This is a genomic window from Bacillus sp. 7705b, from assembly GCF_002289525.1.
In the GTDB taxonomy this organism is placed as follows: domain Bacteria; phylum Bacillota; class Bacilli; order Bacillales; family Bacillaceae; genus Bacillus; species Bacillus halotolerans.
This window is the reverse complement of the sequence record NZ_NSDH01000029.1, coordinates 1-57,671: the sequence shown is the minus strand read 5'-3', so window position 1 is coordinate 57,671 and position 57,671 is coordinate 1. Positions and strand designations below refer to the sequence as shown.

The 57,671-nt window shown below is 44.3% G+C and carries 27 protein-coding genes and 1 pseudogene (1 of these 28 running past the window's edge); 2 read left to right on the top strand and 26 right to left on the bottom strand.

The annotated features are described in order from the left end of the window. The 14 genes and pseudogenes from CJU60_RS11820 to CJU60_RS11760 all read right to left on the bottom strand — a co-directional run. Positions 1-2,029: the start of an SDR family NAD(P)-dependent oxidoreductase gene (locus CJU60_RS11820; protein ID WP_095713872.1), read on the bottom strand. 10,772 nt of this gene lie to the left of the window's left edge; only the first 2,029 of its 12,801 coding nucleotides appear in the window; the start codon lies at positions 2,027-2,029; its stop codon lies off the left edge, out of view. 15 nt (positions 2,030-2,044) lie between these two features. Further along, positions 2,045-15,784, bottom strand: coding sequence for a type I polyketide synthase (locus tag CJU60_RS11815; protein ID WP_095713871.1), 13,740 nt, complete (start codon positions 15,782-15,784; stop codon positions 2,045-2,047). Next, positions 15,768-30,920 carry a non-ribosomal peptide synthetase gene (locus CJU60_RS11810; RefSeq protein WP_095713870.1) on the bottom strand — a complete coding sequence of 5,051 codons (15,153 nt, stop codon included), beginning with the start codon at positions 30,918-30,920 and terminating at the stop codon, positions 15,768-15,770. Before CJU60_RS11810 ends, CJU60_RS11815 begins: the two co-directional genes overlap by 17 nt. Before the next feature lie 63 nt (positions 30,921-30,983). Further along, the gene (locus CJU60_RS11805; RefSeq protein WP_095713869.1) at positions 30,984-31,733 is read right to left on the bottom strand and encodes a polyketide synthase; all 750 of its coding nucleotides are present in this window, start codon (positions 31,731-31,733) and stop codon (positions 30,984-30,986) included. A 43-nt stretch (positions 31,734-31,776) separates the two neighbouring features. After that, positions 31,777-32,559, bottom strand: a complete 783-nt coding sequence (locus CJU60_RS11800) for an enoyl-CoA hydratase/isomerase (protein WP_095713868.1) — start codon at positions 32,557-32,559, stop codon at positions 31,777-31,779. Next, complete coding sequence (locus tag CJU60_RS11795) at positions 32,547-33,809, bottom strand: hydroxymethylglutaryl-CoA synthase family protein (protein WP_095713867.1); 1,263 nt, start codon at positions 33,807-33,809, stop codon at positions 32,547-32,549. The genes CJU60_RS11800 and CJU60_RS11795 overlap by 13 nt, the downstream gene beginning before the upstream one ends. Beyond that, on the bottom strand, positions 33,810-35,057 hold the full coding sequence (locus CJU60_RS11790; RefSeq protein ID WP_095713866.1) for a beta-ketoacyl synthase N-terminal-like domain-containing protein: 1,248 nt from the start codon (positions 35,055-35,057) through the stop codon (positions 33,810-33,812). Next, positions 35,035-35,283: an acyl carrier protein gene (locus tag CJU60_RS11785; protein ID WP_024121473.1), complete on the bottom strand. Its 249-nt coding sequence runs from the start codon at positions 35,281-35,283 to the stop codon at positions 35,035-35,037. Before CJU60_RS11785 ends, CJU60_RS11790 begins: the two co-directional genes overlap by 23 nt. Positions 35,284-35,376: 93 nt before the next feature. Further along, on the bottom strand, positions 35,377-37,680 hold the full coding sequence (gene fabD / locus CJU60_RS11780; RefSeq protein ID WP_095713865.1) for an ACP S-malonyltransferase: 2,304 nt from the start codon (positions 37,678-37,680) through the stop codon (positions 35,377-35,379). 5 nt (positions 37,681-37,685) lie between these two features. Then, positions 37,686-38,651, bottom strand: coding sequence for an acyltransferase domain-containing protein (locus CJU60_RS11775; protein WP_095713864.1), 966 nt, complete (start codon positions 38,649-38,651; stop codon positions 37,686-37,688). Between the two features lie 450 nt (positions 38,652-39,101). After that, positions 39,102-39,968, bottom strand: coding sequence for an ACP S-malonyltransferase (fabD, locus tag CJU60_RS11770; RefSeq protein ID WP_024121471.1), 867 nt, complete (start codon positions 39,966-39,968; stop codon positions 39,102-39,104). Positions 39,969-40,040: 72 nt separating this feature from the next. Next, a pseudogene (locus CJU60_RS21825) lies at positions 40,041-40,163 on the bottom strand (hypothetical protein); the annotation flags it as partial. Between the two features lie 177 nt (positions 40,164-40,340). Continuing rightward, positions 40,341-41,015 (bottom strand): MBL fold metallo-hydrolase, encoded by a 675-nt coding sequence (locus CJU60_RS11765; RefSeq protein WP_024121470.1) that lies wholly within the window; start codon positions 41,013-41,015, stop codon positions 40,341-40,343. 178 nt (positions 41,016-41,193) lie between these two features. Next, positions 41,194-41,796: a TetR/AcrR family transcriptional regulator gene (locus CJU60_RS11760; protein WP_095713863.1), complete on the bottom strand. Its 603-nt coding sequence runs from the start codon at positions 41,794-41,796 to the stop codon at positions 41,194-41,196. Between the two features lie 119 nt (positions 41,797-41,915). Between CJU60_RS11760 and CJU60_RS11755 the strand changes: the two genes are divergently transcribed. Together CJU60_RS11755 and CJU60_RS11750 are read left to right on the top strand one after the other, a co-directional pair. Then, positions 41,916-42,473 carry a hypothetical protein gene (locus CJU60_RS11755; RefSeq protein WP_095713862.1) on the top strand — a complete coding sequence of 186 codons (558 nt, stop codon included), beginning with the start codon at positions 41,916-41,918 and terminating at the stop codon, positions 42,471-42,473. A 314-nt stretch (positions 42,474-42,787) separates the two neighbouring features. Continuing rightward, complete coding sequence (locus tag CJU60_RS11750; RefSeq protein ID WP_095713861.1) at positions 42,788-43,180, top strand: YrvL family regulatory protein; 393 nt, start codon at positions 42,788-42,790, stop codon at positions 43,178-43,180. 421 nt (positions 43,181-43,601) lie between these two features. Here the strand turns inward: CJU60_RS11750 and CJU60_RS11745 are convergent, their stop codons facing one another. The 12 genes from CJU60_RS11745 to rny form a co-directional block, all read right to left on the bottom strand. Then, positions 43,602-44,090, bottom strand: coding sequence for a putative periplasmic lipoprotein (locus CJU60_RS11745; protein ID WP_095713860.1), 489 nt, complete (start codon positions 44,088-44,090; stop codon positions 43,602-43,604). 163 nt (positions 44,091-44,253) lie between these two features. After that, positions 44,254-44,442 carry a hypothetical protein gene (locus tag CJU60_RS11740; RefSeq protein WP_024121464.1) on the bottom strand — a complete coding sequence of 63 codons (189 nt, stop codon included), beginning with the start codon at positions 44,440-44,442 and terminating at the stop codon, positions 44,254-44,256. Positions 44,443-45,164: 722 nt separating this feature from the next. Then, a complete protein-coding gene (gene mutL / locus CJU60_RS11735; RefSeq protein WP_095713859.1) occupies positions 45,165-47,048 on the bottom strand; it encodes a DNA mismatch repair endonuclease MutL in 1,884 nt (627 codons plus the stop codon). Between the two features lie 15 nt (positions 47,049-47,063). Beyond that, positions 47,064-49,661, bottom strand: coding sequence for a DNA mismatch repair protein MutS (gene mutS, locus CJU60_RS11730; RefSeq protein WP_095713858.1), 2,598 nt, complete (start codon positions 49,659-49,661; stop codon positions 47,064-47,066). Positions 49,662-49,791: 130 nt separating this feature from the next. Further along, positions 49,792-50,337 (bottom strand): outer spore coat protein CotE, encoded by a 546-nt coding sequence (gene cotE / locus CJU60_RS11725; protein WP_024121461.1) that lies wholly within the window; start codon positions 50,335-50,337, stop codon positions 49,792-49,794. A gap of 255 nt (positions 50,338-50,592) precedes the next feature. Beyond that, entirely contained in the window at positions 50,593-51,024 is a 432-nt protein-coding gene (gene ricA / locus CJU60_RS11720; RefSeq protein WP_024121460.1) for a regulatory iron-sulfur-containing complex subunit RicA, read from the bottom strand. Position 51,025: 1 nt separating this feature from the next. Beyond that, a complete protein-coding gene (miaB, locus tag CJU60_RS11715; protein ID WP_024121459.1) occupies positions 51,026-52,555 on the bottom strand; it encodes a tRNA (N6-isopentenyl adenosine(37)-C2)-methylthiotransferase MiaB in 1,530 nt (509 codons plus the stop codon). Positions 52,556-52,698: 143 nt separating this feature from the next. After that, a complete protein-coding gene (locus CJU60_RS11710; RefSeq protein ID WP_095713857.1) occupies positions 52,699-53,877 on the bottom strand; it encodes a glycine C-acetyltransferase in 1,179 nt (392 codons plus the stop codon). Positions 53,878-53,890: 13 nt separating this feature from the next. Then, positions 53,891-54,934 (bottom strand): L-threonine 3-dehydrogenase, encoded by a 1,044-nt coding sequence (tdh, locus tag CJU60_RS11705; protein ID WP_095713856.1) that lies wholly within the window; start codon positions 54,932-54,934, stop codon positions 53,891-53,893. A 262-nt stretch (positions 54,935-55,196) separates the two neighbouring features. Next, positions 55,197-55,457 carry a stage V sporulation protein SpoVS gene (gene spoVS / locus CJU60_RS11700; protein ID WP_003154135.1) on the bottom strand — a complete coding sequence of 87 codons (261 nt, stop codon included), beginning with the start codon at positions 55,455-55,457 and terminating at the stop codon, positions 55,197-55,199. A gap of 199 nt (positions 55,458-55,656) precedes the next feature. Then, positions 55,657-56,451 carry a 2',3'-cyclic-nucleotide 2'-phosphodiesterase gene (gene ymdB / locus CJU60_RS11695; RefSeq protein WP_003245138.1) on the bottom strand — a complete coding sequence of 265 codons (795 nt, stop codon included), beginning with the start codon at positions 56,449-56,451 and terminating at the stop codon, positions 55,657-55,659. Between the two features lie 61 nt (positions 56,452-56,512). After that, the coding region (gene rny / locus CJU60_RS11690; RefSeq protein ID WP_141243778.1) for a ribonuclease Y at positions 56,513-57,671 on the bottom strand (1,159 nt) is incomplete at its 5' end.

Below are 57,671 nucleotides of genomic sequence, written 5' to 3'. Positions count from 1 at the left end.
TTCCTTTGATGACGGCATAAATCCGGTCACCATCCTGTTCAGCTTTTCGCAGAGGCTTTAATAATACCGTTCCAACCCCTTCTCCAGAAACGTATCCGTCACCGCCTTCGCCGAATGTATGACAATAGCCGTCACTCGAGTGCATCCCCACACTGCCATAGCTGATATATTTAGCCGGATGCAGAGATAAATTGACACCCCCTGCTATCGCAGCCTCACATTCACCATTCCGGATGCTTTCTATCGCCAAGTGAATGGCAGTCAAAGAGGATGAGCAGACCGTGTCCACTGCCATGCTTGGCCCATGGAAATTACAGTAGTAAGACACTCTATTGGCGATTTGCGCATAGTTCAGTGACAAAGGAAATGGATTTTGTTCGGATAAAGCTTCAGCACCTATAAGGGAATAGTCCTTATGCATGACACCGGCAAAGACGCCGACATGCCGTCTTTTATTAGCGCCTCGCTGTGCAGCAATTGTCTCAGGCGTATAACCTGCATCTTCAATGGCTTCCCAGCATGTCTCTAAAAATAAGCGTTCTTGAGGATCCATGGTTTCTGCTTCTCTGGGAGAAATTCTGAAGAATTGCGGATCAAAACAATCGGCATCCTCAATGAACCCGCCCCATTTTGAAAAGGGCTTTCCAGAAGGTGTTGTCAGTTCATCGAATTCCTTCCATTCCCACCGTGATTTCGGAATTTCACTGATGCAGTCTGTTCCAGCCTTAAGATTTTCCCAAAATTCTTGTATGTTTTTCGCCTTAGGATAACGGCCTGCCATCCCAATGATCGCAATGTCCTCCGCTTTTTTTGGCGGGGAAGAAAGAGCATCTAAAGACTCCGGCAGTGATGCAGGAGACTGGCGGACAGCATCGTCCGCCTCTCCAAACAAATAGTTTTCAGCCAAATGCGCTGATAATTCTGCAATCGTTGTATATTCAAACAGCAAAGTGGGAGAGAGATCTTCTCCAACATGAGATCCTATCGCCTGAACAATTTCAAGCAAGGATGGCGAATCTAACCCAAGCTCATAGTACCCGGCGTGAATATCCATTTGTTCTGCCGGTTTTTCAAGCTGTTCAGCCAGCAACTGACGCAGTAACCTTTCAAACGCATTGTATTTCCGGCCAGCGTCATGAGAGACAGAAGTTTCTTTTACCACTCTCTCTTCCTGGAGCTGACCGATTTCTTTTTCAGGCTGAAAGGCCTTCGCATCCCGGACAGACTTGCTTGCGAAGTTTTTAAGTTCGGCTATTTTTTGTCCAGAAGAATTAAAATATTCAATGGTCATATAAGTAAGCTCGTTTTTCTGGCGCACGGAGGAAGCCTGAATGCGCACCGCACATTCTTTTTGTAATGGCTCCGAAGCTGTAAAGGATTCGAAAAACAAAGGCAGATACACAGTCTGTTCGTTTTTATTTACACTTGAAAGCAAGCCGCTTGACCCTAAACCGCTGCCGTCGATGAGCGTCGGATGAAACATAAAAGCCTCAGAATGAATCAATGCTTCTTGTCCGACAGATACATCAATCAAAACGGCCTCTTTTGTTTCATACACCTGTCCTTCTGCTTTCATCATGCCTGTATGCACTAATTCTTGACGGCGGCATTGATCATAAATGTCGTCCAAATTCAGAATTCGGCCGGCCGCTTTTTTCCATTGATGAAGGTCAATCTTTTCCGTGAAAGCAGCTGGTGCTTTATGATGCATCTCGGCCGAAGCATATCGTCTATGACCTGATAACGACTCTCCATGCTGTTTTTGCCCTTCAATTAAGATGGACCATGTCCCTTTTTTGCTTTCAGACACTTGAATCGTCAGGGCAATGTCATACGATGCTTCCGCGATCAAAGGATAAAAAATGGTCAGGTTTTTCAATTCTAGCTCTTGATAAACGTAACCATGTTCTTGGAATACTTGATAAATCAGATCTATATAAGCAAGGCCGGGTAATAACGCTTGTCCATATACCTTGTGATTGCACATGATAGGATTATTTAATGAGATGCGCAGCTGTTCAGTTATCATGTTCCCACTCCTCTCTTATTTGAAAGTTTTCCAAAACATTTCTTTAGGAGCACCCTTGTCTGAAAACCCTTGTCCCCGCTCAGTTTGAGCTGATAGGGCTCGATTCTCTGTTAAAACGGGCCGCCGATGCAGTGCCGGCAGCGGCAAAGGCTTTCTTCTGATCGGACGATCAGCCAAGTCATCCCAAGCTTCTATAATCAAGTGGGCATTCGTTCCTCCATCAGCAAAACAATTGATTGCTGCAGCCGGCGTTTTCTCTTTCCACTCGGCTTGTGTTTTACAAAAATACAAATCCGTTTCCTCAATATTAAAATGCGTCATTTTCTCATCACCTGACAGGAACGGAACCAATTGTCTATGTTTCAGCATCAAAGCGACCTTAATCAGGCTTGCTATCCCTTCTGCGCATAAAGGGTGGCCGATGTTAGGCTTAACCGACCCCAATCCTAATGGAGCATTGCAGCGGGAGCGGTAAATCGCTTGAATCGCCTTAAGCTCAAGCAAGTCTGTCACAATTGAACCAGATCCATTTGCTTCGAGATAACTGATTTCTTCAGGCTTTTTGCCGCTTTTCTCAAGCGCCGACAGCATCACGTCCTTTTGCGCCTCAAGATTCGGTGCGGACGGGCCTGCCGTTCTTCCGTCATTGTTTACAGCTGCGGCTTTAATGACAGCATAAATGGAATCTCCGTCTTCAAGTGCTTGGCTGACCGTTTTGACTAAAACCATTCCCACGCCTTCTCCTAAAACAACGCCTTCTGCTCGCTTGTCAAATACATGGAAAGACGGCTTGTCACTTAAAAGTCCGCGCTCCTGAAACATTCGATGTGCATCTGTATCGAGCAAACTGACACCGCCGACAACCGCTGCCTCGATATCTCCGTTTCGTAAAGCCTGAATGGCCATATTCATGCCGACCAATGCAGAGGAACAAGCTGTATCCAGAACAATACTCGGTCCTCGCAAATCAAAAAATTGTGAAATATTAGCGGCTAAATAGTTTTGTCCTCCAGCCACAATCGGATTTCTCGCTTTTGAAAGACTGGATTGATCAGGCTTGTGCTGACTGCGACCTCCTATATAGACACCAGCCCGCATGCCTTTCATTTCCTTTTCGGTGTACCCGGCGTGATACATCAGCTTCAGACTTTCTTCCAATACTGCCAAAGCCTGCGGGTCCATTGCTCTGACATCATCATCGGACATCAGGAAGAAATCAGGATCAAATCGGTTCAGGTCCTCGATTACCCCGGCATAATACGAGCTTGAATTGCCAAAGCGTTCATGCGGCACAGGTTTGATCTCTGATCGACCGTCACGTATTAAATCCCAGTATGCCTCCAGCGTTTCCGCTCCGGGAAATCGGCATGTCAGGCCAACGATCGCGATGTCTTCTGCATGAACTGCCGGTTTTATATCGCTTGCCTTTTGCATTTGCTGTTTCGCCGCGGAAGCCTGATCGGGCGGCAATGATGCCGCATCAGGCGCATGTTCTTTTGAGTCAGCTGAATGTACAGCATCTGGTAAGGCAGATTTATATTCAGAAATCAGCCACTTTGCAAAAGATTCTATTGTGGGGTATTCAAATAAAATAGATGGATCGATATCTCCTTTTAACTTTTGATTAATCTGCTGTAATAGCTGCGCCAAAATAATCGAATCTACTCCGTATTCTTGAAAAGGCTCATCAGTTTCAAGGTCTTCGGCGCCTATCTTCAGCTCGTCAGAAAAAATAGTCACAAGCCATTCTACTGTTCCATGGAACAAGCTTTGAGCGCTGTCTGAATTTCTTGTCTCAGCACGTTGGAAAGCCTTATCCGTCAGTGAGTGCTGCATGAGCTTACCCGGCTGCCATACATCTGTATGGTGAATCGCGGGCAGGACAACAGCTTGCTGTTTTTCAGAAAGAATCTGATCCAGAAGCTGCAATCCCTCCTCGTTATTCAAGCCTAACAGTCCGGTCTGTTCTAAAGCTTTGCTTCGAACCTCGCCTAAGCCGGTCTCCTTCCAATTTGGCCACTGAATGCTGACGATCGGATATTTATCTTTATGTGATTCTGCAAAATAATCCATAAATGCATTCGCCATTGCATAATCAGCTTGTCCGGCCGCAAGCACAGGGACGGTCGCTGATACAGATGAAAATAAAACAAAGAATTGCAGCGGCTCATCTTTGAGCAGGTCAAATAAGGTTTGAAGCCCTCCGACTTTCGGCTCCAGCACGGCTTGAATTTCTTCTGCTGATTTTCTTATAAATGCCGGATTATGTTTATTCACAGCCCCGGCACAATGAATCACTCCGCCAATCGCTCCCATCGTTTGCTGAATCGTCTCGATGCTTTGTTTGACAGCAAGCGGATCGGATAGCTGAAGAGACTGCACTTGTACTTGAGCGCCCATTTCTTCCAACTCTTGGATGGCTTTCAATTTCTGAGCAAGCGGCGTGTTTTTCGCTTTAAGAAACTCCCACTGTTCACGCGGGGGCATGACTTCACGGCCGGTGAGAACCAATCGTTTCACCCCGTATGTTTGCACAAAATGACGCGCACACACCATTCCAAGCCCTCTTGTCCCCCCTGTAATCAACAGCACCTGATCTGACGGAAACGATAATTCTTTTTGATTAACAGCATCTGCTGTTCGCTCGTCCAAATATGCGCGATAACGCCGTCCGTCTCGATAACAGACTTCGGTGTCTGTACTGTCAGCATAAAATTCATCTGCAATCTGTCTGGCCAGCTCCTTTTCGGCTGTTACATGGTCTGTGTCCATATGTCTTGATGTAAGGTGACTGTATTCACTTTGGAGCATTCGGTATAGACCAGCCCGGGATGCACCGGACAGATTAACATCTTTATTTTCAAAAGACTCGAGCCCCTTCGTCACACACAAGACAGTCAATTCTTGCTTGTGTTTACGGCCAAGCTCAATCAGTTTTTGCAGCCAACTGATCCAGTTTATCGATTGCTCAGGGCTCATTCCGCATCCGATCAAATCCACTGCTCCGCCGACATTTTCCCAGTCGGCGTCTGACAGATGCTCAAGCTCTTGTATGTCAATGATGCGATAGCTCGAGAAATACAGGGAAAGCTCTTCAGCCAATGACCTTGTTTCTGCGTTTGCCAATATGGCAACCGTTTGGCTCATACGTTCTGCTGATGTAATCGGGCAATCCTGCCACTGTTTTTGTAACAAGCTCTGTTTCGTAGGCCGTACAGCAGATGGCAATGCCGAACGGCTGTCTTTTTCTGCAGCATCTTCAATTGGGAGCCAATAGTATTCTTCTGCAAACGGATAAGCAGGCAGACTGATTCGGCGAGGCACGTGATCGCCATAAAGCTTGTTCCAGTTTATTCGCAATCCTTTTACCCATAATTCTGCTAGCTTCTCCAGCCTTTTTTTCTCAATCCACGTTTCCAGCAGGATTTTGGCGTCATTATCTGTTTCAAACACTTTCATTTCACTTTTCTTCGTTTTGACATGCGCGTCATAGATTTCCGTATTCGGAATATCTGCAATATAGTCTTCTAACGTTTTGATAAGCATTTCTCTCGAATCAGCCAAAAATGCCATTCGGTAGTCCATTGGTTCCCGGCCAGTCTGAAGGGTATATGCCATATCATCCAGATTGATATCTTTATTAGAATCTGCGAAGTCTCTCATCGATTGGGCATAAGCCTTCAATTGCTGCCTCTTTTTCGCTGAGAGCACAAATAACTTTGAATGATGGCGATCTGGCAATGGATCATTGTTTCTATCAGACTGATATTCTTCAATCACGAGGTGGGCGTTCGTTCCGCTATATCCAAAAGAACTCACACAGGCCCGCCGCGGTTTTCTATCAGCCGTTTCCCAATGCTTAAGCTCAGTGTTTACATAAAAAGGCGATTCTTCAAATTGAAAATGCTCATTAGGTTCAGAGAAGTTCAACGTAGGCACCAGCGTTTTATGTTTCATGCACATCAGCACTTTTTGAACACCGGCAACACCCGCTGCCGCTGATGTATGGCCAATGTTGCTTTTCACTGAACCGATCGCACAAAATTGCTTTTTGTCTGTTTTCTCTTTAAAGACGGTGGACAGCGCCTCTAATTCTATTGGATCTCCTTGTTTTGTTCCGGTGCCGTGCATTTCAACATAGCTAATGCTTTCAGGATGTATGCCATATGTCTCATATATATCCCGTTCCAGATCCATTTGGCTTTTCACGCTCGGTGCCGTAATTCCGTTTGTTTTCCCGTCCTGATTAATGCCCGAACCGATAATAACACCATAGATGTGATCACGATCCGCTTCTGCATCTTTCAGCCGTTTCAAAACGAGCGCTCCTGCCCCTTCTCCGGGAACAAAACCATTTGCGCCATTATCAAATGCTTTGCATTGTCCATCAGGAGACAGCATGCCGGCTTCACACATACTGATGTAAGATTCCGGTGTCAGGTATAAGGTGACTCCTCCCACCAGCGCCATATCAATTTCTTTGTTTACTAATGCTTGACGCGCTAAATGTGTACCGACTAGTGAGGATGAGCATGCCGTATCGATCGGTATCGCCGGCCCTTTTAAATTGAGATAATACGGAATACGCGCTGCCGCTATCGCAAAGCTGTTTCCGGTGGCGCTTGCTCTTGCCTGATTCCGATTCAGCATCACTCCGTATTCATTGCTCATAATGCCAAGATAAACACCGCACTTTTTATTGCTTAACGTTTGCGCATTATATCCGGCATCCTCGAATGCTTTATAGCCTTCCTGCAAAAAGATTCGATGCTGCGGGTCTATCAGTTCAGCTTCTGACGGCGGAATATTAAAAAACAGCGGATCAAAATGTTCAATATCATCCAGCATCCCCAGTGATTTGCAGTAGACTTTCCCCTTTTGATTCAGTGCCGGGTCATAGTATTTGTCTACATCCCACCGTGATTTCGGAATGTCACGAATCGCATTTCTCGCATTGACCAGATGATCCCAATATTCTCTTACATCCTTGGCACCGGGGTATCTGCCTGCCATCCCGACTATGGCTATCGCATCATCGCGGTAACCTTGATGAGATCGGTCTGGTTTCTGTTCAGGCGCTTTCATCGCTGGCAGCCGAACGGGCTGAATCGAACGCTCCGCGGGTTTCGCTTTAGCTTTAGCTGTTGCTTCAGGCTGTTTATTCTCTTGGAAAAGCTCATCCGCTCTTTCTTTACTTCTATTACTATGATTGACAAGCTCGGCTTTTAACATATTTGCAAACTGACGAATTGTTGGATAATCATAAACTTTGGTAACTGAAAATGATGTGCCATATTGCTTATTGATTGCTTTTATCCATTCTAGTCCTGTAATGGAGTCCATTCCGATATCGATAAAGGTGTCATCAATATCGACCTCTTGGGAATCCATGCATAACACTTCAGCAATGCTTTCCTTTAATTCATCATTCAGTGTTTCAATTGTTCCAGCATATTGACTGGAAGCAGAAATTTCCGCAGCTGCATATTGAATGTCTTCAACTGGTTTCTGCTGCTCCGGCTCATGATGGCCTAAAGGCTGCAGCGAAATATTATCCGGTTTAGATGAGATGGATTCCCGTTGTATCGGTGTATACGTCTCCTCTGATTTTTGCGGATGGTTTTCTGCATTTTCTCCATCAGCTTGTGTGCTTAATTCATCTTTTAAGAAAGCGGCAAAATCACGGATTGTCGGATAATCATAAACCTTGGTCACAAGAAGCGATGTACCAAATTTCTTATTGATTGCTTTTATCCATTCAAGACCGGTAATGGAGTCCATGCCGATATCAATGAATGCCTCGTCCGGGTCGATTTCATTTTGATCCATATATAACACGTCTGCTAAGCTTGCTGTCAGTTCATCACATAAGACTTCAGCAGTTATGGTTTGCTGCTTTCTAACCGGCTGCAGCGGTACAGATGTACTTTGCGGTGTTTCCTGACTGCTTGCCATCAAAGGCTGCAACGAAATATTGGCAGGCTTACCGCTGACTTTTTCCGGAATAAATGGATCTTGGATGACTGGCTGTGATGTAGCAGCCGGCTTCACCGGTCTTTTTTCAACTGTCTTCATCACAGTTTCTTCTATCCAATAACGGTCTCTTGCAAAAGGATAGGCAGGCAAGCTGATACGGCGCGGCTTACCATTTTGATAAAGCATGTTCCAATCGATATTTAATCCTTTGACCCAGAGGTCTAAAAACTTTGCAAATTTTCCTTTGCGAACCCATGCTTCAATTGTCTTCGCCATATCTTCATCAGCCGCAAAAACTGCCATGGTTTCTTTATTTCGCTTCACTTGTCCCCGATATAAGTGTTCAATGTGTTCTTTTCCAGAGATAAAATCATTCAGTTTTTCTTTAAGCTTCTGCATATTTTCAGCCACAAACGCCAAACGCTCATTCATTGCTTCCCGTCCGACCTGAAGCGTATATGCGATACGAGGCAGATCGGCTTCAGAATAACGCCCCTCACGGAGAGCATCCAGCAATCGTTCCGCCCGTTTTTGAAGTCTCTCTTCATTTTTTGCTGAGAGCACAATAACAGCCGCCTGTCCCGCTGAAGAATGCTCTGGCTCAGATTTGGAAGCATATTCTTCTATTAGAATATGGGCGTTACCCCCTCCGGCGCCAAATGATGAGAGGCCTGCGACTCGCGGATATTCAATTTCTTTTCCATTTACTTCAATGATCGGCTTCTTCCATTCTTCAAGCTCTTGCTGGACTTTGAATGGAGAATTGAAGAAGTCAATATTCGGATTCAGCACTTTTGAATGAAGGGAAGGCGCCAGCTGTCTGTATTTCATTTGAAGCAATACCTTTGTTAATCCCGCAATGCCCGCTGCACTCTCACAGTGCCCGATATTTGATTTGGCTGAGCCTATGGCACAAAATTGTTTGTCTTTCGTATGTTCTGAGAACACTTTAGCCAGCCCTGTTATTTCAATAGGATCTCCGAGTGAAGTGCCTGTGCCATGCGCTTCGATATAACTGATAGCCCGCGGGTCAATTTGCGCCTCTGTAACCGCCTTTTTAATGACATCTGCCTGGGCTTTCGGGTTAGGAACTGAGTATCCGTTTGTTTTTCCTCCGTGGTTAATGGCTGTGCCCTTAATGACTCCATAAATGTGATCGCCATCTTCAATCGCTTTGGACAATGGCTTAAGGAGTACAGCTCCAACGCCTTCTCCCGGCACATAGCCGTCTCCTCCCTGTCCAAAGCTTTCACACCTGCCTTTGCTTGACATAAATTTGTTCTGCCCAAGCATCAAATATTTATTGGGGTGGATTGAAACATTGACTCCCCCTGCAAAAGCTGCCTCACATTCACCGCGATGCAAGCTTTGGCAAGCCAAATGTATAGCGGTCAATGAAGAAGAGCACATCGTATCCAGAGCCATACTCGGTCCATGGAAATCGAAATAATAGGATACCCGGTTTGCTACAGAGGATGGATTCCCCGGTAAAGCCAGAGACCGGCCCCGCGCTTGTTCTTGCGCTCCGTACAGCTGATATTCTTCGTACATGACACCGACGTAAACGCCTACGTTTCCGCCAAGTTCAGCATCCTGTTTACGGCCGAGGTGCTCTCTTGTATATCCGGCATCCTCCATCGTTTCGTAAACACATTGCAAAAATAAACGCTCCTGCGGATCCATTAATTTCGCTTCACGAGGAGAGATATGGAAAAATTGCGGATCAAACTTATCTACATCCTTAATAAAGCCTCCCCACTTGCTGTACGTTTTTCCTGGTTTGTCCTTATCTTTATCGTAATAGAGACTGTGGTCCCAGCGGTCTTCAGGAATCTCGGTAATACAGTCGTGGCCGTCCCTCAAGTTTTTCCACAGTTCATGGATGTTGTCTGCTTGCGGATAGCGTCCGGAGATTCCGATAATCGCAATCTCTTCCGTTTCTTTTTCAGCAGACTGCTTTTGCCCATTTCTTTGCTTGGGGACGAATCCGGACTTTCTGCGGCGAACCGGACTTTCTTTTTTCTCTTCGGTCTCAGAATCTGTCTTTCTATTTTCTTCTATTGAAGAAGATGTTTCTGATTCAATCCCCAAGATGTGTAACAGCTGTTCTCTATGTGATTCAGTAAAATACTGTGATAATGACCGAATATTGAGGTATTCAAAGAACAAGGTTTTAGACAATGAACCGAATACTTTTTCTAATTGTCCGGTAACATGCATGATCATAATTGAATCGATTCCGTAATCCTCCATTGGAGCTTCGGCGTCAATCTGGCTGACAGGCAGCTTTGTAACTGAGGAAAGCACACTCTTGAAATAATCCTCTGCTTTTTCTCTCAGCATCTCTTCATCGGCTCCCATCACGGAACTCGCATTTTCAGTATGCTGAATTTCACTTTTGTATTTTCCATTTGGAGATGGTCCATTTCCTGTTTGATCCAAAAATGAATGGATTTTGCTCACAACGCCTGTAGCCACCATCAGCTGCGATTTTCCTGAGGCCCATCCATGGTATAATGCCTGAATTCCGTCATCTGCTTCCATGGCGACCATACCTGTATCTCTCGTCAGCACCCTTTCGGTTTCAGCATCAACATGCATGCCTCCGTCTTTCCACAGCGGCCAGCTCATAGAAAGGGTTTTCCCGTAGCGCTTGTGCTGTGCTGCTTGGACATTCCGGTACTCGCTGAATGTATTCATAAAAGCATTTGCCATTGCGTAATCCGCCTGTCCTGCACTTCCCACTGTCCCGGCATTTGAAGAAAAAAGGATAAAAAAGTCGAGCGGGATATCTTTCGTTGCTTCGTCAAGATGAATCAGGCCGGTAACCTTTGGAGCGAGCACATCTTGAATCTCGTCTTTCTTTTTCTTAATAATGAAATTATCTTTTATAATCCCTGCGCTATGAATGATGCCATTTAAGCCGCCATAGTCCTCTTGAATCTCTTTCGTTAAAGCCATAACAGCTTCTTTTTCAGTCATATCGGTTTGTCTATAAACAACACGCGCGCCCATTTTCTGTAACTTCTGAAGCTGTGACTGCTTTCTTTCATTGAGCGGAGACCTGCCTGTGAGAATCATGACAGCCTCACGCGTTTTGTTTGCAATTTCATTTGCAAATAGGAAACCAAGCCCCCCTGCACCGCCTGTAATCAGATAAACCCCTTTATCCTTCCATGGCATGTCGGTGCCCGGTTGATCAGCTGCTGTCTCTTTCCATTTGCTTACATACCGTTTTCCTTGCCAATATCGGATATGGTTATCATGAGGATATTGCCTGCATTCTGCTAATGTTTCGGCCAGATCGCTTGCAGATATCCCTGAATCAAATTCAATCAGCTGGCCATTGAATGCTGGGTTTTCCAGCTGGGCCGTTTTGAGAAGTCCCGCTAAGCCGTTTAGCAGCTGCGGTTCGTCCAATGCAGGAACAGCGACTTGAACGAGCACATTCCCGCCAGGTTTTGAGTTTAGCAGCTGTTGAATGTCTTCGAATAACTGTAAAGCATACGCTTTAAACCGTTCATGAACTGCCTGCCCGCTTATTTCTAATACCGTACAGTCAAACTTGTTCCGGATTCTTTCGATTTGCCTTTCTGCCATATCACAAACAATAACTTTATGCCTCTGATATTCCATTAACTCATTTTTCTCTGAAACAGTTGCTTCTTCCCATATATGCTCGAATAAAAGTGTGCCAGTTGCTAAATCTGTCTCGTTTTCTAGAGTTCTGGCAGAATAGCCTTTCATTCGCACGCATACCTGGCCCGCTTCATTACACAAATCGATGTCAAGCTTCTGAATACGATCCGCGGCGGTACTGTCCTTGCTGTATTTCACGCGAGCCCACATCGAAGTCTCACAATCTTTGAAAATTTGGATATCCTGCAATGCGAAAGGCAGCATTGCTTGTCTTTCTGTCAAACTGGCATCCTCTGTTCCAAGTCTCAGACCGATAGAAGCTTGAAATGCCGCATCTATCATGCTCGGATGCAAAACATAATGATCTTGGGTATGTGAAACGACAGACGGCATCGTCAATTTAGCTAGAGCTTCGTTTGCCCCCACATATATAGTATCAATCGCTCTGTGGCCGTCACCGTACTCAATTCCCATTTCCGCATAAGCGTCATAGCATACACCAGGCGGCAGAATGCGTCTGCTGCAGCTTGCTTTCACCTTTTCAATATTCAGTTTAGGAGCTTCTTCAGTCTGGCAAAGCACAACGCTTCCTTGGCCGTATATCACCGGTTCCTCCCCCGCGCTGTCACTCTCCCTGCAGATTTCGAACAAAATATCACCATTGTCTTCCGGATAAAGGTGAACGTATATGTCTGATTGCAGATCTGTGACAGCAACAGGGCGAATCCAAACGATATCCTGAAGACGAATATCTGCATGCATCTGGTTCGCAGCCGCCTTTTCTGCAGCAGCCCGAACCATTTCTAACAAGGCTGCACCGGGTAAAATGTGCTGACCTTTAATGACATGATCCTTTAAGAAAAATTCACGCCCTGTGAACTCTGAACGAAAACGCACGCCCGACATGTCAGACACATTTTCGTGCAGGAGAGGATGAATGGCATGGCCTAGGGTCAAATTCTGTTTTGGCAAGTCAGTCTCTGTCTCTTTCTCCGGCACCCAATACCGCACTTTTGCGAAAGGGTATGTCGGCAAGCTGATCCGCTTAGGTTTGTTTCCCCCGTATAAGAGCTTCCAATCAACCGCAGATCCGCCGGCCCATTTTTCAGCGATCAGGTTTAGATTTTCTTGTTCCAGCCATTTATGTACTGTTTCCGCGGAAAGTGAAATATCACCGGTTTCTTTTGTCATTCGGCCCTTCCAGCAATGCTCAATGGTTTCCTGTCCTTTTAGATATGCTTCTAATTGACCTCTCAATTCATGAATCCCGCTTGCTAAAAAAGCAACCCGCTCTTCCATCGGTTCACGGCCAATCTGCAATGTATAAGCTACATCTCTGATTTCAATACCCTCATGAAGAAAATCGAGAAGACGTTCCGCATACACATGAAGACGTTCTTGATTCCGGGCAGAAAGCGGAATAATCACCGGTGTGGTGTCAGGTACAGACACGGTCTGCTCCGCTGCTTCAGGAATGTATTCTTCTAAAATCATATGGGCATTAGAACCCGTTGCACCGAACGAACTGATGCTTGCCCGGCGCGGATAGATGATTCCCTCACCATTCTCATTGATAACAGGCTGCTTCCAAGTTTCGGTTTTATGCTGCACATAAAATGGCGACTTTTCAAAGTCTACGTACGGGTTCAGCTCTTCTGAATGCAAAGAAGGCACGAGGGTTTGATGGTGAAGCTGAAGGGCGACTTTGCTTAAACCGCTGATACCTGCGGCGGATTCCGCATGCCCGATATTTGACTTGACAGAACCGATTGAACAGAACTGACGATCCTCTGTATATTGGCGGAACGCTTTTACCAGACCCTGTAATTCGATCGGATCTCCTAAAGATGTACCGGTTCCGTGCGCTTCCACATAACTGACAGTCCGCGGGTCAATCCCTGTTTTCTCCAAGCATGTCTCAATCAGATCAGCTTGTGAAACAGGACTTGGCACAGAAATCCCGCTTACAGTTCCTACATGGTTGACTGCACTTCCTTTAATTACTGCATAAATACGATCTCCATCTTTCTCGGCTTGGCGTAAAGGCTTTAATAAGACCGCACCAATTCCTTCTGCCGGCACATAGCCGTCCCCATCCTTGCCAAACGTGCGGCAGTGCCCGTCAGTGGAAAACATATCCCAAACACCGTACGTCATATACTTATTCGGGTGCAGAGAAAGGTTAACACCGCCGGCTAATGCGACCTCGCACTCTCCGTGACGAAGGCTTTCCAACGCCAGATGTACGGCAGTTAAAGATGAGGAACATACCGTATCAACCGCCATACTCGGACCGTGGAAATTGCAAAAATAGGACACTCTGTTGGCAATTTGCGCATAGTTGAGAGAGAGAGGGAACACATTTTCCTTCGATGCTGCTTCAGCACCGACTAATGTATAATCCTTGTGCATGACGCCGGCAAAAACGCCTACATGCTGTCTTTTGTTCCGTCCTCTAGGTTTGGCCAACGTCTTCGGCGTGTAGCCAGCATCCTCAATCGTTTCCCAGCATGTTTCTAAAAACAGCCGCTCCTGAGGATCCATTGTCTCCGCTTCTCTCGGCGTAATTCTGAAAAATTGAGGATCAAAGCAATCAGGATCATCAATAAATCCGCCCCACTTAGAAATGCTTTTTCCTGAAGGGGAGGTGATTCCTTCAAAGCGCCTCCAATCCCAGCGCGACTCGGGAATCTCGCTAATGCAATCCATCCCCTCTTTCAGATTGTTCCAAAAGTCATGAATATTGTTTGCCTCCGGGTACCGGCCCGCCATGCCGATAATCGCAATGTCTCCCTCCGCTTCCTTCAGAGATGCAGTTCGGGCAGAATCCTCAAGTACACGCCTCTTCCGGCTTTCAGCAGTACCGCGATCGATTGCGCGAAAAGCGGCACGCTTTTGTTCATTTTGATCAATACAATGAGAGGAGGAAAAATGCTCACCGTACTCCTGGGCAAGAAACGCTGACAGCTCCGCAATCGTGGTATGCTCAAACAGGAGGGTCGGTGAAAGGTTCTCACCAATTTTGTCACTGATGGTTTCTACCACTTCAAGCAAACCGGAAGAATTCAGGCCCATTTGATAATAGCCGACCTGCTTTTCAATCTGTTCGACCGGCTTATTGATTTTGTCTGCGATTAATTGGCTGACGAATTGTTCAGCAGCCTCGTATGTCCCCGTACTCTCGGCTGACGATGACACCTCTTTGATTCCTTCTGCAGCCTGTGAAAGTTCGGCTGTATCTTTACTCGCCTCCTGGCTTTGAGGCAAATCCTTGCGGCCTCCATGAATAAGCTCTGCTTCACGCACTAATTTACTTGTGAAGTTTTTCAGTTCAGCTACCTTTTCTCCCGAAGCATTAAAAAATTCAAGCGTTACATAAATGAGCTCTTTTTCCTGACGGACAGATGAACGCTTAATTCTTGTCATGCAATGCGTCTGCAAAAGGGCTGAAGCAGAAAAAGATTCATAGAACAGAGGCAAAAACAGCCTCTGTTCCCCTTTAAGCAAAGATGTAAGCAAATTGTTGGCTCCCACTCCGCTCCCATCGATGAGAGCCGGATGAAACATAAAGCCTTCTGCATGAAGCATAGCTTCGGAGCCAAGAGAAAGATCAAGGAGCACACCGTCTTCCTCTTCATAAATATGTCCATTCGCTTTCATATATCCGCTATGCACAAGTTCCTGGCGTCTGCACTGTTCATACACATCATCGAGCTGTACAATCGTGTCCGGAGTTGCTTTGAGGTGATTGACCTCCAGTGTTTCTTCAAACACTGCCGGCACGTCGGTGTGCATATCAGCCTTCATAAAGAGCTTTTCATCTGACGCTTCTTTATCACGGCGTTTTTCGAAGCCTTTAACTGATATTTGCCAATGCCCTTCATTTTTCTCCGTGCAATCGATATTGAGCATAATTACCGAATCCTGTCTAGCAGTCAACGGCTGGTAAATGGATAAGTTCCGCAGCTGAAGCTCTGAGAAGGAATAGCCGTGTTCTCTGAATATCTGGTAAATCATATCAATATAAGCCAAACCCGGAAGAACATGTTGTCCGTAAACCACATGGTGATAAATAAACGGATTTTTTAACGATAGAGTGAGTTGCTTCGTTATATTTTTCACGTTAGACCTCCACTTCATAAGAATCCCATATGTTTGCTGTGTCCATTTTTAAGGTCTCCTCTTCCGGCTTTGACGCGCCAGCCGAAAACACCCGTTTCTTTAATTCAGGAGGCGATATTGGACTACGCTTAATCACACGTTTTTTATCTTCATCCCACGCCTCTAAAATGACATGGGCGTTTGTCCCCCCATCGGCAAAGCAGTTAATGGCCGCAGCAGGCAGCTGTTCTGTCCATTTTTCCAGCGATCGGCTGAACGTGAGATTCGCTTTCTGCTTATCGAAATGTGGCATCTCTTTATCACCTGATAAAAATGGAACAACACTGCGCTCTTTCATCATCAGAACAACCTTGATAAAACTTGCGATTCCTTCAGCACAAAGCGGATGTCCGATATTCGGCTTGATCGATCCGAGCGAAAGGGGATTTGCGTTCCCTGAACGGTACACGGATTGAATCGCTTTAAGCTCAAGCAGATCGGTTACCATTGAACCTGATCCGTTTGCTTCAAGATAGCTGATGTCCTCTGGCTGTTTTCCGCTTTTGGCAAGCGCAGCCTTCATGACTTCCTTTTGCGCCTCCAAATTAGGTGTTGCAGGCCCTGCGGTTCTTCCGTCATTATTGACCGAGGCTGCTTTGACCACAGCATAAATGGTATCTCCGTCTTGTATGGCCTGTTTTACCGTTTTTAACAGAACCATTCCGACACCCTCACCTAAAACAACGCCATCAGCACGCTCATCAAACACATGGAAGGATGAACGCTTACTTAAAATGCCGCGCTGCTCAAACAGCCGGTGAGAGGCGTCTGAACCAAGCAAGCTGACACCGCCCACTACAGCAGCTTTCATATCCCCGCTGTGTAAGGCCTGAATAGCCATGTTCATACCGACTAAAGCTGATGAACATGCTGTATCTAACACAACACTCGGGCCGCGGACATCAAAAAATTGTGAAATATTTGCCGCTACATAATTCTGGCCGACTGTCACGATAGGATTCTTCGCATGAAGAAGACTCTCTTCATCAGGCTTGTGCTGGCTTCTGCCTCCAAGATAGACACCGATAGATTCACCCTTTATTTCATCTGGTGTATATCCGGCGTGATACCAAAGTTTCAAACATTCTTCCAATACCAATAACGCTTGCGGGTCCATCGCCTTTACATCCTCTTCATGGAGCAGGAAGAAATCATGATCGAAATGGCTGATGTGATCAATGACTCCGGCATAATACGGTGACTGATAACCCCAGCGCTCTGCCGGAACCGGTCCGATTGACGAGCGTCCCTCAGATAATAACGACCAATATGCTTCCAGTGTATCCGCCCCCGGAAAGCGGCAAGATAACCCGACAACGGCGATATCCTCTGGATGAGAACTCGGTGACGAGGACACCGGCACCTGTCTTCGGCTGACAGAAGCTGGATCCTCCGCAGGGTGAGGTGTGACTGTCTCAGTTCTATTTGCCGATGATGCTTCCGCATTTTCCCCTATCTTGTCTCCAAACAGAGCAGTCAAGGATTCGGCATAAGATCCTACAAGCCAATCAGCAAAGCGCTGAATTGTTGGATATTCATAAAGAATTGATGGATCGAGCGCTGCGTCTAACTTTCGATTAATACGCTGGAGCAGCTGTGCCAAGATAATAGAATCTACACCATAATCCTGAAATAAATCATCAATTTCCAGGTGTTCGCGTTCGATTCTCAGCTCTTCAGAAAACAAAGCAACAAGCCATGTCCGCGTTTCATCTAAAAGCAGCTCATGTTTAGCAGGCTCTGCGGTTTTCCCGATTTTTTCAGGTTGTGATATTAGCAAAGCTTCTTCTTTCAATCCAGATTCTTGCCGGATCCGCCGCTCCATCAGCCGGTCTGGCTTCCAATTTTCCTGATTCGTGATAGCAGGGAGGACAACCGGCTGCAAGGTCCCAGATAAGATTTGATCCAGAAAACGCAAGCCCTCTGAATTCGTAATGCTCAGCAAGCCGCTTTCTCGATATGCTTGATTTGTCACTTCCCCCATACCGGTTTCTTTCCAATTCGGCCACTGAATGCTGAAGATTGGCGCATTTTCCTTATGTGCTTCTGCAAAATAATCCATATAGCTGTTAGCCATGGCATAATCAGCTTGTCCAGCCGAAAGTGCCGGAATAATGGCAGAAACAGAAGAAAATAATACAAAAAACTGTAGTGGCTCACGACTTACATAGCGATAAAGGGTTGTAAGCCCAGACACCTTCGGCTCCAGTACCTGCTGTATATCATCAGCTGTTTTACGGATAAACGCCAAGGTATCCATGTCCGTTATTCCTGCACAATGAATAACTCCGCCAATTGGTCCCATTGTTTGATTGATTTCATGTAAGGCTTGCTGTACTTGTGTCTCATCAGACAAAGAGAGTGACAGCATTTGAACTTGTATGCCTTGTGCCTCCAGCTCCCGCACCGCTTGAATTTTCTCCGCCGCAGAGGTATTTAATGTCTCAGCATGAGCCCAGTCCTCTCGCGGAGGAAGCTGCTCACGCCCTGTCAAAACCAGCTTTTTCACTCCATAGTGTTTCGCAAAATGCCGGGCGCTTAATAGTCCGATTCCTCTTGTCCCGCCTGTAATGAGAAGCACATGTTCTTCCGGGAAGGTCTGTCGCTCTTCGATTCCTTTCCAGGTTACCGGATGCGCTTTTAAGTAAGCCTGGTACCGCAAGCCCTCTCTGTAGCAAACCTCCGTCTCCTCAGTATCGGAATAAAACTCCTCAGCGATCTGCTTCGCGAGAATATGAGGATGAACAGAGTCTTCCGCATCCATATGCCTTGATCTCAAATGGCTGTATTCGCTTTGAAGCATACGATACAAGCCAGCACGGGAGGCTCCTGTCATCTGCACGGAAGGGTTTTGGAATGATTCCAGCCCTTTCGTCACACAAAGCAGCATGATTCCCTCTTTATGCCCGTCTTCAACCAGCCTTTGAATCCAGCTAATCCAATGTAGCTGTTCTTCCTCGTGTCCGCCGCAACCGATTAAATCCACAAGGCCGTCAAACTGTTTCCAATCATTACTTAACTGTTCATTGTCAATCCGGCTCACATTTAATATAAGATGTTTCGGGAAATGCTTTGATACTTCAGCTGCCAAGTCAGCCGTCTCTTCATTGCTGAGAATCGCAACAGCCCTTGTCCCCGGCGTTTTTGTGGCAATCGGACTTACGCTCCATTGTTTTGTCAAAACACATGAGGTCCGCTTTTCACTATGATCAACGAACTCTATGTTGTCCGGTTCTGAAAGACGTTCCTCTGCCGGAAGCCAATAGTAATCCTTCGCAAACGGGTATGAAGGAAGGCTCATCAGACGCGGTTTGGCTGCCTCACCATATAGTTTAGCCCAATTGACCGCGACACCTTTGACCCATAAATCCGCAAGCTTGGCGTATTTCCTTTTTCTGATCCAAGCCTCAATAGCCATTGCCAAGTCCTCATCAGCAGAAAAAATGGCTAACGCTTCTTTGTTTCGATTCGCCTGTCCGCGGAAGAGCCCTTCAGTCCCTTCCTTGCTGTCAACATACGCTTGCAGTTTTTCTTCAAGCTCCTGCATTGTGCCCGCAATACAAGCCATACGTTCATCCATTTCTTCCCGCCCGACTTGAAGCGTGTAGGCGATACGGTGCAGATCTTGATCTGTATACTTTTTGTCACGAATGGCACCCAGCAATTGTGCAGCCCGATCCATTAGCCTTTGTTTATTTTTAGCCGACAGCACAATAATGTTCGGATGTTCAGTAAGCGCATGTCGGGAACCTGCTTTTGGAATGTATTCTTCAATCACAATATGGGCGTTTACTCCGCCAATCCCAAAAGAACTTATTCCTGCCCGGCGCGGGATTTCGTTTCCGTTCCGGTCTTTGACAGCTTTCCATTCCTCTTTTTCTTGGACAATGTAAAATGGACTGTCAGTAAGCTGCAAGTAAGGATTGAGCGTATCGCAATGCAGGCTTTTGGCCAAGGTTTTATGCTTCATCTGCAGCAGTACCTTAATCAGGCCTGAAATACCCGCTGCCAGCTCCAAATGGCCGATATTGCTTTTAACTGAGCCGATCCCGCATCGATGATCCGGAACTTCCGGCTGAGTGTGCTCATCCCTATTAGACAGTTCTTTAAACGCGGCTTTCAGCCCGTTTATTTCTATCGGATCTCCCAATTCAGTCCCCGTTCCGTGTGCTTCGATATATGTGACTGTACTCGGATCTATGCCCGCCCGGCGATATGCACGCACCAGCAAATCAGCTTGCGCTTTCGGATTAGGAGATGTCAGAGTATTGGCTCTTCCTCCGTGATTTTCTGCCGTACCCCGAATGACGCCGTAAATATGATTCCCATCGCGCTCAGCATCTGCCAGCTTTTTCAGCATGATCATTCCGACACCTTCTCCTCTGACATAACCATTCGCATCAGCAGAGAATGTTTTACATCTACCGTCTTTGCTCAGCATGCCAGCTTTGCTGTAGCTAATGTGCGCCTCCTCGGTTAATATCGTGTTCACGCCTCCTGCGATTGCCATCTCACAGTCGCCGCTTTGCATTGCAGTCACAGCACGGTGAATCGCAACTAGCGAGCTTGAACAAGCCGTTTCTACCGGTTCACTTGGACCATGGGTATTTAAGAAATAACTCATTCTATTCGGACCGACCGAAGGAATCATATGGCCTGTTGCGGCATGTCCTTCAATCGGGAGATTTTCTTTATTAAATAAATCTTTATATCCTGTATTTCCTGTGCCGATAAAGATGCCTGTCCCTGTACCTGAAAGGCTCTGCGGCGAGCATCCGGCATCTTCTATCACCTTCCATGCATATTCCATTAACAGCCTCTGTTGAGGATCTACATAATGGGCTTCACGGGGTGATATCCCAAAAAACAACGGATCAAATTCTGCTACACCATCAATAAATCCGCCCCATTTGATGTCAGTCTTATTGGCTTCTGAGTCAGGATTTCCAAAATGCTCCCGCCAATCCCAACGGTCTTTCGGGACTTCCGTGATACTGTCTTTGCCTTCCTCAAGATTTCTCCAGAATTCATCTATGTCATTGGCTCCAGGGAATCGGCCGCTGATGCCGACAATGGCGATCGGCTCATAATCGGCAGTCTGATTTGTGTTTCTTTCCTCTTTTGGCATAACAGTCTGTTTATAGCGCTGTTTTCTCCTCTTTGTCATGCTTGGAGCCGCAGGAGCTGTTTCTTCATCTTTTTCAGGAACCGATGATATTACGTTCTCCTCAGCAAAAGCCTCCTTGTATTCATCTATCAGATAGTCAGCCAAACTTTGAATCCTTCCATATTCAAAGAAAATGGTCGGCGTCAATTCCAATTGATATGCTTCGTTAATCTGATTCGTAAATACAGTGAATGAAACTGAATCAAAGCCATACTCACTCAGCTCTGTATTGATATCGATATCATCAACGTTCACTTTTAAAATGACGCTGACCATGTGACTCAATGAAGCTTGCAGGCTGTCTGCAGCAGGTAAAGAGTTGGATGGTTCATCAGTTCCGCTGACAGATGCATCTTGATGCAGCCAGTCATCCTGATACTCAGACATTACATATTCAGCCAGGCTTCGTATGCTTCCATATTCGAAGAAAATGGTCGGCGCTAACTCCAATCGGTACACTTCATTAATCCGGTTTGTAAATACAGTAAACGTAACCGAATCGAATCCGTACTCGCTGAGTTCTGTATTGATATCAATATCTTCAGTGTTTACTTTTAAAATCTCTCCGACCATCTGGATGAAAGACTGTTCCAATTTACGGGTTTGGCTGTTATGTTTATCTGCGCTTTTATGATCCGTCCGTTTGATTTTAGACCCGGAAGAGAGCAATTTTTGCTTCATTTTCGCAAGCTGACCTTCCATCACGAATACTTGCGGCTTTTCTGAAGCGATTCCTTGATAAAGGGCTTTAATGCCGTGATCACTTTGCATCGGGACCATTCCTGCGTTTTTCAACATACTCTTTTCAATTTCAGCATCAACTTGCATACCGCCCTCTTTCCATAACGGCCAGTTGAAGGAAATGGTTGTGCCGTTCCGCTTCTTAGACACGGCAAGCGCGTTTCTGTACACGGCAAATGCATCCATAAATGTATTGGCTGCTGCATAGTCTGCTTGTCCAGTGTTTCCTAAACATCCGGACACAGAAGAAAACAAGATGAAAAAGTCCAACTGCCAATCTTTGCTGCATTCATCTAGATAAAACAAACCGTTCACTTTTGGCTGTAATACTTCTTGAAACTCTTTATTTTTTTTGTGCACAATGAAGTGATCTTTTATGATGCCTGCACCGTGAAGAATTCCATTGAGATGGCCGTACGTCTCTTTGATTTCATCCATGAGCCGTGAGACCGCCTTTTGATCTCCAACATCAGCCTGTTTATAGATAACCTCTGCACCCAACTTTCGGAGAGCCTCAAGCTCCTGCTCCTTATGCTCACTTAAGACTGAGCGTCCCGTAAGAATGATGGCCGGATGAACGGCTCGATTGGCAATTTCTTTTGCAAACAAAAGGCCTAAGCTCCCCGCTCCACCTGTGATAAGGTAAACGCCATTATCCTTCCATGGCATATGAAGCTCAGCAGCTGCCGGACGCGCTATTTCACTCCAGCCTTTGACAAAGCGGTCACCAGCTTCATATTTGATCTGTTTGTCATCAGGCCTCTGACTGTCGTCTATCAGCTTTTGATGAAGGCCAATGATCTCTTCCGGATTCTCGACCTCAATGACCTGAGCTGTAAGTTTGCTGTATTCCAATTCTGCTGTTTTGAGTAATCCGGACATTCCCGCAAACAATTGCTTCTCGCCTTTCCCCGGCACAATCACTTGAATGATCAGATTAGCTTTAGAGCGAATCTTCTTTTGTATGAGTTCAAAAACCTGCTGTGTATAGCTTTGAAAACGTTCAGCGATATTCCCCTCAGTTTCATTCAGAGTAATGACATGCACATTCTGCATGCGGGATGCAATGCCGTCGCTGACCTTTCGTTCGGTTTCACAGAAGACAACGAGATGCTCTCCGTAAGATGTCACCTCTTTAGCGATCACCTCATCCTGCTTATTCCAAATCGGCTCGAGCATTAACCGCTCATGTGTAACTGCAGGTTTTGGCGAATGAACTTCTCCTTCCAACACTCTTGTTGAAAATCCCTTCATCCTTACGCATACGTCCCCAGTCTCGTCAAACAAATCGATATCCGCTTTCTGCACCATATCCCCGCCGTGATCACCGTCACTTAACCGGGCATATGCCCACATCGCAGACGTACATCCTTTGATCACTTCAAGTTCTTCAAGCGCAAACGGCAAAATCAATTTTTGCTCAGTAAATTCCTGCATGATACAGATTGTGGCAGCTTGAACAGCGGAGTCCATCATACTCGGATGCAGCACAAAACGTTCCTGTGTGTCAGAAACAGATGCTGGCAGCTGCAATCGTGCCAAAACCTCTCTGTTTCCGATATTCACTTTCTGAATTCCTTGGAATGCCGGACCATGAAACATTCCTCTGCTTCTGCCTTCCTCGTAAAATTGGTGAGGCGAAAGCTCCTTCCGGCTGCAGCGGCGCTGTAATTCAGCAAGATCCCAAGCCGGCTTTTCTGCTGCAGTTATCAGTTCCGCACTGCCTTGACTGTGTATGGCTGAGTCTGACCCTTCTCCGGTACTGTAAATGTCATATGTGATTTTTCCATCCTCTTCTGGAAAGAGACTGATATGCACATGAACCGGCTGACTCTCGACCACTACAGGCTGAACCCAAACGGCGTGATTCAATTTGATTCTGACATCCTGTTCGTTCGTGCTGCCTGTCGCCTTGTTTACAGCCATTTGCGCCATTTCAAGGTAGGCAACCCCAGGGAGCACCGGCTTCCCTCTCACCACATGATCTGTCAGAAAGAATTCCTCACCTGTAAAAACTGAACTGAATCTCTGCTCAGAAAAGTCTGACGTATTTTGATGAAGCAGCGGATGCAATGCACTGACGCCTGTCTGTTTAGCGGACATTCTTCCCGAAAGCTTGTGATCATCCTGTGATGCCCAGTATCGTTCCTTTGCAAAAGGATATGTCGGCAAACTCATTCTGTTTGGACGCACATCTTTGTAAAGCTGTAGCCAATCAATATGCGCTCCTTTACTCCATATCTCCGCCAGCTTGTTCACTTTTCCTTTTGCGATCCACTTTCCAATCAGTTCCGCGCTGTCTTCATCCTCTGTCAGCCATGAAACATCCTTGGCTTGCTGCTTCTCTCCTTGATAACAGCCTTCTATTGGTGAATATCCATTGATAAAATCAGCCAGCCTTTGTTTTAACTCATCCACATGATCAGCGATAAAGGCAACCCGATATTCCATTGCTTCTCGCCCGACCTGAAGGGTATAAGCAAAATCAGCCAGACGGCCGCTTTCAAGCCCTCTTCTTTCCAAATGAACCAAAATTCCATGTACATACTCATGCAGCCGCTCTTTATTTTTTGCCGATATCGGAATGATGCAGGCCCCTGTTTGTTTCTGATCAGCAGAAACTGTTTTGTATTGCTCGAAAATCGCATGAGTGTTTGTCCCGCCAAGCCCGAACGAACTAAGTGCAGCCCTGTGCGTTTTTATTTCATTACTCAATGCTTTCTTTTGATCGACGACGTAAAAAGGAGAATTAGCTAAGTCTGTATTTGGATTCGGATCCTTATAATTGATGCTAGGAGCAAGCTCATTATGGTAAAGGCTCATCACCACCTTAATGCAGCCTGCCAGCCCGGCGGCCGTATCAGCATGTCCGATATTGGATTTGACCGATCCGATTCCGCAAAATTGTTTTTTATTTGTATACTGCCTGTAAACTGCCGTCAACGCTGACAGCTCGATTGGATCTCCAAGCTTCGTACCTGTACCGTGCGCTTCCACATAGCTGATGGATTCAGGCTGAATATTCGTTTGATTCATGACCTTTTGAATCACGTCCGCCTGTCCTTTTACACTTGGTGCATAAAAGCCGACTTTGTCAGCTCCATCGTTATTTACACCTATGCCTCTTAACAACGCATAGATGTGGTCACCGTCTTTTACGGCATCCGCCGCTTTTTTCAGCAATACAACGGCAACGCCCTCACCGCCAATCATTCCGTCGGCAGAGGCATCAAATGCCTTAATATGCCCATCGCTTGAAAAATTCAAACCTGACTGATGCACATATCCGATATTTGACTCGGTGTGCAATGTCGCTCCGCCGACCAAAGCATAATTAGATTCACCAGACATCAGGCTTTGATAGGCGGAATGCAATCCGATTAAAGAAGAGGAACAATTGGCATGAACGAAATAGCTAGGCCCTTTCAATCCGAGCTTATGAGAAATCATCGTCGGAATGGTTCCGCTCTGTGCAAGCACCCACGATACATAACCGTCCGGCGTTTCAAGGCTCTCCGTTGTTTCTTTTGGCAAGAGCGCGCGATATGAATTATTGCTTGCTGACATATAAACACTCGTTTCCGGAATCTGTTTGGACACGTAACCGGCATCTTCTATCGCTTTCCAGGAGTGAGTCATGAGCATCCGCAGCTGCGGATCCATAAATTCAGCATCTTTAGGTGATATTTGAAAGAAGCTAGGGTCAAACTCGTCCTTCCCTTCAATCGAGGATTTAGCCGGGACATACCGTGAGCTCTCAGTCAGTTCCTCTGAAACACCAAAACTCCGAAGCTCTTCTGTACTGAAAAATTTAATACTTTCCTTGCCGTCTCTAAGGTTCTCCCAAAACTCAGCATGGTTTTTCGCACCTGGAAATTCACACGATATCCCAATAATCGCTACACTGTCCTCATAATAATCCGGAAGATCACCAGTAACATTTTGAGTGTGAATAGGCTTATCTGACTTTTCCGCTGATGCTAAAGTCAAAGAGAAACCAGTATCCGCCATTTGTTGTTCAGTGATATATTTACTGATGCCTTTGATCGTTGAGTATTCAAACAAGTCTGTGACAGTAAACTCACAGGATAGTTCATGCTTGATGCGTTCGGCCGCCGTAACAGCGAGAAGCGAATCGCCTCCCACATCGAAAAATCCGTCTTCCTGCTCAATGTCATAAACGTTCAGTACATCTTGCCAAATAGATAAAATAGTTTCCTGTATTTTCATAGAAGCAATATTCCCTTGCCTTGGCTGCTTCGCTGTCACTTTTTGTTTCTTCAGAGTGTTTCTGTCTATCTTGCCGTTCGGTGTTAACGGCATATGGTCAAGCTGGGTAAAATAAGAAGGCACCATATAGGCTGGTAAACTGTTTTTTAAATAATTCCGCAGCTCCCTTGATGATAGAGATAAATTTACATCTTTCCCTGTATAATAGGCAGCGAGCTTCTCGTCTCCGTCCTGTTCAGCTGCCAGAATGACGCTTTCCTGAATAGCCGGATGTTCATTAAGCCGGCTTTCAATATCGCCAAGCTCAATGCGGAATCCGCGTATTTTCACCTGGTTGTCGATGCGGCCGATATATTCAATCCTGCCTCCCGGAAGCCAGCGTGCCTTGTCACCTGTTCTATAAAGCTTTGACCCATGCTCAAAAGAGCTGTCTATAAATCTTTCATCCGTCAATTCACCCTGTTTGTAATAGCCCTTTGCCACTCCGTCCCCCGCAATGCAAAGCTCTCCCGGGACACCAGCCGGGACAGGCGTAAGCTGCGAATCGGTAATATAAATCCGGGTATTTGCGATAGGCCGGCCTATCGTGATGTGAGATCTTTCTTCATTCACACGCTGGACCGCAGACCAGACTGTTGTTTCCGTAGGTCCGAACATATTCCAGGCTTCGCTGTCCGTATTGAGAAAATGCCGCTTTAGCTTTTCAGGTAAGGCTTCGCCTCCGCATAGAATCTTGACTCCCTCTTCATTTTTCCAGCCTGAATAAAAGAGCATTTTCCATGTCGCAGGTGTTGCTTGCATGATTGTCGGTCTCAAATCTTGTATGTCGCGCTTCAGTTTTTCAACGTCTTTTGTATGTTCAGTTTGGCAAATATGGCACTGCGCCCCCTTTATCAAAGGGAGATATAGCTCTAAAGCAGCTATATCAAAACAGTAGGTTGTCACAGCAAGCAGGCGATCCGCTGATGAAAGACCGGGCGTCTCACCCATGGAAACGAGAAAGTTTGTCAACGCTTTATGCGGAATCATGACACCTTTTGGCTTCCCTGTGCTGCCGGACGTATAAATGACATAAGCCAAGTTTTCCGGCTTGACGGTGCGCGAAAGAACACGTCGATCAAAAGCGGCTTGAGTGACATCATCCCAGTCCTGATCTAACAAAACTGTCTGAACCCCATTCCAGCTTAAAGTATTGGCCAATTCGGAAGTAGTCAGTGTAATGGAGACTTCACTGTCCTTCAGCATGTATTCCAATCGCTCAGCCGGATAAGACGGGTCTAACGGCACATATGCTCCTCCTGCCTTGAGAATCGCCAATAAACCTACAATCATTTCCAGCGATCGATCCACATAGATACCTGCCAAGCGATCCGGCCCCGCTCCATGCGCCTGCAAATATATGGCCAGCTGTGTGCTTTTTTTATCAAGCTCCCGATACGTCAATGTTTCACCTTTATAGCTGACAGCCGCCCGATTAGGCGTCTTTTTCGCCTGCTGCTCAAATAACTCATGAAAACACGCATGTGGATAATTCTTGTCAGTAGCGTTCCACGTTCTGAGAATCATTTGTTCCTCTTCTTCAGTTAATAAGGAATACTCTTTTAAAGACTGAGAAGGACTCCCAACAGCCTGTTCTGTTAAATAAACAAAATGATCGAACATAGCGGAAATAGCAGCGGTATCAAACAGCCCAGTATTGTATTTGATGTTCAGCTCCATTTTTTCTTCTTCTTCCCATAGCTCAAACACCAATTCGTATTCACCCTCTTGATGAATACTCTCAACGAAATCAACAGAAAAGGAATCCTTATATTTACTCAACAGACTTTGATAACTTCCAGTTTGAAGAAAATTCTGATAGAAAAAAGCTGTCTGAAAAACAGGTGAACCTGCTTGCTGGCGAGAAATATTCAAATCCCGCACCATTTTTGGAAAAGGATAAGCCGCATGATCCAGTCCATCGAGGATTGTGAATTGCAATCTCGAAACGAACTCAGAAAAAGTTTCTGCCGCTTTCAGTTCACCCCGGATAGGCAGCATATTGAGAAAATGCCCAATAGAAGAATCAAATCGCTCTTCAGGTCTCACCATCGCAGGCATGCCGACGATCAGTTCTTTCTGATCGCAATAACGGCCTAACAGCATCATATAGCAGCTCAGCAATATCGTTGAAACATTTGTAGAATGCTCTTTGGCAAACGATCTGACACGCTCCATTAAACTGCTGGGCAGCCGCCGAGCGTATGTGTCTTCCTTAAACTCTGAAACGGACGTACTGGTGCTTACAGCCGGCAGCTGAAGATTCGGCAATGTGCCCGATAGCTGTTTCCGCCAATACGAACGATGTTTCTCGCCGTCTTCACCGGCAAGCATGTTCTGTTCCCAAGCGGCAAAATCATGATAAACGGCCGGTGAAACAGACTCTTTCGGCTCCTGTCCTTCTAATAGAAGCTTATAGCTGTCAAAAAGGCTGCGAATAAACGTCAGGGAAGAAATCCCGTCAAAAATAATATGGTGAATAACCACAAGCAAAAAATGCTCTTCTTCTGATCTGGAAAAAACACGGACGCGCATTAACGGGCTGTTTTCCTTTACATACGGTTCTTTTACTTGTTTTCTAAGATAAGCAGTTGTGTCAGACTCTTTCATACCCGAAATGTCTTCTGTTTTGATATCAAGAGATAGCGCCGGCTCATTTTTGAGGCAAGGCACTCCGTCTTGTTCTTGAATCACATGCTTTAATATCGGATGCTGTTTCAGCATATAGTGAAAAGCTTGCTTTAAAGTTTCAAGGTGAATCGCTGACGTAAATCGAAAACAGAGAGGTACGTGATACGCGCTATTTTCAGGTGACATTTTTTGCAATGTCCACAAACCTTTTTGAACTTCAGAAAGAGGTTGAAAGGCTGCTTGCTTTTTTTCCGCCTCTTCTGATAGGGGTGCGTCAATGCTGTCTTTGTCACCAGGCAGGCTGCGCGGCAAATCTTCTTTTTCAGACAGATAGTTTGCCAGTGATTCGATTGCAGGATACTTATATAACTCTCTGGCTGTGAGTCTGATGCGGTATTTTTTCTCGACCGCCCGAATAAGCTTCATCATCTTAATAGAGTCAATACCGAGGCTTTGGATATTGGTGTTGGGCTCAATCCAATTGCGGGAAACATGAAGCTCATCAGTAAAACAGCTGAGCAGATATTCCTGTATATCTTCTCTTATTCTTTTGGCATCATCTGCTTCTTGTGTCTCTCCCTCATCGTTTATACGGTTCGGTTTGTGAAGCAAGTGGTCGAACTCCCCATTTTCAAATGCCGTTTTCAGCTGTGTGCGCTGAATCTTTCCTATAGCTGTTTTCGGAATCTCTTCTTTATGCACCGGAAGCAAAAATTCGGGAGTCACACCGATTGTCTGCGTGACATGATACTGTATGTTTCTAAGAAGCTGAACGATTTCATCATCATTCATCTGGGCGGAAGTAACAAAGAAGATAGCCAACTGATCCGTTGTATTGTTATTCACACGGACAGCACAAGCGGCAGTATAAGAAGTTTCGATTTCCGCTAATTCTTCAACCGCGGATTCAATCGCATGGCTGTAGTAATTGACACCATTAATAATAATCGCATCTTTCGTACGGCCCGTAATGGTTAGACGCCCATTGCGCAAAAAACCAAGATCGCCAGTTTCAAACCAGCCATCCTCCGTAAACACACTCTCATTCAAATCCGGGCGCCGATAATATCCGCTGGTAACAGAGAGGCCAGAGACTTGAAAACGGCCGATCTCGCCTTCCTCAACCAATTCATTATGGTCATCCACAATCCTCATGGAGAATCCAGGAATCGGGGAGCCTATTTCCACAAAACCATCATCATCGCTTGTTGCGGCACGGGTAAACTCACGAGAGAAAATCACGCCGGATGAAGTTTCAGACATGCCCCATGCAGGGCGAATCGCGTCACCAGGCAATCCGTGAGGTTCTAAAAGCTCTAGCATTCTGCGCCCGACTTTAGCGACCATCGCTTCACCGCCATTGAGCATATAGCGCATGGATGACAGGTCCCAGTTTCGATTTTTCATTTCATCAGAAAAATCAGTGACAAGTCCGAAAGCAAAATTCGGCGCCCACGTAACAGAAGCACGGTAATGATCAATCCAATCAAGCCATTTTAGAGGTTCCATCAAAATCGTTTCACTTGCGACGTTGATTTCTTGGCAGCCAAGATAGACATCCCGCAAATGAAGCATCCCAATGCCTCCGACATGATCAAACGGCATCCAGTTAAACGTGATATCCTCTCTTGTAAAACCTTGCATTTGAATAATGCCTTTCACCATGCTTAAAATATTTTTGTGATTGAGCATGACTGCTTTGGGAGTGCCCGTACTCCCTGAAGTCAGCAGCAGAAGCGCCAAATCTTCAGGGTGAGCTTGATGCCAGTCGGTTTCCATCTCATCACGGTAAAGATCCTCGACAGCCAAGGCGCGAAAACCTTCAAGTTCTTGCTCTTTTGCCCAATCAATCATTTCCTGAAGCAATTCCCGACTCGTAATCACCGGCGGCCTGTCAAGAAGTGTCCATGCGTCTTTCAGCTTTTGAGTCCCGCTGTTCGACTCTGTGTACGTTGGAGCAACAGCTAAAGGAGCCGGAACAATTCCAGTTGAAACACAGCCCCAGAAAGCAGGGATAAATTGTGAATTGTCACCAAGCTGCAAGATCACATTGTCCTTTGCTCTCAGGCCAGATTGACGGAGCCCCTTCACAATACGCAGCGCATCCTTCCATAAACGGCCGTAAGATTGCTGAATCTCAGTTCCATCCGGCTGCAGATAAATGATCCCCTTTGTTTCTCCAAGCTCCGCTGCAGTTTTGTATAAAACCTCGGGTATTGTAGCCGGTTGATCTTCGGATATATGTAATGGCTCCCCATAGCTGACAGAGGGATTAGATAATCCGCGGGTATTCACATCATTTCTCATAGAGCTGCCTCCATTTCACCTGCACATTTTTATGTATCACACGACGATCATTTTTATTTTCAATTAATTCCCATACAAACCTGTGATTCTCGTTTTGACTTCGTCTTGATGAAATGTTTTCTCATGCATAACGAGCTCCTGTTCTATCACGCTGGGAAGCTGCTCGCGAAGCGGCGAAACCAAGTGGTCTTTTAGTGTAATTAAGGAGTTTCTCGGTTTTTCCGCCAGCTCACGCGCCAGCTCCACAGCATACTCCAAAACTTCAGATCGAGGGAGGACTTTAAAGGGTATTCCTCTTTTTTCGAGATCGGCTCCCCGGTAATTGCCTGCATTCATTAATAACTCCTGCGCCAAGCTGAACCCGAGTTTTTGGGGAACGATAAAAGTAGCTCCCATACCCGGTGTAAACCCGTATTTCATAAAATTAGTGGTATACACGCTCTCCCTGCTCAGAATAATAAAATCAGCAAAGAGCCCCATGACAAAGCCGCCCCCAATTCCGTGACCCTGCATGGCAGCAATGACGGGAATTCTGCAATCAAGTGCCAGAGAATAGAGATTGTCATCAGTAAACTTGGTGATTCCTTGCTGGATTCTCAGCAAACCTTCTTGTGTTCCGCCTGAAGCAAAATAATTGTCGTATCCCGTTAAAATCACTGCTTTATAGCTTTGTTGATTGCGAATGAATTCGAACGCTTGAATTAATCCGTCTGTGAGTTCTTGCGAAAACGCGTTTTTATGAGCACGGTCATGCATCTTGACCTGAATAATAGCGGGCTCGATTTCAAAAAGCTCTACAACAGAATGCGTCATGATGTCCTCCTAACGGTTTCTGATTGTATGTATTTCACACAGTTTACGGGCTCTTCTCCCAAGGGAACTGCCCCGTTTCAACATACCTTATGATGCCCATTTGATTTTGAGGGTCGGAAAACATGTCTTGATTTTCAGTTAAAGCCATGGATTTCGTACGGCGCGGGCGGTCATCCAATGAATTGATAAACTGTTTATACCGCGCAATTGCCTTTTTATTTAACCGCCGCAAGCGCAATAAATGCTTTCTCAGCAGGACCTCGCTTTGAGCGTCACAGGCATCTACCAAGTTCCATTCCATGGCTTCCTGAACAAAAATCGGTTTTGTCATTAATGTCATATAATGCGCTTTTTGATAGCCGATCCTGCGAATCAGAAATGGCAGCACACAAGCTGGATAAAGACCAAATAACAACTCGGACAGACTGAATGATGCAGTTTGATCCGCAATGACAATATCACTGGCAGCCACAAATCCAAGACCTCCGGCATTTACTTTTCCCCGCACATGTGAAATGGTGACAAAAGGACCAGTCTGCAATTTCAGCCACAAATCATAGAGAGGTTCTTGAGAACTCGCTTGTTTTCTGCCGCTTTTCATCTCCTGATATATTTCTTGAAAATCGGCTCCGAAACAAAATACCTCCGGGAGCCCCTCTAAAACAATGACCGTAACGGAAGATGTCTCACATTGATTCATCACTTGTAAACATTCATCGATTAATTGGTCATTGATCGTATTATTAGCGTCAGGACGATGAAAGGTTAGATAGCAAATTGACTCTTGAAACCGGACCTTAATCGTTTGGTATGTCACGACATCCACCTGTACTTGCGATGAAACTCAGAAATTTCTTCTAAAAACAGCCTCGGCTTTTCTTGATGAAATTGCAATACCCCCGGAATCATCTCAAGATCCAGCTTGACATTACGAGTTCCGAACCGGACCATCCCGCTTCCCTTGAACAGCGTTTCATACTCATCCATTGAAAGATGATATCGATTGTCCAAGTGCTTCTCGATTTCAAATAAGCGCTGGCGTTGTTGGCCTTGAGGCGTTGCAATTCCGCTGTAAAACTCAGAACAGCAGCCTGAACCATAGGAGAAACAGCCAATTCGTTTAGGCGAGTCAAGCTGCGCTTTGTCAATAGTGCTAGCCAGCGCCAGAAGCAATGCGGCTCCCATAATGTTTCCGACCCTTTGGCAGTAGAGCAATCCAGGCTGTACCCGTTTCAAAAAATCAGTTTCTATCTCGGCCGTTTTCGCCTTTGCCATCTTACGCATCATCGTGCGGTGCGCCCCTTTCACCATCCCGCCAAAAGGCGTATGGTAGGCTAGATATTGAAACGTATCTTGATAATGAGCCCCGGATACACGTTTTTGATATTCCAAGAACGTTTGTTCACAGCAATCCAAATATGACATTAAAGACAGGTCAGCATCTCCCGCCTCACTGTCGGGAATGGGACGGCACGTATCCATCACTTCGTAGCCGTAATAGCCGTTTGCCCCGGGATCAACTTGAAACACCTCAGGATTTTCGCCTATCAAAACAGCCACTGCTCCCGCTCCGGCACTCGGTTCGGCATAGGACCAATCCTCACTTAAAGCGTCTCCGCCTTCAGCGATTAAAAAACGGGAAATATCACTGGCGATGACCAGTGCTTTGGCACCCGGAGACGTCTGGGATAATATAAAATTCACTGCCATTTGAAATCCGGCAGTTCCTGAATAACAGGCTTGTTTTATTTCGAACAAACGGCAGTTGCGATTAAGCCCTAAATATTCATGGATATAGGTGCTTAATGATTTTCCAAAATCGATGCCAGATTCGGAACAGGTGATCAGCAATTCAATCCTGTCCTTCTCTGCATCACTTAGTGAATCAATAATCGGTTTAGCCGCATTCACTCCAAAGGTCACAGGATCTTCGTAAGGCAGTGCTACCGCTTTTTCTTTCATTAATAAATTTTCAAATCTAGCAGTATCTAAATGTCTGTACTTGGCTAATTGCATGACATCAAGGTATGCCGTTCCGCCAAAGACATTCATCGCTTCTATTCCAGCAGAAACCATTTATGATTCGCCTCCGCATTTTTCAATGTTTTGTATACAAACAGCGGTATTCATTCCGCCAAAACCCATGCTTAAACTCAACGCGTTTTTTATGTCGTGTGAAATTGATTGATCCGTCACCCAATGCAAGGAAGGATCAATTGGATCATGTAAATTCCGGCTCGGATGCAGGCGTGATTCTTTCATTTGAAGCAGTACAGAAATAATCTCAACAATGCCTGCTGCACTGAGCCCATGCCCGGTTATTGATTTTGTTGCATTTATATAAGCATGAGAAAGACCGCAAGCATGCAGCGCCTTCAATTCAATTTCATCTCCAATGAAAGAACCCGTGCCATGGGGGTTTATGTAATCAATTTCTTCAGGTGTGAGACCGGCTCGCTCCAATGCCTTTTGTATGACATAGATCTCCCCTTCTAAAGAAGGATCAGGATTGCGGTTCCCATCTACTTTGATTGACCATCCTGACAATGCAGCATAGGGTTTTATGCCCCGGCGGACAGCCGTATCTTTTCGTTCTATCACCAAGGCGCCGCAGCATTCTCCATAAATAAATCCATCTCTGTTCTGGTCAAAGGGACGGCACGCGTTTTCCGGCTCATCAGCATATTTATCCGTTCCCATAGCGCCTAAAGCCCTGAGCGCCTCACATTCCATATAGGAAATATCCATTAACGCCCCCAGTGCGATGCAAATATCAACCTCTCCTGACAGGACTTGCTGAATTGCTTGAATCACCGCTAACTGGCCGCTTGCGGAAGCACCTCCCGCCGTATAAGCTAAACCGGTGATTCCAAACTGTTCTGTACAAAGACCGCAAAGATCGCTATCCATAAAAGACAGTGCATATGCTGGCGACATGAAACCAGAGCGGTCCCTATAATTCTCATAAAGCTGGAGGGTCTCTCTTTGCTGAAAGTTCGATCCTCCTGCTACCAGCCCGATACGTGCGGAACCAGCATCGTCTAACTTCGCCTCCTCCCAGGCTTCTGAGAGAGTAACCAAAGCAGCTCGGCTGGAAAATGACGCTTTTCTTAGCAGTTTCTTAGAAAGACGTTCCGGATAAGATAACGCAGGAATTTCAGCCCCAATAAACCGGCTGTCTTTTTGTCTGCCAGGGCGCTGCATCACTTCAAAGGCATGCCTCCCAGACAATAAAGAAGAAACAAAAGCCTCTTTTCCTTGGCCGATCGCTGCCGTTACTCCGACACCGGTCACCAGAATCTCAGGCGGATTGTACTTTGTCATAAAGCACCTCAGCTAATTCGCCGATGTTGTTCACACCAGACAGCTCGACACGAGGGATTTTTAATGATAAATCCTCAAGCACCATGGTTATAATTTCAGCCCTGTCTACAGAATCAGCCCCTAAATCAGCTAATCGGTCTTCAGGCTCAAAACGGTGTCCGTCCAATTCCGGAAGAACCTCACAAATATTAGTAATCAATACTTCGAAGACTTTCTGTTTATTCATAACGTTTGTCTCTCCTTTAAATGGAATGTTAAACATTCAGGCTCCAACCATTTCTTTCGCAATATTCAATCTTTTATTATTGCACAATAGACTTTAAAGCGCCTTTTGAGAAAATAATGCAATTCTGTCGTTAAGTAACTTTGCGGTTTCTGTCATTAATATTTTCCCGATATCATCCACATGACGGTTCCGCCAGCTCTCTAATTCTGAGCCTTTGACCCATTGATTAAAAGCCCCTAACGCAGGGCCGCAGTGAACTTGATAATCGACTTTAGACTCTTCGCTTCCGCTGATCGCCAATTGCGAGCTGTACCTAAAGTACCATCTGAAAATCAATGCCATCTTATGTTTCGGATTCCGTTCAGCCTTCTCAATCTCTGCCGATGGATAGTGTAATTTAATATCTTCATATATTTTTTCGATACTGCGTTTAAAATATTTCTCCTCAAGCTGAGTTAAGGTCTTTTGATCGATCTCACTCAATGATCCAAATCGCTGGTAAAGTTCATGCAGCTTGCTGGCTCGCGCCGGAAAAAACACACCTTTTTTTAGCACTTGCACTTTGCTGCCCGATTCGAACATATCACCCGCTGGCGCATACGCCGTATCTTGAACATTCATTTGCTGCAATAAATCTTTCACTCTGTCACTTGTGGCCGCTTCAACCGTACACTGATTGATTGAGCCGGTTAAGATAAAATCAGCACCGAGCATAAAGGCAGCCATCGCCGCCTCAGGAGTCCCTATCCCGCCTGCCGCACCGACGCGTATTTTTTTGTTATATCGATACTTTTTCATCATTTCGTCTCTTAATAATGTCATCGCCGGCATCAAGCTGTATGCAACACCGCCGTCCGTATGACCGCCTGAGTCTGCTTCCACACAAATATCCTCTGCCACAGGGATCTCCCGCAATAACTCAGCTTCACTAGTTGTGATTTTGTTTTCTCTTAAAAGCTTTTCTACCATATTCTCCGGCGCAGGACTCATAAAAGATTCGGCAACCTCAGGCCTTGAGATTTTCGCTATCATTCGATTTAAACATATCACTTCACCGTTTGGACGCCGTTTCAATCCTTTAGCGCGATATCTAACTAAAGCAGGAGTGACACTTAGAAATGCGGAGGCTTCCAAATGTCTCACATTATGTTTCAATAAAAGATCAATCATTTTTTCTTCTGATTCAATATGCTTCATACTGTGCACAAGGTTAATGCCATAGGCTTGTCCCTGCCCCAATTCGCCTTGAATAGACAGAATCGCATCCTCAACGTCATTCAGATCCAAACCGCCCGTGCCAAAGAACCCCATCATCCCCGCTTTTGACATCTTTACAACCATTTCTTTCGAAGCAATTCCGCGGTACATTCCTCCTGCAAGATAAGCATATGTAAGTTGATAGTCTTTTTTAAACTCGGCATTTCCTAATGAATGAGCTGTAATCTCAGCAGACATTCGAGCTAAATGGGCGTCAGTTTCTGCTTGTTCATTTTGCTGGCCATTAGAGGCATTTTTCTCTGTTGAATCAACATGATGTGTTAACGGCTCCGCTTCATTTTTTATCCGGGTAATTAAGCCGGTTAACACCTTTCCAGGACCGACTTCTTCAAACTCCATTGCTCCTCTTCCCATAAGATAACGAATGCTGTCTGTCCATCTAACCGTGCTGTTCATTTGTTGAGACAGGGTCTCTTTCAGCCTTTCCTGTTGATAAGGCTCTGCATATACATTCGAGATAACCGGAAAAGACAAAGGCGCAAAATGGAATGTTTCTATAAATTGCTTAAATTCTTGTTTTGCTTCATTCATATACCTGGAATGAAAAGCTCCGCTTACGTTTAACGGGTGGAACAGCTTTACATCCTGGATGGTTTCAAAAACAGCTCCCGCTTTTTCAATATCTTTTTTTTGTCCGGAAATCACAATTTGCCGAGGTGTATTCTCATTTGCCACATCAATCGTATGTAAATGATGTTCTTCTAATACGGCTGCAACTTGTTCCTTATCTAAACCGATCACCGCAGCCATACCGCCTCCAGTAATCCGTCCCATCAGCTCGCCTCTTTTTTTCACCAGCTTTAAGCCTGTCCCAAAGTCAAATGCGCCTGCTGCAAACAGCGCGTTGTATTCTCCTAAGCTATGCCCCGCCGCAAAATCAGGTTTTCCGCCGGTCTCCTCCAGCTTTTTCAAATAACTGAGTGCATTGACCACGTATAAAGCCGGCTGAGTATATTGAGTATGATTGACATCGAAATAGCCTTTTTCAGTACAGAGTTTTTTGATTGAATATCCAAGTATTTGATCTGCTTGGTCCGTCAAATGCTGATATTGCTCAAAAAGTCCTTGTCCCATTCCTTTTTGCTGGGAGCCTTGTCCTGGAAAAACATATGTAATCATCTTGTTTACTTCCTTTCTAGTTTCTGTAAACGCTCAACCATCTCCAGATTTTTCAGCTCCTGATGAAATGGTGTGATGATTGAATGACAGCGATTCGCTGAATCTCCCGAGATTAATTGTTTAACAAACGCAGCTAAGGTTCCTGAAGGCCCCAAATCAATGAAATGGCACGTATGCTGACTTTCCAAAAATTGAATAGCTTCTCGAAATCTCATTGGTCTTCTTACAGTATCCCAAAAGAAATCGTTATGAATCTCGCGAATGCTCCTTCCCGTTAAACAGGATACCAACGGGATTGAAGGGTGTTTAAAAGATTTTGATCTTAAAAATTCTTTATATACATCTTCTGCAGGATCAATAAGGGAAGAATGAAATCCGTAGGATACAGGCAGCGGCTGGCAGAGAATCCCGTTCTCTCTCAGGACATCAGTGATCTGCTGTATGTTTTCACTTTCTCCCGAAATGACAAAGTGCGAATCATAATGAATGGAGGTTAATTCACTATTTTCAAATAGATGCGGATGATCAAGTAATAGTTGCGGTTTGTCGAGTATAGCCAGCATTTTTCCTTTATCACAGTATTTTTCGATGACGGTAGCCTGTTCAAGTATGCATTCCAGCATCTCTTTTGCGTCTAAAACACCGGAAGCAGCAGCTGACGCGAATTCTCCCAGACTTGCCCCCAGCACGTAATCAGGCTGGATTCCCTTTTCTGCGAAAACCCGATATAAAGAATACTCAACCATAAAGATAGCGGGGTGCGTATAAAGGACACGGTCAAACGGTTCCGATACACGCTTAGCGGGATGATACATTTCATTGACTATAGATATGCCGATTTGCCGAGAGACAATGGCATCCATTTCAAGCATACATTGGCGAAAAACGGTGTTTTTGCTGAATAATTCTTTTCCCATATGATGGTACTGAGAGCCTTGTCCGGAAAACATAAAAACGAGTGGTTCATTCATTTTTATAACCTTCTTTTTTATGTATTTAAAGGTGAGTTACGAAAATATGATGGTGCTGGCTGGCTGTGAGAAAAGCCTCGTTTTATGGTTTATAACATGAATGGAAAAATGCTTTGGTTTTGTTGTTCTGGATGTGGAAGCTCGTTAATGAAGTGATCTTGGAAGTATCTGAATTTGATGTGAATCATTTTGGCATCGCCAAAAACATCGACTCTATTATGACTTAGATGTTTTTGAAATAAAGGGCGGTTCTCTTGAAAGGAGAGCGATGGTTTATCGTAATATAAAAACTGACTGCGATAGTGCAAATGTCCGCTAGAGAGCGAACTTTTTTTATGAACCTCTTTATGTAACAGTATATAAATTCTTTCAGTTTTAACAGTGTCTATCGAATCATGCATGACGTATACTTTAGACCCGAATTTGAGGCCTTTTGGTATAGAAATCGGTTTAGCGTGTCATAGGTTCCGCATCTGTTTCAATGCGGCGGATCAATCCTGTTAACACATTTCCCGGTCCTATTTCCTCAAACTCCATTTGACCTTTTTCCATTAAAAAGCGTATACTTTCAGTCCATTTTACCGAATGGTTGATTTGATCCGCCAGTGTCGGCTTAATTACTTCAGAAGAGTACGGTCTGGCATATACATTAGAAATAACCGGAATAGATAAAGGAGCAAAATGAAAAGTGTCAAGAAATTGTTCAAACTCCTGCTTTGCATGATTCATGTATCTGGAATGAAACGCACCGCTGACGTTTAAGGGGAGAAACATCGTAACGTCTGTCTTGGCTTCAAAGATGGATGCGGCTTTGTCAATATCTTCTTTTTGACCTGAAATCACAATTTGATAAGGAGCATTTACATTCGCAATGTCAATCGCATGTAAATGATGATCTATCAAAACCTCTGAAACCTGTTCTTCATTTAGTCCCATAACGGCCGCCATACCGCCGTTGCTTACCATGCTCATCAGCTCGCCTCTTTTTCTGACAAGCTTTAACCCCGTCTCAAAATCAAAGGCTTCAGCCGCAAATAGCGCATTGTATTCTCCCAGGCTGTGCCCGGCAACAAAATCGGGTTTTATGTCTGTTTCCTGTATTTTTTTCAGGTAGCTTAATGCGTTCACTACATATAAGGCCGGCTGAGTAAATTGCGTTTTGTTTAAGTTTGAATAAGGATTTTCTATGCATAGGCGTTTGATAGAATACCCTAAGATCTCATCTGCTTGTGCCGTCAGTTCTTTAAACTCATCAAATAACTCACTGCCCATTCCCTGTTTCTGTGAACCCTGTCCCGGAAAAACATATGTGATCATTCTATTAAAGCCACCCTTCCCCGATATATAATTACCTGCTGACTTACGTTATAGAAAATATAAGTATTGCCCCGGATAAATAGTAGCATGTTCATGTTGATGGTAACCTCTGTAAATATTATCCGTCAAGTTAATTTTTCCTACACTTTCCATCGTTTTTTCTCTGCATTTTTCCATAAAGGTATAAAGAATCAGGACATGCTGTAAAACATAAGAAAATAGACCTGCATATCACTTGTGCCAAAAGATGATGATACATAAGCTTCATTTCATTACTTAATAAAATCAACCCGTGCTTTGTCATCATTTTTCAAAAGGCAAATCTTTCGGATGCAGAAAGAAAATAGTCTAATAGAATGATTTCGGAAAAACTTATTTAAAATCAAAAATACCTCTTTGGTTTTTTCTATTGCGGAATTTCACAAAGTATTCTCTTTTATCAATCTGAAAATAAATATTATGTTTTAAAAGCTCACCTATTGTTTGCCCTGGTGTTTGACCAAATGAATGCCCCGGATAAACCCGCACTTCTGGGGAAACGATGGATTTTATCTTCTGAACACTATCGAACATATCATCTGCGGAACTGCCATGATCTTCACATATCCCGCATCCTTCCGTAAAAATCGTATCTCCTGTGAATATACTTTCTGAAAACAAATAACACATCCCGCCGGCTGTATGCCCAGGTGTAAGCAGACATTGCGCTTTCGTCATTCCTATGCTGATGGTTTCACGGTCTTGAAGAGCAATTAAGTTTTTGCATCTGAATTGGTAAAAGTCGATTTCTGTTTTCGACATATACACTTGAGGATGAAATAATGCCGTGAGCGGCTCAACAAGATTTACATGATCATAATGAGAGTGCGTTAAAAGAATTGCTGATAAATCAACCTCCAGCTCAGAAAGTTTATTAGTTAGTTTACTCAATTCCCATGATGGATCAACAACTATTGCAGATCGGCTTACAATATCTTCAATGATGTAACAATAGTTAGTCCACCCTTGATGAAATGTTTTGATCGTATGTACCGCATAAGTAACCATTTTCACCATTCCTATCAATATGAAGTTCTTTCATTCTCTCTTCCATTCCCACTTTACCAAACGGCATGCGGCTTTTCCATTCTTCAATTCATTCTTGCAGTTACGGCTTGATTCACATAAAAAAAGTTATTCTTTTTGGAGACTTGTCCATTAAGAATAACTTTTTGCAGTGACCTATTCACTCTTGGGCTGATTCATCAACGCATATAGATTGTAAATGCTGCATCATAACACGTTTGATCCGTTCTTTATTCACACGGCGAGGGTCAAACATCGCATGTAAAGCCAAACCATCGATTAAGGCGTACAGCCTCTCTCCTTCTATTTCTTTATCAGCATGTTTTTGCAATAAATGAAGCTGGTCCAAGTAGTCAATCAGATTTCGAATTGCTTTGTAAATTTCGTCATGTCCCGCATCAAACATATTGTCTTTATGTCTCGCATAAACAGTAAAAGCAAACCATACCTCCATCTCTCTAATCGTTTCAGCATTTGTCGGGACAATTTCAAGCAGTATGTGTAACACTTTTTCTTTAGGCGGCAAATCATGGGCAGCAATTTCATTAATACGGGCTGTCACCTTTTCTTTCACAAGTTTCATTGCAAAAACAAGCAATTCATCCTGAGTTGAAAAATAATGGCGAAGCGCACCTAACGACAGTCCTGCTTCTTTGGCAATGTTTCTGACTGAGGCCCCCTCCATCCCTCGTTCTAAAATCACCCGCCATGTCGCTTCTGCAATGTGTTTTCTTCTTTTTTCATGGTCAATTTGTTTTGGCATATCTTTATTTTACCAAGAAAAAAATCAGAGAGCAATTTTTATAATACAGTTGTTTTATAAAAACGCAGATGGTAAAATCATATTAAATAATACAACTGTATTAGAAAGAGGGGAACAGATTGAACAGTGTCGCTTGGATGATTGTCTTCTGCGAAATAGGATTTTGGGTTGTAATAGTGTTAGGCCTTGTCGTACGCTATCTATTTAAACAAGATAAATTAGGGCTGTTTCTTTTTGCCTTAACCCCTGTCATTGACCTGATTTTGTTAATAATGACGTCTGCGGACTTATACCGCGGAGCCGTTGCGACTACTGCACACGCGATTGCTGCAGTGTACATCGGCGTATCGATTGCTTTCGGCAAGCAAATGATCCAATGGGCGGATGAAAAATTCCGTTATTATGTAACAAAGCAAGGCTCAAAACCGCTTGTGCGCTATGGAATGGATCATGCGAAACATTATGCGAAAAGCTTGATCAGACATGTGCTCGCTTATCTTATTGGTGCCGGGCTGCTGGCCGGGATGATTTATTTTATTAATGATGCTGCCCGTACCGAAGCGCTGAGCAGTGTTTTAAAGCTATGGACAGTCATTCTGGGCATTGATTGCCTGATCACCGCCAGTTATTTTATCTGGCCGAAAAAAGCGAAAGCTTCAAAAAATCTCAGAAGTTAAAATTAGTCTCGCTAAAAAATCCTTTTTCAATAGAAAAAGGATTTTTTCACTTTTGTAAATATATGTTACACTTTATGCAAGTCATCTAGATAAGGAGCTTATATGAAATAAGCCTCTGCTTTCTCAGTATACCTGTCGGATTTTCGCTTTTTTCATTAGGCACTTGCCTAGGAAACATATCCTGTTTTTATTATTATTTTAGTATATTCGGGATGAGTTCTGCTGTATTGTGAATCACTAACATGTAAGGAGTGTAATACGTAAGCCAGAAAGAACACGACACGCCATTTAAAGACTTAAAACCAAGCTCAAAAATAATAGTGATTGTATCCATTGCCCTCCTTATCACAATTTCTGCTGCTGTGATCTTCGGCGGTTATTTCTTCGGCTTGAAAGGGCTATTTGCCATCCTCGGCATCACATACGATTCCAATCAAACCTTATTGTTTTTTATATTGGGATGCTTTGCTGCCGGACTGGTTATAGACCCTCTAACAAAAGTCGTTTCTTTGATAATGATCCATTCACTTTCTATCAGAAAAACAGCACTTTTCACATTTGTTTTTTATTTCATCGCTAATTTCATAACAATTTGTTTAGTAGATTACTTTATGGATTCTATTTATATCCCGGACGCATTACTCTTTGTCATATCAGCATTTATGGCGTTCATTGAACTAGCATTTGATGATCGGCCTAAAACATAAACCGATAAAAAACCGCTTGTGATTGATTCAAGCGGTTTTATGCTGTAATGACATTTTCGTCGCCTCACTTTCCTATAGTCAACGAGAAAGTGTAAAACAGTTAGAGGAATGAAACCTGAAATGCAAAACAAAAATCAAAATATGTCTAAAAACTTGTTATGGTTTCGTTTCTTCTTGTTGCTGTGTCTAGTGTGCATCACAGCCCCTGCTACGGGTGAGGCAGGATCGGGCAACCAGAGGCGGTTCATATTCTCATAGGCTTAAGGGCATAGCCCTCACTCTTTGTCCTTTCATTCGCGAGTGAAGATACATATGAAATCTTTTTGATGAATTGCTTAGTCATCTTTAATTCTCCTTCGAATATTTTGTATCCTATTCATACTCTCCTTTGCCAATATAAAAAGACACCCAATCGGATGTCTTACTCTCTTTCTACTAGAACGCCTGTAATCACCGGTGTCTCTTCACCTTCTTGCACAGGGCCGTAAGCTGAAACCTTATCACCCTTAGTTAATGTTAAGTAACTCATGTTCATCACTTGATACAAACAATTTTCACCATCTTCTTCCTGAGAAATTATAAACGAATCCAAAGCACCACCTTCATCCATTACACTCTCGACTGTGTCAGTTATCTTCACAACTTTATCAACTGGTGGATCGTTTACATTTAATTCTTCGTATGATGCTTGAGTAGCAATTTCCTTTACTGTTTCGTTAACTTCTGTCCGTGCTGTGTCTGTAGACTCGTCTTCTTGAGTAACACCAGCATCAACTATAGACAACCCATCTGTGTTTGATTCCTTGTTTATTTCATTTTGTTTCGTAGTGTCAATGTTTTTCGTTTCATTGCTGGTTGAACAGCCAGCAAGTAATCCAATAGATATCAAAGTAATTATTATGTATTTCATGTAACTCCCTCCATTATGAGAAGAGTATACCTTACATGATTGTTTCAAACTACTTTTTAATAGACAAAAGTTAATCCCTCCCCCATACATTCGATCCTCTGTTCACATGTGCACCTGCATCGCGCAACTACCCAAATAAAAAAGCACCCCGAGGGATGCTTTTTTATTTTCTTTTCACATCAAATTGCGTTACAAGTCGCATATTAACATTTGCTATACGCTTACCATCTTCAAACTCATACCAATGTTCACATTCTTGCAATTCTTTTATAAGTGCTTTCTCAGATTCTGCAATTACTTTAGCTGTTCTTAAATTTTCATTATCAAACCAAAAAACAACTTCAAATTTCATAAACTTTCACCTCTTGATTTATTATCAGACAAGAGGACTAGAAATGAAACAGTTCGCAAAATTTGTCGAACGATTCCCTTTTAATCACATATTTATTCTTTCTAAACTGCCACCGTACCGCCAATTGTCTATCCTGAGATTTACCGGAAGCAGTTTAAAGCACTTTCACAAAAGCAAAATGCTTGTACAATTAATGTAATTCATCCATTAATTTACATAATTCTTCAGCAGCTTCTTTGACACCTATTTCAACAGCAGTTCTCTTATCAATTTCCAAGTTATTACCCCTTTCTCTTGTTGATAATACTCTATTTCCTCAGCTCCCCATACGTTTTATACTGTGCAACTCGTCGAACTGTTTAAATCCCTTGTCATCTCTGTTTTAAAGCCATATCCCTAAAATGAATTACATACCTGTACTTTTGAAAAATTGACGAAAAATGAAAAGAAAAAGGCCCATCCTTGTTATTTTGGATGAGCCGGGTTATATTTTGAATTTCTTCATTGCGTCTTAATTGATTCCGATATAACGAGCGTTTTACGCTGGAAGTGGTTAAATATCTCAGTTTGTAAAAGTGATAGCAAATGTTTTCCTCAACGGATGGGTTTCAATTTCGTCTATACCTACATACTCAGCAGCCGCCCTGAGACGTACGCCATCGAACGGGATATTGGCTTGCCTTCAACATAAGCAAAGGATCTATCCCCTTCACCAAACCCCGCTACATCACACGTTTAAACATCTTTTCCATCTCATACGTGGAATGATGAATCATAATCGGACGGCCGTGCGGGCATGTAAATGGGTCTGATGTGCTTCGGAGATCGTCCAGAAGCGCTTTGATCTCGTCGTTTCTGAGGTGGCGGTTTGCTTTGATTGAACCTTTGCAGCTCATCATAATCGCCGCTTCCTCGCGCAGTTTTTTGATATCAATGTTTTTCGAATCGAGCACCTGCTGAATGATTTCTTCTATCAGCTCGGCTTCTTCTCCTTTTGGAAACCAAGCCGGGTGGCAGCGGACGATGTAACTGTTCGAGCCGAAAGACTCTAAAAAGACACCTACGCTTTCGAGCTCTTGTAGATGCTGTTCGATAATGAGTGCCTCGTTCGTGGAATAATGGAACGTCAGCGGCACAATCATGTCCTGCACCTCAGGCTCAACCTCCCCGACCTTTTCACGAAAATATTCGTATTTAATACGCTCTTGGGCGGCATGCTGGTCGATAATATATAAGCCGTTTTCGTTTTGCGCCAATATATAGGTCCCATGCATCTGGCCGATCGGGTACATGATCGGCACACGTTCAGATGATGTCTGCTGAAGTTCCTGAGCGGGCTCCTGTTCGAATGCTTCAGGCAATTCCTCTGAAACAGCAGGCTCTGCAATATCTTGTTTTGTTTCAGCCACAGAATGAGTTTCAAGCTGCTCTGAAGGCAATTCGTCTTCTATCTCAACTGGTTCTTTGACAACTGAACTGAGCTTCATTGGTGAATACGAAGGCATAAGCGCTTTTTCCGGCACTTTTCTTTCAGCAGGTTTTTCATCAAAGGTCATGAACTGCTGCTCATTTTTGATCACAGGTGCTGACTTTTTCGGAAGCTGTGCGCTCGGTATCAGCTGCTGCTGTTTAAATACATCTTTTATGCCGTCACGAATTAAGTCGTGCAGCTCTGTTTCCTTGCTGAGCCGTACCTCAAGCTTCGAAGGGTGCACGTTGACATCGACTAAAATCGGGTCCATGGTGATTTCTATAAATGTGATCGGATGGCGTCCGATTGGCAAAAGTGTGTGATATCCTTCGTGCACCGCCTTGACGAGCGGGAAATTTTTAATATAACGGCCATTGATGACAGACGACATGTAATTTCTCGATGCCCGTGTAATCTCTGGCAGAGCGATATATCCCTTCACTTCAAAATCCAGTGAGCTGACATGAAGCGGCAGCATTTTTTTAGCGACAGCCGTACCGTAAATCGCGGCAAGGACATGGCGCACATCTCCATTTCCATTCGTTTGGAGAAGATTTTTTCCATGATGGCGAAGGCGGATCGATACCTCCGGATGTGCCAGCGCAATCCGGTTGACCACATCCGTAATATTCCCAAGCTCTGTATGAACGGTTTTCATATATTTCAAGCGGGCCGGTGTATTAAAAAACAGATTGGAAACGACAATTTCGGTTCCCTTCCTGCTTGAGGAACGCGATTCAGAAATGATGTTTCCGCCTTGAAGCATGAGCTTCGTTCCCGCTCCTTCTCCCGTGCTTGTCGTAATCTCCAGATGGGAGACAGACGCAATACTCGGCAGTGCCTCTCCCCTAAAGCCAAGTGTTCTCACTCTGAATAAATCATTCTCATCTTTTATTTTACTTGTTGCGTGGCGGCGGAAGGCACGCTTGCAATCTTCATTTTCCATTCCTTCTCCATTATCCAGAACACGAATGGATGCAAGACCCGCTTCCTCAATGTCGATTTCAATGACTGTGCTGTCAGCGTCGATGGCATTTTCCACCAATTCCTTCACGACTGAGGCGGGCCGTTCCACAACCTCGCCCGCCGCAATTTTATTTGAAAGTTCATCTGACAGCTGGATGACTTTTGCCACATTCATCACCCCGTTTTAATGTAATTTCTTTTGCAGCTTGTACATTTCATTCATCGCTTCCAGCGGTGTCATATCAAGTATATTCAGAGATTTAAAGACATCAAGTACTTGCTTTTCTTTTTTAGAAAGCTTTGGTGATGCAGCCGGTTTATCCGATTCGTCAAAGAAGGACAGCTGTGCCAGCTCTTCTTTTACCTCATGTTTCTGTACTGGTACCTCAGGTTTCTGCACTGGCACTTCCGGTTTGTTCCCTGAATGCTCAAGTTCTTTTAGAATGTCTTGAGCGCGCGAAATCAGATCTTCCGGCAACTCAGCCAGCTGGGCGACATGGATACCGTAGCTTTTGTCAGCTGCCCCTTCTTTAATTTGATGAAGAAAGACAACCGTCCCATTATATTCCTCAGCACGAACATGGACATTTTTCAGCTGCGGAAGCTTTTCTTCAAGAACCGTCAGCTCATGATAGTGCGTACTAAACAGCGTCTTGGCGCCAATATGGTCATGAACATATTCAATAATCGCTTGCGCAAGGGCCATGCCGTCATATGTGGACGTTCCCCGCCCGATTTCATCAAACAAAATGAGGCTGTTTTTGGTTGCATTTACAATCGCATTTTTGGCTTCAAGCATTTCCACCATAAAAGTACTTTGTCCGGAAATCAAATCATCCGCTGCGCCGATTCGGGTGAAAATTTGATCAAAAATCGGAAGCATAGCTTTTTTCGCGGGCACAAAGCAGCCAATTTGCGCCATAATGGAGATGAGCGCGATTTGTCTCATGTATGTGCTTTTCCCCGACATGTTCGGACCGGTAATGAGCAGCATCTGTCTGTTATCGCCCATCACACAGTTGTTAGGCACGTATTCCTGGCTGTCCATTACTTTTTCAACAACCGGGTGTCTGCCCTCTATGACCTCAACTTCATCTTTAGAAAACTCAGGTTTCGTGTAATGACGATTTTCACTGATTGTCGCAAAGCATTGCAGCGCATCGAGCTCACTCATCTGTTTGGCGAGCTGCTGCAAACGCGGAATATACAATTTCACTTTCTCACGCAGCTCGGTGAAGAGCTCGTATTCCAGCTCACAGATGTTATTTTCCGCTTCCAAAATGAGCGCTTCTTTTTCTTTTAATTCAGGTGTAATGTAGCGTTCTGCATTCGTTAGCGTCTGTTTCCGCTCATAGCGCCCTTCTTCAAGAAGGTGCAAATTCGCCTTTGTCACTTCAATATAATAGCCAAATACTTTATTGAAGCCGACTTTTAATGACCGAATGCCTGTATATTCACGTTCCTGCTGTTCAAGGCGGGCAATCCAGTCTTTCCCGTTTCTGCTAGCATCGCGGTATTCATCGAGCTTTTGATTGTACCCGTCTTTGATCAGGTTTCCTTCTTTTACTGATATCGGAGGGTTTTCGTACAGGGCTCCTTCCAGTAATTCTAGAACATCACCGCACGGGTCAATCCGCTCCGCCCGTTCCTTCGCTTTCTTATGAGCCAGTGAAGCAACAAGCTGTTTAATGCCGGGCACTTGCTTTAATGATTCCTTCAGCTGAATGAGATCCCGTGCATTGACATTTCCGAATGCGACACGGCCTGCGAGGCGTTCTAAATCATAGACTTCCTTTAAACGCTCACGAAGATCTTCCCGTTCAAAGAAATGGGACATTAATGTTTCCACCATTTCTTGACGCTCTTCAATTTGATTCACTCTGATAAGCGGACGGTCAATCCACTGTTTCAGCAGCCGCCCTCCCATCGCAGTTTTTGTTTCATCAAGCAGCCATAACAGGGAGCCTTTTTTATTTTTTGAACGGATCGTTTCAGTCAGCTCCAAATTCCGCTTCGAGTATAAGTCGATTTTCATGGCTTCTTCAAGCTCATACACTTGTACAGGCTGAAGGTGATCTAAGCTCCGTTTCTGAGTCCTTTTCAGATACGTATATAAACGGAGAAATGTTTTCGTTACGTCCGGATTCTGCAAATGCTCAATAATCTGAACGTGCTCATCCGTTTCCCCATCTTCAATCGAAATGGTAGCGCCGCACCGCTCCTTCAGCTGAGCAACCGTCTTTTCATCAAGGCTTTCCGCTACGACAATTTCCCGCGCGCCGACTGAATAAATTTCTGATATGACGTCTTCCAGCCGTTCAATTAAAACAGCCAAATTTTCACCCGTTGTTAAATCGGACAGCGCCAGCCCGTATCCGTTTGAGCAGGCCGAAACTGATGCAATAAAGTTGTTTTCTGATTCATGGATGCCTTTTCCGTCCATTACAGTTCCAGGGGTAATCAGCTGAACGACTTCACGTTTGACGACGCCCTTTGCAGCCTTTGGATCCTCCGTTTGTTCGCATATGGCCACCTTGTATCCTTTTTTAATAAGCTGCTCGATATAAGCCGAAGCAGAATGATACGGAACACCGCACATCGGTATTTTTTCAGCGGCGCCTCCGTCTCTGCTTGTTAACGTAATTTCCAGCTCTTGTGACGCTTTTTTAGCGTCCTCAAAAAACATTTCGTAAAAATCACCGAGACGAAAAAATAAAAAGGCATCCTGATGCTCTGCCTTTATTTTTAAATATTGCTGTATCATAGGCGTATAAGTAGCCATTGTTTAATCCCTCACTATGTATCAACGTTTCTATTTGCCAGCCTTCATTATAACATAAACAGAAAGGTTAAAAGAATGATATGTCTATATAAAAAAGAGACTTGGGGTACCGACTCCCCTAGTCTCTTTTTTATTCTTCAGGATCTCCAACTAAAAATTCAGGATTGATATCCTCCAGCTCTTCATCAAGTTCGTCTTCCCAATCCTCTTCGTCATCCTCTTCCCAATCAGAATTCACTTCTACAACAACCTTTGTTTCCCCTACCACTTCCGCCAAAAATTCCCTCTCCGCTTGCACAACAATTTTATTGCCATTTGGAGATATGGTGACTTCAAGGCAGTTTGGCTGCTGAAGCACTTTTGCAATCACTTCATGCTCATCGTCTAAGTAATTGTTATCTCTGTATCTGAGTTTAATCACATCGACGTACTTCACTCGTTCTGTGACAACCTCTGTTTTTGTATTGTCTGCGTAAGAGTACCATACGTTTATATCATAATACCCTTCAATTTCTACGGTTTTTCCGATTTTTTCTGCGTCATACTTGTGATTGATAATCCAACCGCCCAAAATGCTGCTCGGTTTTTTCTCAGGGGAGATGGTATTGGTGCACTGTGTAAATTTTCTGCCTTTCGCTACTACCGCCTTCGTGATAATTTCCCTGTATTCAGACATTCCGGCATGCCTCCTTGTTCTTCTTCGTGTTATCTTATGCTGGGCATTCGTCTAGTGTGCATTTTTATAATTAAAATATAAAAATACAAAGTTTCTGTTCCATTGTATGCAGGGGTGCCTAGAAACTTTACTCATAAGTGCGATAAAGTTTATTTGGCTAAAGGTGGCAAAACATATTGAATAATTAGTACATAGTTCATTTAGTTCTGTTGATAGTTTAACATAAAAAAACACGGGCCTGAAAAGGCACCGCGTTTAAAGAGAACAGCTGTTATTTGAATGTTTCATCTTCGAACCAGTTTCTCCTTTTAGAAGGTCGCCTCCGGTTGATGTAATGATTTCATTTGTGACCTGGTTGGAAATGGTGGTCGCCACGAGCTGCAGAAGGTCATTCACCTCAACCTGAGAATCTCTGAATTCCTGGATGACAGGAATGTCTTCAAGCTCCTCTTGCAGCGCATCAATTTTTTCTTCTACTTGTTTGAGCGCTTCGAGTTTTTGGTAATGCTTCAGATTAACAGCTTGTTTTTGCAGGGCTTTAATCTGATTAATGATTACAGACACTTTTGCGTTCTCATTAATTTGCGCTTCAGCCCGTTTGAAAAAATCAACCTCTTCTGTTTCAGAGATCATTTTTGCAAGGTTTCGTGCTTGCTGCACAATGTCTTTTTTAGAGTAGAGCGTCATCTTATTTCACCTCGATTGCTTCTCCTGCCATTTCTCCGTCAAGCGACCACGTTTTCGCTTGCTGGATTTTCACGCGAACGATTTTGCCGATCGCTTCCTTTGGTCCTTTGAAATTCACAAGCTTGCTTTTTTCAGTGTAGCCGGCAAGAACCTCAGGGTTGTTTTTGCTTTCGCCCTCAACTAATACTTCGACAACCTTGCCTTCATATTCCTTCATTTTTTTAGCAGAAATTTCATTAACCAATGCGTTCAGACGCTGCAGGCGTTCTTTTTTCACTCTCATCGGAACGTTATCTTTCATTTTTGCTGCAGGTGTGCCTTCACGCGGAGAGTAAATGAACGTATAGGCGCTGTCAAACTCCACTTCACGGTATAATGACAGCGTTTCTTCAAACTGTTCGTCCGTTTCGTTAGGGAAGCCGACGATAATGTCAGTTGTTAAAGAAGCGTTTGGCATAGCCGCTTTGATTTTTCTGACGAGCTCCATGTAACGCTCTCTGTCATATTTGCGTGCCATCAGTTTCAAGACCTCTGAGCTTCCTGATTGGACCGGCAGATGAATATGATCGAGCAGATTGCCGCCTTTTGCAAGCACTTCAATGAGATGATCATCAAAGTCACGCGGATGACTCGTTGTGAAACGGATTCTCGGGATATCGATTTTGCGCAGCTCATCCATCAAATCACCAAGGCCGTAGTTCATATCTTCAAAGTCTTTTCCGTACGCGTTTACGTTTTGGCCTAAGAGTGTAATTTCCTTATAGCCTTCGCTTGCAAGTCTTCTTACTTCCTGAATGATCTCTTCCGGACGGCGGCTTCTTTCTTTTCCGCGTGTATACGGGACGATGCAATACGTACAGAACTTGTCACAGCCGTACATGATGTTGACCCAGCCCTTAATTTTTCCGTTGCGGACTTTCGGAAGGTTTTCAATGACATCGCCTTCCTTGGACCAAACTTCTATGACCATTTCTTTTGAAAGGTATGCTTCAGACAAAAGCTCCGGCAGACGATGGATATTATGCGTACCGAAAATCATATCGACAAACGGATGTTTTTTCAAAATCCTGTTAACGACTGATTCCTCTTGTGACATACAGCCGCAAACGCCTAAGATAAGATCCGGGTTATTTTTTTTGAGTGCTTTTAAGTGTCCAAGCTCACCGAATACCTTGTTTTCCGCATTTTCACGGATCGCACATGTATTTAACAGAATGACATTGGCATCGTCAACAGAGTTTGTCGCTTCATAGCCAAGAGCCATAAAGATCCCTGCCATTACTTCTGTATCATGTTCGTTCATTTGGCAGCCGTACGTCCGGATATAGAATTTTCTTCCTTCACCCATGCCTTTGAATTCTTCAGAAATTTTAAAGTCATTATGATAAGTAACGGCTTCTTTGCCGCGTTTTTTCGCATCTTTTAAAGAAGGCGGAATGTAGACAGCTTCAAAGTACTTGCTGTAATCCTTCTCGGATTTTTTGTCCGATGGATTAACTTGTCCGCTCTCTAATTTTTGCTTTTCATTCATATGATATTTCTCCTTTCAAACCAAACTTCCACCCTCCAGTATAAAGGTTATTGAAGCTCTGCACAACTGGCAACCTATCATTGTACACTCATTGAGAATAATAATCAATAAGGAATGAAAGGGAGAAGAGTGTTCCCTTCTCCTTACAATAGCTGAAGCTCCTTTGCTGTCTTTTCAATGGCATCAAGCGCCTGATCCAGTTCTTCTTTGGTGTGCTCGGCTGTAATAATTGTGCGTATTCTGGCTTTTCCTTTTGCAACAGTCGGGAAAACGATGCTTTGGGCAAAAACACCTTGTGACAGAAGCTGATCAGAAAATTGCTTCGCTGCCCCCTCATCACCTATTAAAATAGGCAAAATCGGCGTCTCGCTCTGTGTGAGAGTAAAACCCATTTGGACAAGCATTGATTTAAAATAATGTGTATTCTCCCACAGACGCTCCATATGCTCCGGCTCTTCCAGCAAGACATCAATTGCTTCCATACAAGCTGCAGTTACAGCCGGAGGATGTGACGTGCTAAATAAAAACGGACGGCCTTTATGACGCAAATAGTCGATTAACACCTTTGAACCGGCAGCGTATCCCCCTAAAACTCCGATTGCCTTGCTTAACGTTCCGACTTGAATATGAACCCTTCCGTCAAGACCGAAATGATTTACCGTCCCTCTGCCGTTTTCGCCAAGCACTCCGGATGCGTGGGCGTCATCAACCATCACAAAAGCGTCATATTTCTCAGCGAGCTCTACAATGTCAGGCAGAGGAGCAATATTTCCATCCATTGAAAATACGCCGTCAGTGACAATCAAGCGCATGCGGTAATTCATTGATTTTCTCAGCACCTTCTCTAAATCACTCATATCTACATGCTGATAAACCTTTTTATCCGCCTTAGTCAATCTGATTCCATCAATGATAGAGGCATGGTTCAATTCATCAGAAATGACAATATCGTCTTTTGAAAGAATGCTGGAAAGTACACCTTGGTTTGTTGTAAAGCCTGATTGGAAGACTAGTGCCGCCTCTGTTTTTTTAAAGGCTGCCAGTTTTTTCTCCAATTCTTGGTGCATGGTAAACGTTCCGGCGATTGTCCGGACTGAACCGGTTCCGGCTCCAAATTGCTGAGCAGCTTCCTGTGCAGCTTTGATGAGTCTTGGATGTGAAGTAAATCCGAGGTAATTATTAGAAGAAAGCTGAATAACTTTTTTATGATTCACTGTAACAGAAGGGCCCTGCATTGATTCTACCTGTTTAACGTCTTGCCATGTGTGGTTTTCTTTCATTCTTTCAAGCTCTGCTTTTAGAAACTCAAATTCTTTTGTCATGTTGATCCCCCTTTTATGGAATTAAAATAACCTTTCCGCACTGTCCGCTTCTCATCAGTTCAAACCCTTTCTCAAACTCTTCTAATGGAAACTGATGGGTAACAATAGGTGAAAGATCCAGTGTGTTTGTTCTAAGCAATTGTGAAACCTGCCGCCATGTCGTAAACATCTTTCTCCCTGTGATCCCTTGGATGGTAAGGCCTTTAAACACGACTTTATTCGTCAAGTCGATGGTAACCGGATGTTCCGGCAGGCTGAGAATATGAAATCTCCCGCCATTTGCAGCCATTGCTAGGCCTTGCGCGATAGCTGAAGGGTGACCCGACATCTCACAAACGAGATCAGCTCCTTCCCCGCCCGTTAAAGCGCTTACAATTTTGAGCGAATCTTCTTTTTCGACGGAGACCGTGCTTGTGGCTCCCATTTGTTTGGCGAGAGCTAATCTGTACTCATTTTTGTCAATGGCGACCACCTGCGCTGCACCTGCTGCTTTTGCAACCGCTACCGCCATAAGTCCGATCGGCCCGCATCCAATAATAGCAGTCGTTCCTCCGGCGTTCTGACTCTCAAGAACTGTATGAACGGCATTTCCTAAAGGCTCTTGAATAGAAGCAATCGCCGGGTCCATATCCGCGGGATTCTTCCAAACGTTTTCGGCCGGCACTTTGACATACTCCGCAAAACAGCCTGCCGTGTCCACTCCGATAATGGCCGTATTTTTACATACATGAGGCTTTCCTGTTAAACAAGGGACGCATGTGCCGCATACAATGTGTGTTTCCGCAGAAACATACTCCCCGATTTTTACACTGCTGACATTCTCGCCTACAGCCTCGACAATCCCGCTGAACTCATGGCCGAAGACACAAGGAGTTTTTATTCTCTGTCGTGCCCATTGGTCCCAATTATAAATATGCACATCCGTGCCGCAAATGGAAGCTGCCTTAACTTTTATAAGAACTTCATGCTTATCGATTTCAGGAATGGGAACTTCAGCCAGCACAGCGCCGAAAGCACCGTGTTTTTTCATTACAGCTTTCATCTTTCCACTCTGCATGTACAATCCTCCTTTAAAAGTCTTGTTATAACCGGATTGTACCATGATCTGGAATCACCGTAAACAGCTGTGTCCTCCTAGGAAAGACAAAAGTATCCGTCTTGAAAAATGGGCTAAATTTTTTTTATAAAAAGCCGGAATCGTTTTTACACATGACATATGGTTCATTTATATTATAAAAATACTATTGAGAGAAAATATCACAATAAATGAAAAACAACCTGCTTGCATATGCAAACAGGTTGTGAATACTTTAATTTTCTTAGCGAGGCTCCACGATTAATTTAATCGCTGTTCTTTCTTCACCATCGATCTGAATATCAGTAAAAGCCGGAATACAAATCAAATCAACCCCGCTTGGCGCCACAAATCCTCTGGCGATTGCCACAGCTTTTACAGCTTGGTTCAAAGCACCCGCTCCAATTGCTTGAATCTCGGCGGCTCCGCGCTCTCTTAACACACCTGCAAGCGCACCTGCCACTGAATTTGGACTCGATTTTGCTGAAACTTTTAAGATTTCCATTTCTGCTCCCCCTTAGTTTTACAATGGATAAGTGAGTGTTCATTAGAACAATCATTATTAGATGTTGCTATCCAAAAAGCCATCCCCACAATGCTTTTCAAAAATAGCGGGCTACCTTCCATTTTTACTATATTCACTAAGGAGTTGCTATATTCCTGCTTTTCTTTTTAATATTTTTATAAAATAACCATGAGATCAATTATTCAAAGAACATGTGATCATCATTGATTAAAATACGTTCGATTTTAACGGCTTTTTTCGTTTGATCGTCTATATCAATGACGACTCCGCTCAGGGTTGTTTTTCCTTCAGCGACAGTAAAGCGCACAGGAAGGTTTGTTTTGAAACGTTTGATAATCGTTTCTCTGTCCATCCCCAGTATACCGTCATATGGGCCGGTCATTCCTACATCAGTAATATATGCCGTGCCCTTCGGCAAAATGCGGTTATCCGCTGTTTGCACGTGAGTGTGAGTTCCTACTACAGCAGATGCCCGTCCATCCGTGTACCAGCCGAGTGCAAGCTTTTCACTTGTCGCTTCCGCATGGAAGTCGATAAAAATGTACGGTGTTCTTTTAGCAGCTTCGGCAATTAATTCATCCGCTTTTAAAAACGGATCATCGAGCGGCGGTAAAAACGTACGGCCTTGCAAGTTGATAACAGCAAGTTCTTTACCATTTGCTTTCACATATGTGATCCCTTTTCCCGGTGTTCCTTCCGGAAAGTTTGCGGGACGGACTAAGTTCGGGACATCGTCGATAAAATCAAAAATTTCCTTTTTGTCCCAGGTATGGTTTCCCATCGTGATCGCATCTGCGCCAGACTGTATTAAACTGTGATAGATTTTTTCTGTTAAGCCTTTTCCATGTGCGGCATTTTCGCCATTTATAATGGTAAAATGCGGCTTGTATTTTGTTTTCAGCTTTGGCACATACTCTTTTACCATGTCGCGGCCCGGTGACCCGACAACATCTCCGATAAATAAAATTCTCATTTTGTAAATCCTTTCTATTCCTCAGCCGTCAAAAAAATAAAGTGATGCTTAGCGCATCACTTTATTTTGCATACTCTACGGCTCGAGTTTCTCTAATGACTGTCACTTTAATATGACCTGGATAATCGAGCTCGTCCTCAATTCGTTTTCGGATATCTCGCGCCAGGCGATGAGCTTCAAGATCATTTATTGAATCCGGCTTCACCATAATACGCACTTCACGTCCAGCCTGAATCGCAAATGATTTTTCAACACCTTCGTAGGACTCAGAAATTTCTTCGAGCTTTTCAAGTCTTCGAATGTAGTTCTCGAGCGTCTCACTTCTTGCGCCAGGTCTTGCAGCGGAAAGCGCATCTGCTGCAGCTACCAGCACAGCGATAATGGAAGTCGGCTCTTCGTCCCCATGGTGTGATGCAATACTGTTAATTACGACTGGGTGCTCTTTATATTTAGTCGCAAGCTCGACTCCGATTTCAACGTGGCTTCCTTCTACTTCATGGTCAATCGCTTTTCCGATGTCATGAAGTAGTCCCGCCCGTTTAGCAAGCTTTGCATCTTCTCCAAGCTCCGATGCCATCAGCCCAGCCAAGAATGCGACTTCCATGGAATGCTTAAGCACATTTTGACCGTAGCTTGTACGGAACTTTAAGCGGCCGAGAATCTTGATCAGATCTGGGTGGAGACCGTGAACGCCAACCTCAAATGTCGTTTGCTCACCCATCTCACGAATGTAGTCATCGACCTCGCGGCGAGATTTTTCAACCATTTCTTCAATCCGTGCCGGATGAATACGGCCATCCTGAACGAGTTTATCAAGAGCAATCCTTGCTGTCTCACGTCTGATCGGATCAAATCCGGACAGAATGACAGCTTCAGGGGTATCATCGATAATCAGGTCAATACCTGTCAGCGTTTCAAGCGTACGAATGTTACGCCCTTCCCGGCCGATGATACGTCCTTTCATCTCATCATTTGGAAGATTGACAACTGATACCGTTGTTTCGGCAACGTGATCCGCTGCGCAGCGCTGTAAGGCGAGTGAAAGAATGTTTTTCGCTTTTTTATCCGCCTCTTCTTTCGCACGGTTCTCAGTTTCTTTTGTCATGATGGCGATGTCATGTGAAAGCTCGTTTTCAACCCGGTCAAGAATGATTTGTTTCGCTTCGTCACGAGTCAGACTCGAAATTCGTTCCAACTCAGACTGCTGCATACGAATCATC

What these genes read in the sequence shown, in the direction of transcription:
- CJU60_RS11815 (WP_095713871.1), bottom strand. Translation starts at nt 15,784, where the DNA reads ATGAAGTGGAGGTCTAACGTGAAAAATATAACGAAGCAACTCACTCTA.
- CJU60_RS11810 (WP_095713870.1), bottom strand. Translation starts at nt 30,920, where the DNA reads ATGAGAAATGATGTGAATACCCGCGGATTATCTAATCCCTCTGTCAGC.
- CJU60_RS11805 (WP_095713869.1), bottom strand. Translation starts at nt 31,733, where the DNA reads ATGACGCATTCTGTTGTAGAGCTTTTTGAAATCGAGCCCGCTATTATT.
- CJU60_RS11795 (WP_095713867.1), bottom strand. Translation starts at nt 33,809, where the DNA reads ATGGTTTCTGCTGGAATAGAAGCGATGAATGTCTTTGGCGGAACGGCA.
- CJU60_RS11790 (WP_095713866.1), bottom strand. Translation starts at nt 35,057, where the DNA reads ATGACAAAGTACAATCCGCCTGAGATTCTGGTGACCGGTGTCGGAGTA.
- CJU60_RS11785 (WP_024121473.1), bottom strand. Translation starts at nt 35,283, where the DNA reads ATGAATAAACAGAAAGTCTTCGAAGTATTGATTACTAATATTTGTGAG.
- fabD (WP_095713865.1), bottom strand. Translation starts at nt 37,680, where the DNA reads ATGATTACATATGTTTTTCCAGGACAAGGCTCCCAGCAAAAAGGAATG.
- CJU60_RS11775 (WP_095713864.1), bottom strand. Translation starts at nt 38,651, where the DNA reads ATGAATGAACCACTCGTTTTTATGTTTTCCGGACAAGGCTCTCAGTAC.
- fabD (WP_024121471.1), bottom strand. Translation starts at nt 39,968, where the DNA reads ATGATCACATATGTTTTTCCGGGACAGGGTTCACAGAAACAGGGAATG.
- CJU60_RS11765 (WP_024121470.1), bottom strand. Translation starts at nt 41,015, where the DNA reads ATGGTTACTTATGCGGTACATACGATCAAAACATTTCATCAAGGGTGG.
- CJU60_RS11760 (WP_095713863.1), bottom strand. Translation starts at nt 41,796, where the DNA reads ATGCCAAAACAAATTGACCATGAAAAAAGAAGAAAACACATTGCAGAA.
- CJU60_RS11745 (WP_095713860.1), bottom strand. Translation starts at nt 44,090, where the DNA reads ATGAAATACATAATAATTACTTTGATATCTATTGGATTACTTGCTGGC.
- CJU60_RS11740 (WP_024121464.1), bottom strand. Translation starts at nt 44,442, where the DNA reads ATGAAATTTGAAGTTGTTTTTTGGTTTGATAATGAAAATTTAAGAACA.
- mutS (WP_095713858.1), bottom strand. Translation starts at nt 49,661, where the DNA reads ATGGCTACTTATACGCCTATGATACAGCAATATTTAAAAATAAAGGCA.
- cotE (WP_024121461.1), bottom strand. Translation starts at nt 50,337, where the DNA reads ATGTCTGAATACAGGGAAATTATCACGAAGGCGGTAGTAGCGAAAGGC.
- ricA (WP_024121460.1), bottom strand. Translation starts at nt 51,024, where the DNA reads ATGACGCTCTACTCTAAAAAAGACATTGTGCAGCAAGCACGAAACCTT.
- miaB (WP_024121459.1), bottom strand. Translation starts at nt 52,555, where the DNA reads ATGAATGAAAAGCAAAAATTAGAGAGCGGACAAGTTAATCCATCGGAC.
- CJU60_RS11710 (WP_095713857.1), bottom strand. Translation starts at nt 53,877, where the DNA reads ATGACAAAAGAATTTGAGTTTCTAAAAGCAGAGCTTGAAAGAATGAAA.
- tdh (WP_095713856.1), bottom strand. Translation starts at nt 54,934, where the DNA reads ATGCAGAGTGGAAAGATGAAAGCTGTAATGAAAAAACACGGTGCTTTC.
- spoVS (WP_003154135.1), bottom strand. Translation starts at nt 55,457, where the DNA reads ATGGAAATCTTAAAAGTTTCAGCAAAATCGAGTCCAAATTCAGTGGCA.
- ymdB (WP_003245138.1), bottom strand. Translation starts at nt 56,451, where the DNA reads ATGAGAATTTTATTTATCGGAGATGTTGTCGGGTCACCGGGCCGCGAC.